The organism is Streptosporangium nanhuense, from assembly GCF_059358815.1.
Genome location: NZ_JCADBG010000001.1, coordinates 1 through 57,671, shown reverse-complemented (window position 1 = coordinate 57,671; position 57,671 = coordinate 1). Strand labels below are relative to the sequence as shown.

Here is a 57,671-nt window from a genome sequence, read left to right as displayed (position 1 = left end):
GCCCATGGGCGCCGGGGACGAAGGCGGACTCGCCGGGGCGCAGGGTGTGCCCGCCGGTCGCGATCTCCCCCTCGGTGCACAGCAGGATGCGCGGCACCCCGCCCTGGAGGGTGAGGCCGGGACCGAGGACGGCCGTACCGAGGCGGAACTCGGGTGCCGGGGTCCGGTAGAGGTTGCCGGACGGCTCGATCCGCAGGGCCGGGACCGAGGGGTCGGTGACCCGCAGCAGCTCCTCCACGTCCATCGGCTTGCCGGTCAGCCCGGCGCGCAGCACGTTGTCGGAGCCGCCCATGATCTCCACGCCGAACCCGCTCAGGTAGCAGTGCAGCACCCCGGCGCCCAGGAAGAGCGCCTCGCCGGGCCGCAGCTCGTGGCGCCGCAGGAACAGCGGCGCCAGGCAGGCGGGGTCCTCGGGATGGATCTCCGCCAGGCGGACGACCAGCTCGTTGTCGGGGCCGCCGGCGGCTGCCGCGGCCCGCGCGATCGCGTCCAGCAGCTCGGCCCTGCCCTCCTTGGGCCACTCCACCAGCGCGCGCAGCGCGGCGGAGGGGTCACCGGCCGCCAGCGGGGCGACGATCGGCTCCAGCGCCGGCAGGCCCAGCCCGTCGATGAGCGCGGCGGCCTCCTCGGCCGGCCGGAATCCGGCCAGCCCGGTGAAGGGGGTCAGCGCGCAGATCAGCTCCGGCTTGGGGAACGGATCGACGTAGGTGCCCCGGACGAAGCCCTCCTCGGCCTGCTCGCGCGAGGGGTGCACCTGCAGCGAGAGCGGCAGGTCCACCGCGATCAGCTTCAGCAGGTACGGCAGCCGCGAGCCGAACCGCTCGACGGTCTCCGGGCCCAGCTCGGCCACCGGGTCGGCGGCCACCGTTTCGGCCAGGGAGTGCCAGGTCCCGCCCCGCAGCACCGACGAGGACCCCGACGGGTGGGTGCCGAACCACATCTCCGCCTCGGGCCGCTCGGCCGGGGACGGCCGCCCGGTCAGCGTGGCGAGGGCCGTGCGCGAGCCCCAGTCGTAGTTCTTCACGGGGTTGCGCAGACGGCCGATCGTGCCGACCGTCGCGCGGGCGGCGGGGATACGGGAGTCGTTCATGATCGTCTTAAGTCCCTGGGTCCGTGAGGGGAGGCCGAATGAGTGGCGCAGAACGCCGATGCCAAGCACCCCAGGTGTGCCTGCCGAGCGCGGCTTGGGCAGGCCCACGGGAGGTGCGAGAACATCTCTGGTGGCACATCCGCCACCGAATGTGATGTGGACGGAGTGGGTACGAGACGCCGCCGGTGCGGGCGCACTTTCGGAGGTCGAGACGTCTCGTCGATGGTGCGGTTCTGGTCCCCCAAAAGCCGGTGCCGTCGTCACCGGTCGTTTGAGGCCTCGTGCGGACGTCGGCTTCAGGCGTCCCCACGAGGGGTTGTCATTCAGCGCGTACGTTGTCGATGTAGAACGTGCCCGAACCGGCCCAGAGGTAGATGCCGCGGATATCGGCCAGATCCTGGGCGGAGCACGACAACCCGGAAAGCAGGTCGGCCTCCACCGTGCCGGCGGTGTCCGGATTCTGGTAACCCCACGTCGACTGGCACCAGGTGAAGTCCGGCCCGGTCTGGAAGGCGACGCTGGTCGAGGTACCGGTCGTCGTGCTGCGCAGGTCGAACTTCACACTGCCCTTGGCCGACAGGTCCAGCGGTTCGGGCAGCGTGACGCCGAACCAGCCACCGCCGGTGGCGTCGATGCGCAGGCTGCCCGTGCCGTCGGTCGCGTGCTGGTCTGACGCCGCGACCGTTCCGGCGTCGGTCTGCCAGTTCGCGGACGCCCACCCCTGGACACCGTCCTCGAACGAGGCGATGACCACGGCGGCGCCGGGGTCGGGTTTCACGACGATCGACACGGTGGCCGTGTTGGAAAGGCGCAGCAGCGTGTCACGGACCGTGTAGTTCGCGTCGGCCTTTCCACTGAAACCGGCGGCCGGGGTGAAAGTGATCTTTCCTGGTGCCGCCGAGAAGGTGCCCGATGGGGTGACTCGCGAACTCTGCCGCCCCGGCCGGCCCGGATCGAGATCGATGCTGTCGTCGCGGATCTTGGCCAGGTAGGCGATGTCGTTCGCCGTGACGCCGACGGTGACCGGCGTGTCGAAGGTGGTGACGCCGGTGTCGTTGTCCGCCACCGGCGGGAAGATCGGCGGCTTGCCCCGCATCGTGGCACCGGCGTTGGTGATGGTCTGGCACACCGGGCTGGGGCAGTAGACGGTGAAACCGTCGTAGTCCGGGTACAGAGTGCCGTCATCCTGCGTTCCGGCGATCATCCAGTAGTTGAAGCCGTCGCCACCGCCGAGGATGAAGGCATCCAGCCAGGCGCGGTACGCCGGATTGCGGGTGGCTTTGTCGAGGAGGCCGAACTCGCCGAGGACGACGGGTTTGCCCAGCCTGCGCGCATCCGTTGTGTGCCGCGTGATCCACTTGGTGCCCCAGGCCGCGTCCTTGGTCCAGTGGTCGGGGTACAGGTGAAGCGACATGAAGTCGATACTGGGAAGCGAGGCGAAGGCGAGGGTGTCCACGCCTTCGGAGCAGTCGTCCGTGAAGTCGGTTCCCGAGGCGCTGCAGTAGAAGCCCTCGTCGCCGACGCTCACCAGGTGGCGCCGATCGATCGACTTCACGTGCTTGGACATCTGCGCCACCCATGTGTTGAGCGTGGTGGTGGAGCAGGCGGGGGACGTGGGGTAGTTGCCCGAACCTTTGCAGCGCGGCTCGTTGGCGAGTTCCCAGGCCATGACGGTGGGATCGTCCTTGTACTTGATCCCGGTGATGGTGTTGACGCGGTTCAGCAGGTGGCTGATCCAGTCGGCGTACCACTTCTTGATGGTGGGATTGGTGTAGAAGTCGTCGTGGTAGGTGCCCTTGGCCCAGCGAACGTACTGGTCGATGCCGCCGAACGCGCTCCAGTTGTTGACGAAGGGGATGATCAGCTTGATTCCCGACTGGCGCGCTTTCCACAGGACGTAGTCCAGGTGCTCCAGGCCGTCGGCGCCATCGTTGTAGGCGGGCTTGGCGCCGTCCCAGTATTGGAAGTAGACGCCGTCCTCCTTGTGGTGGATCGAGTCGCTTCCATCCTGGTTGCCGACGTCGAGCGAACCCCAGGTGCGGATCACCGAGAGCTTGGCCGCCTTCGCCCTGGCGAAGACGTCGTCGACTTCCGCCGGTGAGCGGTACATCAGGTAGTAGTTGTTGGTGCCCGCATAGCGGAAAGGTTCACCCTTGAGCGTGAACTGCGATCCGTGGCGAGCGACGAAGTCCGACGGGGATGCGGCGGCCGGGGTGGGCGCCGTCACCGTCAAGCCGGAAGCGACGACCATCGCGGCGACGAGCCACCGGGTCCATCTCATAAGGGTGCTCCTTGGGGGGTTGGGGGGTGGGTGACCGGGGCTGGGCTGGAGGGGGCCAGGACCAGGGCCGCGGCTCCCAGGAGGCCTGCGTCGCGCCCCAAGGTGGTGGGACCGATGCGCAGCCGGCGGGTGTAGGGAAGGCAGGAGCGATCCGTGACCGCCTGGCCGAGAGGGCCGAACAGAACCGATCCGGCGGCGGCGACGCCACCGCCGATGACGACGCGGTCAAGGTCCATGAGAACCGCCGAGGTGAGGAGCGCGGTCGCGAGCGCGTCTGCCGCCCGGTGGAAGGCGGCCTCCGCGATGGGATGCTCGTTCGCCGCGGCCAGGGCAAGGGCATGCGCGTCATGCCCGTCCCAGCCCCGGCGCCGCGCCCACGCCGTCATGCTCGGGCCGCTCGCGATCGTCTCGACGCAGCCGAACGAACCGCAAGGACATTGATTGCCGTCTGGATCGACGACGATGTGACCGATGTGACCGGCGTTTCCGGTGGACCCGAGGTAGGGGACGCCGTTCAACACCCAGCCACCGCCGATGCCGGTCGACACCACGACGCCGAGCAGGGTCTCCGAGCGTCGGCCCAGGCCGGCTCCGCGCCACCACTCTCCCAAGGCCATGCACTGGGCGTCTCCGGCCAGGCGCACCGGCCGATCGGGCAGTACGGCGGTCACGGCGTCGACCACGGGGTGATCACGCCATCCGGGGATGTTGACCGGGCTGACCGTTCCGCTGTCGATGTCGATGGGGCCCGCGCTCCCGATGCCGATGCCGTGCAGTTCGCTCGCCGGGACATGGGCGAGGACCGCGTCGATGACCGCGCGGAGGGCGCGGTCAGGCGATCCGGCCACCGCCAGCGGCACTTCGTAGCGCACGAGGATCCTGCCGGCCGGGTCCACCGCGGCCGCGGCGAACTTCGTGCCACCGATGTCGATGGCCAGCACGCTCATCGAAGGCCCTCGTTCAGGACGCGCAGCACGGGCGAGCGGACCAGTGCCGCGACGTCCAGGTCTCGGTCGGTGGTGACGGTGATCTGCGCGACCTCACCGGGGAGCAGGGTCAGCAGCATGTCGTCCACCGTCGCGTGCGGGTCGAGGCGGTCGGGGAAGATCGCCAGGTCGCGGAGGATGGTGTGGGCGCTCACGGAAATTCTGTAGCCGTCGGCGACCCGGTCCACGCGGGTGTCGTACCGCGCGGCCGGCCAGTCGATCCCGATGTCCTCGGCGAAGAAGCCGAAGGCACGGTGTTCCCTGACGGAGGCGGTGATCAGTTCTGTCGCCGGATCGTCCGGTACGGAGACCGTTTCGGGAAGGGGGATGCGCTGAACACTTCTGGCGTCCGCGGAAAGCGTCAGGATCTCCTTGGCGAGGAGGTCGCCGTCCAGCCTGGAGCGGATCGCGGTGATCTCGCCCTGCCATGGATCGGGGCTGTCGTTGATCACTGTCACGACACCGTCGCGAACGGTCAGCAGGCGGTCGGCGTATATCCGCCGCAGGGCGTGCCACAGGGGCTTGCGGTGCCCCGCGCTGTCGATGACCGCCCACGACGTCACCGGCCAGCAGTCGTTGAGCTGCCACAGGATCGTGCCCATGCAGTCGGGCATCTGCGCTCGGAAGTGTTCGATGCCGTAGGTGATGGCGCGCGCCTGGTTGAGCTGCGTCAGATAGTGCCAGTCGTCGAACGTCCGAGGTTCGGGCAGGTGCGGGCGCAGGCCTCGCAGCAGCTTGGCGTTGCCGTCCTCGGCCTTCTGGTGGTGAAGGACGAGTGACGCGTCCGCGCTGAGTTCGCCGCTGATCGCCTGGCGCATGACGGCGTAGGAGGGCGGCCCCTGAAAGCCGAACTCGGCGACGAAGCGCGGCCGGAACGTGCCGTAGTGAAGGTAGTCCTCGCGGTTCCACACGTCCCAGATGTGGATGGTGCCCCTGGCCGGGTCGTTGGGCGGCAGGTCCGGTGCTCCCGAGTACGGCGACCCCGGCCAGTACGGACGTGACGGATCGAGTTCGGCGACGAGACCCGGGAGCAGGTCGAAGTAGAAGCCGCCGCCCCAGGACCGGCCGGCCAGGGCGTCCTGCCATCCCCAGTCGGCGTGGCCCTCGATGTTCTCGTTGTTGCCGCACCAGAGCACGAGGCTGGGGTGCGGGCTCAGGCGGACGATGTTCTGCCGGGCCTCGGCCTCCACCTCGCTCCTGATGGGCTCCTCCTCCGGGTACGCGGCGCAGGCGAACGGGAAGTCCTGCCAGACCATCAGGCCCAGTTCGTCGGCCAGGTCGTAGAAGTCCTCGCTCTCGTAGAGGCCTCCCCCCCACACGCGCAGCAGGTTGACGTTCGCGTCGATCGCCTGCCCGAACCGATCGGCCAGGAGCTCGCGGGTCACCCGCGTGGGAAAACAGTCGGCCGGAATCCAGTTGACGCCCCGGACGAAGACCGGCGCCTGATTCACCGCGATGGTGAAGGCGTCGCCGTCCAGTTCGACGGACCGGAAGCCGACCATGCGGGTCCAGACCTGGTCGCCCAGCCGCACCTCCAGCGTGTAGCGGGCCTGGGGGCCGTGCCCGCGAGGCCACCACAGGGCGGGTGAGGGCATGTCGAGCGACAGCACTCCCTCCTGCTCGCCGGCGGCCAGGACGATGTGAGCGGACACGCCGTCGACTTCGGCGGTGACGGTCGTCGGCTCGTCGACGCGACCGTCGATCGTGACGTGTACCTCGACCCGCCCGTCCACGCCGCCCAGGGCCGGCCGCGTGGTGATCAACGGCCGCACCTGCGCGAGGCGCGCCCCCGTCCAGCTCTCCAGGGCGATGGGCTTCCAGATTCCCGCGGTGACCAGTGTCGGGCCCCAGTCCCACCCGAAGTTGCTCGCCATCTTGCGGATGAACTGATACGGCTCCTTGTACGCTCCCGGCCGGTCGCCCAGCGCCTCCCTGAGACGCTCGGCGTACTCGTAGGCGGAATCGAAGATCACGGTGAGGCGGTTGTCCCCCTCTTCGAGGAGGTGACGCACCGGGAACCGGTACGAGCGGTGCTGGTTGGCGGTTCGCGCGACCTCCACCCCGTTGAGGAGCAGCGTGGCCACCGTGTCGAGACCCTCGCAGACAAGGTCGGTGTTGGCGTGCTCGTCAGCCGACCACTGGAAGATCGTCTCGTAGGCCCAGGTGGTGCGACCGATCCAGGCGAGCCTGACCTCGTTGTCGTCCAGGTAGGGGTCGGGGATGAGGCCGGCGGCCAAGAGATCGGTATGAACGCACCCGGGCACGACCGCCGGCACGTCGGCGATGGCGACCTCGTCCGACACCGCTGTGAGCGTCCAGCCAGTGTTCAGCAGATGGGTGGTGGTCACGAAGACTCCTCAAAGATTAGGTCGCGCCGTCCGGGGCACCGAGATTCGCCCCCGGGGCAGGGTGGACTGAACCGGTACCGCCGTTGGCGGTCATGCGTGTCGCGCACGACAGGGGATGCCGTGGACGGAATCCGTCCCGGCCGAACTGGCCATATGAGTGCGTTCACGTGCTCTCGCCCAGGCACGTAGGGGGACTTCCGCGAAGAGTGTCCGCTCTCGCCCGATCCCTTTCACACTCCAGCGCTTAACCGAGTAAGCATCTTGAAAGTACGGCTTGAATCATGGTGGTGTCAATGAGCTGTTCCCCACCATGTCAGGTGGTCGTCCAGGTGTCGCGAGACGGCTCAGGGAGTCTCGTCCAGATGGCCTGTACTGTCTCGGACCACCAGCCGCGGTACCGGCACCTCGACGTGCGCGGGCCGTTCGCCCGCTATGGCGCGCAGAAGGAGTTGCACCGCGCGTCCTCCATCGAGAACGGCATCCCGGCTCAGCGCGGTGATGGCCGGCCGGACGAGCCCGCAGAGAACCGAGTCGTCCCAGGCGAGGATCGACAGGTCGGCCGGAACCCGCAGGCCGAGTTCCTTGGCCACGCCGAGCCCGGCGACCGCCATGATGTCGTTGTCGTACACGATGGCCGTGGGCCGCGGGCGCGTGATGAGCAGGCGGCGGGTGGGGTGGGCCCCCTCACGGGCCGTCCGCGCGGCCATGACGATCGATGCCGTGATTCCGTTGCGGTCGCACGCGGTGGAGAAGGCCTCGATGGCGTAGAAGGGGTCCGAGCGCGTCTCAGGACCGCCGATCCGGGCGATGTGCCGATGCCCGAGCGCCGCGAGATGCGAGATCACCGCCTCGCTCGCTCGCACAGGGTCGGTCCACACGTGAGGGGGCCCTTCGTGGTGTTCGGGTTGCCCGAGCACCACGGCCGGCATCTCCATCTCGGTGAGCGCGTCCGGCCGCGGGTCGCCGATCTGCGGATCGCACACGATCACACCGTCCACGCGCCCCTCGGCGCGCCACAGGCGGTAGACCTCCATCTCCTGTGCGCCTTCGTCGACGAACTGGAGCACCAGTCCGAAGCCGTGAGTGGCGAGCTCGCCCTGGATTCCACTGATCAGGCGTCGTCGAACCGCTTCGATGACGCCCCTGGCTCCGCGCCGTCGCAGCGTCATGCCGATCGCGTGCGTACCGGCTCCGCGCAGGGCTCTGGCCGGGACGCTGGACCGGAAATCGACCTCGGTGGCGATGCGCAGGATGCGCTCCCTGACCTCCTCGGACACGCCCGGCCGGCCGTTGAGCGCGTAGGACACCGTCGCACGGGAGACGCCGGCGCGACGAGCGATGTCGCTCATCGTCACCTGGTCCCCCATCGGCCCTCCAGCGGACATCGATCCCGGCTCGGAATCACCATGCTAGACCGGATGATCGGATCCGGATCATCACGCCACTGGATGTTCTTCGCCCTGCCCCGCGAAGACGGGTGCCGAGCTGCCGCGAATCCGTAGCCGGGCCGTCGCGTCCTGGTAGGACTGCGGTTGCCTGCCGTCGAGCAGAGCCAGGAGCGTGCGGGCGGTGTTCATGCCGTACGCCTGGACGTCTCGCGACAGGGCCGTCAGCGGCGGATAGACCATCTCGCAAAGTTGCGAGTCGTCTCCCGCGACGATCGACAGCTCCGCCGGCACGCTCACACCGAGCTTGCGCGCCACGCTCAGCCCGGCGGTCGCCATCACATCGTTGTCGAAGGTGACGGCCGTGGGCCGCCGCCCGTTCGTCAGGAGGGACGTGGTCGCCTCGGCACCGGCCTTCCATGTGTAATCGGTGTCGATGATGGCGGACGGCTCGAGTCCGTGACGTGCCAGCGCCGCCCGGAACGCCTCGCCACGCACCCGCGTGTGCTCCAGGGCGGGCAGCCCGGCGACGCGCGCGATTCGCGTATGGCCCAGACCGACCAGGTAGTCGACGGTCTCGGCCACGGCGGCGGCGTCATCGCTCCAGACGGCGGGCATGGACGAATCCGGTCGCGGCCGCCCCACCAGTACCGCTGGGATCTTCATGGTCTCCAGCATGGCCACCCTGCGGTCCTCCGACCACAGGTCCATGACGATGAGGCCGTCGACGCGCCGCTCGGCCCACCAGACCTCCACGGCTTCGATCGCCCTGGCGTGGTCGGGGACGACCTGGAGCAGCAACGCCGTCTTGGAGAGCGTCAACTGACTCTCCAGGCCGGAGATGAATTTCATGAAGAACGGTTCGATGCCCAAGGTGTCGGCGGGGCGCGCGAGAACCAGCCCGACGGTGTGCGCCCTCGCCTCCGACAGTCCGCGCGCCGCGGCGTTCGGGCGCCAGCCCATCTCGTCGGCGATGGCGATGATCCGCCTGCGGGTCTCCGATGACACGCCGGGGCGTCCGTTCAGGGCGAAGGAAACGGCTCCGATCGAAACACCCGCGCGTTTGGCAATGTCGCTGATCGTCGGTCGCTTCACGCGCCAGATTCCTTCGTCCGATGCCGGCGATCCACGACGTGATCGTCGCGTACGCCACAACTGCTTGGTGAGGAGACTACCCGGGCCTGCCAACGCCGCCCGGCACGCGTCCGGTTCTAGGTCATTTGACCGCTCCGGAGGTGAAGCCGTTGTAGATGAAGCGTTGCAGGACCAAGAAGATGATCAGTGTTGGCAGGATGACGAGGACCGCGCCCGCCGAGATGACCTCCCATTGCGCGCCGAAGGGGCCCTTGAACCGGAACAGGGATGTCGAGATCACCCCTAGTTCCTCCGACGGCATATAGAGGAAGGGGATGTAGAACTCGTTGTAGATCATGATCCCTTTGATGATCACCACGGTCGCGATCGCCGGCTTGAGCAGCGGCAGGATCACGGTGCGGTAGATCCGGAACGACGAGGCGCCATCTAGCTTGGCCGCCTCGTCGAGCGAGACCGGGATGTTCCTGATGAACTGCAGGAAGATGTAGATCGAGACGATGTCCGTCCCCATGTACAGCAGGATCGGACCCCACCGGGTGTCGAACAGCCCGAACGCGTTGATCACCTTGAAGGTGGCGACCTGAGTCGTCACACCGGGCACCAGCGTCGCGATCAGGAACAGGGCGATGACCAGCCCGCGCAGCCGGAAGGCGAACCGGTCGATCGCGTACGCGGCCATCGTCCCGATGAGAATGGCTCCGACGATCGAAAAAGCCAGGAGGAAAGCGGTGTTGCCGAAGGCCAGCAACATGTTCCCGTTGTTGAACGCGGTCACGTAGTTGTCGAAGTTGAGCCAGTTTCCCGGCAGTGACAGGATTCCCCCCTCCGCCACCTCCCGCCGCGTCTTCAACGAGGTGGTGAGCATGGTCAGGAGCGGCAGCACCACCGCCACCGAGGCCCCGACCAGCGAGAGGTATTTGAGCGCGGTCGCGATCATGCGAGCCGCCGGGGTTCGGTACCACAGGTTCGCGCGGACCGCCGGCACGGCCATCTCGGAACGTCCTTTCACCGGGCATCGGCCGGCGCCTCGTCGGGAACCAGCCTGCGCTGGATCCAGGTGACCAGCAGGATCGCGACGAGCAGTACGACCGCCGCCGCCGACGCCAGGCCCACCTTGTTGAACTGGAACGCCAGCTTGATCGTCTGGATCACGAATGTCTTGCTCTCCCCCGAGCCCCCCGTCATGATCCAGGGGATCTCGAACACCGACAGCGAGCCGGTGATTCCCAAGATCACACTCAAGCTGATGATGGGTCGGATGGAGGGCAGGATGATGTGCCAGAAGACTTGCGGACGCGTGGCCCCGTCCAGTTCGGCGGCCTCGTGGATCTCGGTGGGCACGGACTGGATCGCCCCCAGGAACAGAACGAAGTTCAGTCCGAGGAAGCGCCATACCGACACCCCCGACAGGGAGATGTTGACCATGTCCGGGTCGCCGAGCCAGAGGAGCTTGTTGTCGATGCCGAACAGCGCCAGCACGCTGTCAAGCGTTCCGCCGGGCTGCAGGAGGTACAGGAAGACGAACGCCACCGCGACGCCGTTGAGCAGGTAGGGGAAGAACAGCACTCCCTTGAAGAAGTTCCGGAAGCGCATGTTGAAACTCAGCACCGTGGCGAAGTAGAGCGCCAGGGCGATCTGCAGCAGCGAGGCCACAAGGTAGAAGAGGCTGACGTAGAAGACCTGGAACAGCTCGGGCCTGGTGAACAACTGGGCGTAGTTGTCCAGGCCCACGTACTGCTGGTCGGGACTGAATCCGTCCCAGTCGGTGAAACTGTAGGAGATCATGTTCGCGACCGGCACGTAGGTGAAGGTCACGAGGAAGGCCAGCGGAACGAGCAGGTAGAGCCACGGGGTGAGACGCCGCCACTTTCGCCGAGGCGGAGCCGCGTGTTGTGGCTCGAACGACTTCCCGGTCCGGGCGGTCGACGAGGTGATGGCCATCGAGTGTCCTTTGGGTGCGCATCTCGGACGGGCGTAGGGCGAGTACGCCCGTCCGAGATGATGGCGCTGTTGGTTCGATGCGAAATGACGGGAGAGGGGCCGCTCAGCCACTCAGCTTGACGGTGTCGGCCCACTTGGTCGTCAGCTCGGAGAACAGCCCGTTCAGGTCACCGGATCCGGCGCCGCGCGCGATGTCGATCAGTTTCTGCCGGTAGTCCTGCTTGTTCAGGCCGACCTCCGACTCGTTGTCGATCTTGTTGAACTTGCCGGTCTCGGCCTGCGAGAGCTCGACGAACTCGACACCGGCGTCCTTGTAAGGCTGCAGCGCGCTGGGGAGCGGAGCTCCGGCGACACTGGATATCGCCTGGTTGGTCTCGGAGAAACCGGACTTCTGCACCATCCACTCGAGCCAGGCCCGCGCGGCGGGCTTGTTCTCGGAGTGGACGTTGACGGCGTAGAGGTAGTCGGGCGTCACCATGGTGCAGAACTTGCCGCCGCTCTGAGCCGGGAAAGGCATGTACCCGATCACCGAGGGGTCGAGGCCCGCGTCCTTGGCCGCTTTCTGCATCTGCACGATGGCCCACGAGCCCAGCCACATACTCGCGATCTTGCCGGTGGCGAGCTGGCTCTTGGAGTCCTCCCAGTTGGTGGTCGTGGGGTCGGGCTCCGACAGTTTCCGGTTCACGATGTTGTAGAGCAGCGTGTCGGCGATGTTGAGGTCACCGCCCGCCTTCCACGGCTCCAGCGAGGTGGCGAGCTTGTCGGTCGCCTTGGCGTCGCATGAGGGTGAACCGAGAACGCTGGTCCACGCCGTCAGCGGCCATCCGTCCTTGTAGTTGGTGTAGTAGGGGATGGCGCCGCCCTTGTCCTTGACCGCCTGCAGATCGGCGAGGAACTCATCCGGCGTGGTGGGCCAGTCGGTGATCCCGGCCTTCTTCCAGACGTCCTTGTTGTAGACGAAGCCGTTGACGGACGAGAAGGCGGGGATGCCGTAGACGGCGCCCCCGACATGGCTCTTGCTGGTGTAGACGTACTTGTCTTCCAGATCGGTCACGCTTCCGAGCGATTCGAAGAACTTGGGGTAATCGTCCTTACCGATCGTATTGGGAATCAAGAGCACGTCACCGTAGTTCTCGGTGTTCATGCGGATCTTGACTTCGCCTTCGTAGTCGGTGACGCCTTCGAACTTCACCGTGACATCGGGGTATGTCTTATTGAATTCGGCGGCGTACTTCTTCATCGTGCCGTCCGTCACGAGGTCCGTCCGGTTCGTGAGGACCGTGACGGTGCCGGTGACCTTGGCGGGGTCGGCCGACGCCGCGGACGTGGGAGGTGCTGAGGCACCTGATGGCGCGGGCGTGCCGCCGCCGCAGGCCGCGGCGAGCAGCATCGAGGCCAGCGCAACACCGCTCAAGACCTTACTGCGCATATCCATGACTCCGTCCTTGGGGGATCAACGGGCACTCGGGTGTGCCGACTGGCGCCGTTTATAAAGCGCTTTAGCCCAAGTGAGCGAAATGGTGCTCACTAAAATCCGGTAAGTAAAGTCCGAGGGGCGGACGATGTCGAACCGTTACACGGTTGTTTCGCCGCTCACCCGCGGTGGCGCGGTACTGCCGCGCGGCGTCAGGAGTGCGGGCTCATCGTGGACGTCCTGGACGCCGGCGCCCCGTACCGCGGTCAGCAGCAGCCGGGCCGCGTGCATGCCGTACGCGCCGATGTCGCGGGTCAGTGCGGTCAGCGGCGGGTCGAGCAGAGGACAGATGGGCGAGTCGTCCCACGCGACGATCGACACATCGCCGGGAACCGACAGGCCGGCCTCCTGAATGGCCGTAAGACCGGCGATCGCCATGATGTCGTTGTCGTAGATCAGTGCGGTGGGCGGTGCGGCCAGTCCCATGAGACGGATCGTCGCCCGCGCTCCGTCCTCGGCCGAGTAGTCCGTGGAAGCGATGGTGGCGGTCAGGCCCAGGCGGCGGCCGACCGCCAGAAACGTGTCGCTTCGAATGGCGGTGTGCGCGAGCTGAGGTATCCCCCCGATGCGGGCTATCCGCCGGTGCCCCAGCGCGGCCAGGTATTCCACGGCTTCGACCATGGAGACACCGTCGTCGGACCATATGCTCGCGAGCGATCCCGCCGCACTCGGCGGTCCGATCGCGACGGCGGGAAGTCCCACTTCACTCAGGGCCTTGACCCGGCGGTCGCGTACTCGCAGGTCACACACCAGAACGCCGCCTACGCGACTCTCTCGCCACCAGCTCCGGTAGCAGGTGATCTCCTCGGACTCGTCTGCCACCATCTGAAGAAGCAGGCCGTATCCGTGCAGGGAGAGTTCGGCTTCCAGTCCGCTGATCAGCTCCATATAGAACGGTTCGATGCCCAACGTGGTGGGCGGACGCGGCAACGCCATGCCGATGACCCTCGCGCGCGCTCCGGCCAACGCCCTGGCGGCCACGCTGGCCTGGTATCCCAGCTGTTCCGCGATCGCGAGTATCCGCTGGCGAGTCTCCTCGGACACGCCCGACCGGCCGTTCAGCGCGTACGAGACGGCCCCCTTGGAGACACCCGCCTCTGTGGCGATGTCGGAGATCGTGGGTCGCTTCACGTGGCACCTCCGGTTCGGCGTACTTTCTCGGTTCAGTAACGATCTCCATGGAAGCGGAGAGCTGTCACCTATCGATCTTCTGCCATTACTCACCGTCATAGTTTTTATCACTCATCGCAGCGAATCGACACACTTCGCCACGGAACTACCCAAAAGATGCAGGTAGGTCAGCTATCCGCGTTTCACGCTCGTTACACCGAGGTGACGCGAGTCCCAAGCTAACGCCAACTTACTCGGTTTTGCTAGGGTTGACACCGTTTAGTGAGCGGATGCGCTTCGGCGGGTGAAAGCCGGGCATGCGTACGTGCCCGAGGGCGGAAAGCACCGGGTTCGCCCCCTCGGTGAACGCTCGGCCACCTGCCCGTGACAGCTACCACACAGCGTGCCCCGCTCTCGAAGAGCTCCCAACCGGGAGGCTCAGGTCAGCGTGCCGATCGTTCTCAGTCGGCGGCGCGCACGTAATGGCTGGGTGCGACCACACCATGGCGTCCCTCGCGCAGGACCACGTCGACCACCGCCCCGGCGGCCGCGGAGACGTCGGTGTCGTGCCCGACCCGGGCGACGAGCTCGTCGCCGACGGCCTCGATCCGCGCGACGCCGGGGCCGAGGGCGAGGTCCGCCGCGGCCTGGACACCGGCGAGATCGACCCAGCACGAGCGGATACGCACCCAGCCCGGCCCCCGCTGCGCCGGGGGGATGCCGAAGCCGGCCGGATCGACGTCACCGTCACCATCGCCGTCACCGTCGCCAGTTGCTGCTGCGACGATGAGCCGCTCGACCCCGCCGAGGAGGGCGGCGGTCTCGTCGGCGCTGGCCAGGCGGGCGTCGAGGGCGAGCCCGCAGCCGAGCGTGCCGTCCAGCCGGTAGATGTCGAACTCCGCGGGAGCGTCGAATGCGCGGTCGCCCGTGCCGGGTTCCACGCCGGCCCTCGGCAGGATCACCTGCGCGTGGCCGGTCGTGTTGTTGACGACCACGTCCCGGTGACAGCGCATGCCGCGGGCCCGCTCCACCGAATCCTTCGCCTCGAACAGCCGTACCGAGTCATAGCGGCCGTACCTGTAGGCCGCCAGGGCCGCGGCGTCCGTCCGGGCGACCGCCCGCAGGAACGAGGGCGACGCGGTGAAGGGGATGATCGTCTCCTGCGCCACCGTGCCGACGTAGTCGCGCAGCTCCGGGGAGAAACGGTTGTTGCACAGGCAGTGCAGCTGGCACTTCGAATCTCCGGTCCAGCTCATCAGGAGCGCCGCGAACGCGGCCATCACGACCGCCGCCGGCCGCGCGCCCGTGGTCGCCACGATGTGGGCCAGCGCCTCCGCGGCGGGCCGGGAGCCCAGCAGGACGTGATGATGGCCGCGGGCGCCGGGAAAACGGGAGGGCAGGCCGAGCGCGCACAACGGCTGCTCGGCCACCTGGCGGGCCCAGTACCTGACCGAGCCCTCCAGCCGGCGCCGCCCGGCCGGGGTGAGCTCGTAGGCGGCCTGGTCGGCGGGATGGTACGCGGCGACGGGAAGCGTCCGGCCCGCCAGCAGGGCGGCGAGTTCGGCGCGCAGGATCGTCATCGCCGACAAGTCGGCCGCCACGTGCGACACGTGCAAGACGACTAAGCATGGAGACCCCGACCGGGTCATCACCCTCGCCCTGATCGGGAGGTCGGCGGCGGGATCGAAGGCCCGGCCGGGCGGGAACCAGCCCTGGCCGGCGCCCGCGGACTCGGCCTCGACCACCTCGGCGACGAGCGTTCCCGACGCGTGCACGAACTGTTCGCCGTCCCGCACGAGGGTCCGCAGCGCCTCCTGGCGGCCGATCAGCGCGCCCAGGGCCGTACCGACCTCGTCCATGGTGCTCCCCCGGGGCACGCGCACCATCGTCGACAGGATGTCGGCCGGTCCCGGCAGGTCCGGGCTGATCCACTCCAGCACGTTCTTCTGACTGACCGTCATGGGCCACCGCCCCGACCGGAGACCCGAGAAGCGGACCTTCAGGTCATTCACCTCCGACCACCACCGGTCATCACAGTTCGCCTCGCATGGGCGCCACACAAAACCCGGCGCGTACTTCTCGTATTTCCCGAGGGTCACCGGCGTGCGGTTCACCGGGGTGATGGGCTTGGTGAGCCGACCGCCACGCCGGCCACGTCCACCGCGGCCGAATGGCCTGTTCAAACCCACTCCTTTGCGCCACCACATCGCCGTCGAGGCGCACGCCAATATGGCACTCGACTAAAACATTCGGTCGAGTGCCATATTGGTATTCGTCGGCGATCGGCCCTCTCCCGATATCGGTGGGAGAAGGCTAAGGAGTGCCATTGAGGGCGTCAAGACGTTGAGCGATGTTCAGTTTCTTCTTTTTTCGTCCTCGGGCAGGCACTTCTTCGATTCAACCTCTTGGAGTAAGGAAACCGGTCGGGGCGGGCATGACGACCCTGAGAATCGGCTCCATGGCCGTTCAGAGACTGATCTTTCCCGCTCCCGCGCCGGAGATGACGATGGACTTGACGGAGGACGCCCCGTCGAGGCTGTAGGAATACGGGATGGACGCCACCGAACCGCCTTGCTGCCCGCTGCCGGAACCGGTCAGGTAGTTGTTGCGGGCCACCAGGGTGCCGGGACCGGACGAGGCCTCGCCCAGGTGATAAGGGTCGTCGACGTTCTCGAAGTAGTTGCCCTCGACCAGCACGCCGGCGCCTTCGGTGGAGGCGACGCCGTATCCGCTGACATCAAGGTAGTAGTTGTTGTAGACGTGCACCGGATTGCCGAAGCGCACCCGGGGGCCGCGCTGGGTGATGCCGTCGAGCCGGTTGTGGTGGTAGGTCACGCGCAGGTGACCACTGTCCTCGGAGCCGTTGTCGTCGCTGTGCCCGAGCAGCATGGCCTTGTCGTGGTCATACAGGTGGTTCCACGACACGGTGACGTAGTCGCTGGCGCGCTTGATGTCGATGGCGCCGTCGTAGCCGTTGGACAGCGTGTTGTGGTCGATCCAGACCCGGGTCGAGTACTGGACGTTGATCGCGTCGTCGTCCCAGTTCCTGAAGGTCAGGTTCCGGATGATCACGTTGGAGGCGCCGGAGACGTTCAGGCCGCAGCCGACGATCGCCGCGCCGGAATTACCGATGATCGTCTTGTTGGAGCCGATCCTCAGCATGCCCGAGCAGGAGATCGTGCCCGACACCCGGATCACGGCCGCGCCCGTCCCTGAGGCCGCGCTGGTCAGGGCCGAGGAGTTCGTCACCGTGGTGGTGGCCGCGTTGCCGCCGCCGGTCGTGCCGCCTCCCTGGGTCGCCCAGCCGACGAGGCCGGTGGTGTCGGGCGGCGGAGGTGAGGTGGTCGGAGTGGGCGTCGGGGTCGGGGTGGGGGTCGGGGTCGGGGTGGGGGTCGGGGTGGAGGTCGGGCTCGGTGACGGCGAGCCGGTGACCGAGCCTGTGCACGCGACCCCGTTCAGGGTGAAGGAGGTGGGCGCGGGATTGGATCCGCTCCAGCTCCCGTTGAAGCCGATAGTGGTGGTGGCACCGGTCGCCAGGTCGCCGTTGTAGGGGGCGTTCGCGGCGGTCACCGCGCCGCTGCTCTGGGAGAAGGTCGCGTTCCAGCCCTGCGTCACGGCCTGTCCCGCCGGAAAAGACCATTTAAGCTGCCAGCCGGTGAGCGGATCGCCCAAATTGGTGATCGCGATGTTCGCGCCGAACCCGTCGTTCCACTGGGAGGTCACCGAGTAGGTGACCTGGCAGCCCGCCGCCGCGGAGGCCGGTGCCGTGACGAGGCCCGCCGCCAGGCAGAGGACCCCTACCGCACTCCCGAGGATCGCCAGGCGTCGTTGTCGCAAAGTCATGCTCTTGTCTCCTTCTTGGGCACCGGACCGAAGCCGAGCACCCTGAAACCGCAGGTCATTCGCGTGGTTTCGATGAGCCAAGTTGACTTAACCGTTTAAGTCAAGGTAGTCGACCAGCCGGATTAGATCGCCCGCCGTGACACCGGGAGGCGCCACACCCCGATCGCAGGTTCACGGCGCCTGTTATCGGCGCCTCCTGGCTGGTGAAAGGGGGAAGTTATCTCCAGCCGGGATAACTCAAGGCGGTGGTCGAGGTCTCCTGTGGTTAACCTTCGAGCCCGCCGGCGCACGCAAGGACGAGGAAACTTTCACCCCGGACATACGCGTGTCGCCAATTAGTCCAGAACGTGGACAAATGGTGCGGAACGAGCCACGGGCAACATGTGCGAAACGTACACGAAGCGTCGTTGACACTTAAACGCTTAAGTGCTGTCATGAGGATTCTCGGCCCGAAGACGTCATCCCAATGAGAGGAGAGGGGCCCAGCATCCAACCTATTGATGGTCGACGGCCGATCGGAGAAGTCCAGGTATCGCAAGGCTTCTATTCGCGCGCCGTCGAACAGGCACAACACTCACCCGCATGCCCTTAGCCGATGGCCCGGCGCCTTGTTCTTCGTTGACGAAGCCCACGTCGACCGCGAGGCCGCTCAAGCGACTTGGCGATTGAGTCACCCGCTGATCGATTCTCGATGAAATTCAGCACCGTTCCTGGCTTCGCCATGCCCACGATTGTCAGATCAACCGGATCCCCTTCGAAGGAGGTTGCGTGTGAGACGCACCGCTTCAGCCTCCACGGCCCTGCTCCTGGACGTAAGCGGAAGGCCTGCTTTCGAGGTGGGCCGACGGTGACACCGCCTGACAGCGCGCCTCCTCCCACCGTCAGAACCGTCCAGAGAAAACCCCCGAGCCGCGCTCCATGAGGCTGGGCACCGTACGCCACCTGTATTTGATTTTAATCTGCGAGAAAGGAAAACCATGAGCAAGCGACTCGGGCTCGTGGGAGTGGCGATTCTGTCACTCCTCGTCTCGATGTTGGTCGCCGCCTCCCCCGCGCACGCCGCGGTCGGGCTCCGGGTGAGCGGCACCAAGATCGTCGAAGCCAACGGGAACACGTTCGTGATGCGAGGCGCCAGCCACGCGCACACCTGGTACACCAGCCAGACGAGCTCCTTCGCCGGCATCAAATCCCTGAAGGGCAACACGGTCCGGGTGGTCCTGAGCGGCGGCAGGTGGACGGCGAACGGAACCTCCGACGTGGCCAACATCGTCTCGCTCTGCAAGACGAACAAGCTGGTCTGCGTCCTGGAGAACCACGACACCACCGGATACGGCGAGCAGAGCGGCGCCTACTCCCTCGACCAGGCCGTGGACTACTGGAGCAGCGTCAAGAGCGCGCTCGTCGGCCACGAGGACTACATCGTCATCAACATCGGCAACGAGCCCTACGGCAACAACTCCGTCTCCGGCTGGACGAGCGCGACCAAGAGCGCGATCAGCCGGATGCGCGGGCTGGGCTTCCAGCACCTGCTCATGGTGGACGCGCCCAACTGGGGCCAGGACTGGAGCTTCACCATGCGCGACAACGCGGCCTCCGTCTTCGCCGCCGACTCGCAGCGCAACACGGTGTTCTCCGTCCACATGTACGGCGTCTTCGACACCTCCTCGGAGATCAACAGCTACCTCAGCGCGTTCCAGTCCGCCGGCCTGCCGCTGGTGATCGGGGAGTTCGGGTACGACCACTCCGACGGCAACCCCGACGAGGACACGATCATGGCGCAGGCGCAGTCGCGCGGCATCGGCTACATCGGCTGGTCGTGGAGCGGCAACGGCGGCGGGGTCGAGTACCTCGACATGGTGAACAACTTCAGCGCGAGCAGCCTGACGAGCTGGGGCCAGCGCTTCTTCAACGGCTCCAACGGTGTGGTGCAGACCTCCCGCGAGGCGACGTACTTCAGCGGGACGAGCAACGACACCACGGCGCCCACGACGCCGGGGACGCCCACCGCGTCGAGCGTCTCCTCCAGCGGCGCCACGCTGAACTGGTCGGCCTCCACCGACTCCGGCGGCTCCGGCCTGGCCGGATACAACGTCTACCGCGAACAGGGCAGCACCGACACCCTCCTCACCCAGACCACCACCAACTCCGCCACCCTCACCGGACTCAGCGCCTCCACCCAGTACGAGGTCTACGTCCGCGCCAGGGACGGCGCCGGCAACCTCTCCAGCGCCTCCTCCAGCGTCACCTTCACCACCACCGGCGGAACGAGTGACACCACGGCGCCCACGACGCCGGGGACGCCCACCGCGTCGAGCGTCTCCTCCAGCGGCGCCACGCTGAACTGGTCGGCCTCCACCGACTCCGGCGGCTCCGGCCTGGCCGGATACAACGTCTACCGCGAACAGGGCAGCACCGACACCCTCCTCACCCAGACCACCACCAACTCCGCCACCCTCACCGGACTCAGCGCCTCCACCCAGTACGAGGTCTACGTCCGCGCCAGGGACGGCGCCGGCAACCTCTCCAGCGCCTCCTCCAGCGTCACCTTCACCACCACCGGCGGTACCGGCGGAGGGTGCTCGGCCACCGGCACCGCGCAGAACCAGTGGCACAACGGATACGTCGTCCAGCCGGTCACCGTCACCAACGGCGGATCCTCGTCCGTCAGCGGCTGGACGGTCACCTTCACCCTGCCCAGCGGGCACTCCGTCACCGGCTCGTGGAACGCCACGCTGACCACCAGCGGCCAGACCGTGACCGCCAAGAACGCGAGCTACAACGGCACCCTCGCCGCGGGCGCCACGACCAGCTTCGGCTTCCAGGTCAGCCGCCCCGACGGCGACACCTCCGTCCCGGGCGCCTACACCTGCTCCACGTCCTGAGAACGACTCCTCCGGCAGGCCGGCCATGAAGAGCCGGTCTGCCGGAGGAGTCGTATGTCTCGCGCGGGTCCGGTCGAGGAAGGCCATCACCGGGTTTCCCTGCCCGCGGCAGCACCACAGAGTACGAAAACACGACCATCGTGGCATGACAATCCAAAAACGCGACTCCACCGAACCCAGGGCAGGCCACATTCCCATGCCGTCGCAGGTTCGTGTCTCTCGTACGAACGCTCCGGCCTCATCGATCTTGCTGTAGATGCCGCCGGTGCCCTCCAAGGTGATCCGCCCCTCGTCGTTGATCCGCGCCCAGTGGTTGAAGCCCAGATGGGTGAAGACGATGCGCGTACCTGGCCGAATGACACCTGCCGCGACCATACGCGCGACGTCCGTCCGCAGACGCGTCTTTCGTGAAGAGGCTGGGCCCCTTTCCGGGGAGGACGGCCCGCGATCGTGGCTCACGACGCCCGGCGTACGTGGGCGGCGGCCAGGATGAGGTACGCGCTGGCCGTCCAGGTGTAGGCGCGATCACGGAGTCCCGTCCCGGCGCGGGCGTCGAAGTTCTCCGCGAACCCCGACTTCTCGCACAGGGCGCGGAACCGGGCGCCGACCTCGTCGGCGAGGGCGGTCTGCCCGGCCCTGCGGAGGCCGTCCTCGATCAGGACCGTCGAAGGGGCCCAGATCGGGCCGCGCCAGTAGCCGTCGTCCTGGTAGTGCGGTGAGGTCGGCAGTTCGGTGGCGAGTCCGTACTCGGTCAGGTGGGTCTCGATCCTGGCGGCCAGGGCCGTCCGGACGTGCTGGGGCAGCTCCTCGCCCAGCACGATCGGCATGAGGTCGAGCAGGCTGTCGCTGGTCCAGGTCCGCGCCGAATTCGCGCTCCGGGTGACGAACCGGTCGTCGCGCCACAGCTGGGCGAGCATCGCCTCGCGCATCCGGTCGGCCGCCCGCGACCAGCGGGCCGCCTCGCCGGGCAGGGAGAGTTCGGTGGCCAGGCGGGCGAGCGTGCGCATCTGGAGGACGAGGAACGACGCCAGGTCGGCCGTCTCGACGACGCGTTCGGGGGCGAACGTGGTCGCGTTGTCCCATCCGCTGTCGTTGCCGTGCTGGTAGTGGGCCAGTACGTGTCCGGGCACGCGCCTGGCGGTGAGCCAGAAGGTGGTCCACCGTTCGAGCAGGCGGTAGACGCCGGCTCGTTCCCCTTCCGGCATCGGCGGGAGACGCCGCAGGACCCAGCCGTGGATGGGAGGCTTGACGAAGTTGTACAGGATCTCCGAGTGGGTGATCGAGTCGGGCAGCGCGCCGGTGGCCTCCTGGTGGTCGAAGGGCAGCCGGAACTGGTCCCAGGCCAGCGCGGGCAGGCCCTCGGCGAGGGCGATCGCGTTGAAGCAGTGGTCCCAGCTCCACACCTTGTCCATCCAGTGCTTGGACATCAGCACCGCCGGACGGGTGACGAACCCCGCCGCGCGTACGGTGGCCGACCACAGCACGTAGACGGCGAGTTCGGCGGCGGGTGTCCGGTCGTCCCGCCAGGGCGCCACGGTGCCGAGGTACTCCTCGTAGTCGCGCCGGGCCGCGCCGGCCACCCGCTCGAAGTCGTGCTCGCCCGTGTACGGGACGCGGGCGGTCTCGAACTCCTCGATGGCGATCTCCCACGTGTTCCCGTCCCCGGTGACCACGACGCCCCGCTCGGTGGTGCCGAGCTCCTGCGCGCCCAGGTGTTCGGTGATCCGCCCGGCCAGGAGCGTGACGCGGTAGCGGCGCCCGGTCTGGTAGACGGTGAAGACCGCGGACCCGTCCCGGGGGTCGCGGAAGAAGTAGGGGCCGCTGAACGGCGTCAGGACCGGGTCGGCGGCCAGCAGCCGCAGGTCGACCCCGCGTCCGCGGACCCGGACGGTGTCGGTGTTCTCGTAGGCGAGGTCGATCCGCCCGGGGTCGCAGTCCCAGGTGAGCTGGTGCGGGGTGGCGGTGACGACGCTGTCGGCGGTGGGGACCAGCCGCAGGATCGGGTGCATGCCGGTCTGGTGGGAGACCAGGTGGACGTCCTGGGCGTAGGTGTTCTCGCCGATGACCGGCGAGAAGCCGAACCAGGACCCGCGGAAGCTGAACGGGATTTCCCGCAGGGAGAAAACCGGGCCTGTGGCGGCGGCGGTCATGAAGGGGTGATCCTTTCGGTGGGAGGGTGACCCGATCAGTCCTTGACGGCGCCGGCCGTGACGCCGGCGGTGACGTAGCGCTGCGCGAGGACGAGGAGAACGACCGCGGGTATCGACGCGACGACGGCGGTGGCCATGATCGCGTTCCACTGCTGGTTGTTGTTGCCGATGTAGCGGTAGATGCCCAGGGTGATCGGCTGATGGTCTCCCCCGCTGTCCAGCGTGGCGGCGAAGACGAAGTCCGACCACGCCCACAGGAACGCGAACAGCGACACCGTGATGACGGCGTTGCGGCTGACCGGCAGGACGATCGACCAGAAGGTCCGCACGGCTCCGGCGCCGTCCACCCGGGCGGCCTGGAGGAGTTCGTTCGGGATCGCGGACATGAACGCGGTGAGGACGAGGACCGCGAAGGGGACCGCGAGGGTGGAGTCGGCCACGATCAGGCCGGGGAGGGTGTTGAGCACGCCGAGGTTGAGGAACATGGCGTAGAAGCCCATCGCCATGATGACCCCGGGGATCATCTGGGCGATCAGCAGCACGAAGCTCAGCGCGCCACCGCCGCGCGGGCGCAGTTTGGCCAGCGAGTACGCCGCCGGGGCCGCGACCGCCAGGGTCAGCAGCACGGTCCCCAGCCCGACCACCAGGCTGACGCCCAGGTAGGGAAGCTGCTGGTCGAGGACCGCGCGGTAGCCGTCCAGGGTGCCGTGTACGGGGAACCACGACGGCGGGCTCCTGCGCATGTCCCGGTCCCGGGTGAACGACACGTTGATCATCCAGTAGACCGGGAACAGCATCACGCCGGTCAGCGCGAGCCCGATCAGCGTCTTCCACCAGCGGCGCGGGGCGCTCATGAGGGGTCCTGCCTTCCCTGGAGGCGGATGTGGAGCAACCCGAAGACCAGCGCCGTCGCGATCAGGATGTTGCCGACCGCGGCTCCCGGGCCGAAGGACGGCACCAGGTTTCCGAAGCCCAGCCGGTAGGACCAGATGGCGAGCGTGGTGGAGGAGCCGCTCGGCCCGCCCTTGGTCATGATCCAGATGATGTCGAACACCTTCAGCGTGTAGACCAGCCCGAGCAGCAGCGTGATCGCCGAGACGGGTCGCAGCAGGGGGAGGGTCACGTTCCAGAACCGCTGCCAGCCCGACGCGCCGTCCAGGGCGGCGGCCTCGTGGACCGACGGGCTGATCGCCTGGAGGCCGGAGTAGAGGATCACCAGGTTGAACGGGACGCCGATCCAGACGTTGGCGGCGATCACCGACCACAGCGACCAGTCCGGCGAGGTCAGCCAGTTGACCGGGCCGAGCCCGAACACGCCGAGCACCGCGTTGACCACGCCGGAGTCGCTGTTGAGCAGCCAGGCCCAGGTCGAGGACGACACGATCAGCGGGAGCAGCCACGGCACCAGGAACAGGGCGCGCAACGTCGCCGACAGCGGGAAGTTCCTGACGAAGAACAGGGCCAGGGCGAGTCCGGCGGTGAACTGGAAGGCCAGTGACACCACGGTGAACACCACGGTCTGCCACAGCGCGGGCCCGAACGTGGCGTCCTTGAGCACCTCGGCGTAGTTGGCGAACCCGGTGAAGGGCGCGTCACCCCGGACGAACGAGCGCACCGTGTAGTCGCGCAGGCTCAGCTCCACGTTGCGGAACAGCGGGTAGGCGTAGAACACCAGCAGGTAGACGACGATCGGTACCAGGAAGCCCCATGCCACCCACCGATCCGGCCCCCGCCGGGCCGCTCCGCGGTGGCCCGGTCCGTTCGGGACGGGGCCACCGCCGGCGGGGGCCGGGCGCCGGGTGGGTGTCCGGGCGATTCGAGTCATTGTCCGGGTGATTCGAGTCATGCCCCGGGCCTACTGGATCGCGCTCGCCGCCGCGGTCTGCGCGTCGGTCATCGCCTCCTGGGGGCTCCTGGCCCCGCTCAGCGCCGCCTGCACCGCGCCCCACATCGGCTCGGAGATCTTCGGATACTTGGTGCCGAGATCGTCGCTGGTACGGCCCTTGGCCGCCTTGACCGCCTCCACCCACACCGCGAGCTCGGGGTTGTCGGCGCTCTGCCGGGTCTGGACCTGGTCGGTGGGCGCGATGTACGACAGCGCCGTCGCCGTGGCGAGGGAGTTGTCGGTGCTGGTCAGGCACGTCACCAGCTTCTGGGAGGTGGCGTAGCGCGCGGTGTCCCGCTGGACGGGGACGCTGACGAACTCGCCGCCGGTTGGCGCCGCCGCGGTTCCGCCGTCCTTGGCCGGCACCGGGATGACGCCGTACTCGAAGCCGGTCTCCTTGGCGTTGGCCAGTTGCCAGGTGCCGTTCTCGGCGAAGGCGTAGTCACCACTGGCGAACTCCTGCCAGCTGGTGGTCTGGGTGTTGTTGATGACCGAGTTCGGGGCGAGCCCCTTCTTCAGCCAGTCGGTCCACAGCGCCACCGCCGACACGCCCTGCGGCGAGTCGAGCTTGGTGAGCCGCGCGCCCGACCCCCAGAACCAGGGCAGGAACTGGAAGCTGCCCTCCTCGGTGCCGATGGCGGAGAACGTGATGCCCTTCCCGCCCGCCGCCTTGACCTTCTCCAGGGCCGCGGTCAGCGAGGCCCAGTCCTTGACGGAGGCGATGTCCACCCCCGCCTTGTCGAGCACCGCCTTGTTGTAGTAGAGCGCCAGGGTGTTGGCCCCGATCGGGACGCCGTAGGTGTCGCCGCCGCTCTGCCCGGCCGCGATGAGGTTGGGCGAGATCGCCGAGATGTCGAGCCTGTTCTCCGCGGTCGTGGTCAGCACGCCGGCCTCGGCGAGCGTCGACACCACCGGGTTGTCGACGACGAGCACGTCGGGGGCGTTGCCCTGCTGCGCGGCGAGCAGCGCCTTGTTGGTCAGGTCGGTGGTGTCGTAGCCCGCGCGTTCGATCGTCACACCGGCCTGGGTGCCGCAGGTGTCCAGCAGCCTCACCCAGTCGGAGGTCTTGTCGTACTGCGGATAGGGGTCCCAGACGGTGTATGTCCCGCCCGCCTGGCCGGGGGCCGCCGCGGTGCCCTCCGTGCCCTCGGTGGAGGAGGTGGCCGAACAGCCGGCCAGGCAACTGGCGGCCAGGAGAGCCAGGCCCGCGCCGAGCGTACGCCTGCTCAATCCTGCTGATCTCGGTGCCGACATGGATCCGGCCGTCCTTTCGGGGGCGGGTGATGTGGGTGTGGTGAGGTTCGCCGTTCGCACGGTTCCGGCCTCCGCCGACCGGTGTCACGTGCCTGTCTCCGCTCGATGTCGAACCGATCGCTCGAATCGGTTCGACTGAACCTAAGACGATGTCGCATGCGCGTCAATGGGTCATCCGGGATCTCCTCGCCCCAGGAAAGCGATTTTCCTGGTCAGACCGCGACCTCTCCAGGTGAACCGATTCCGCCTACGATGGGAAAACGTCGTAGCCAAGCCCGCTGAGGAGTGCCGGTGAACATCGGAGAGATCGCCAAGCGGTCGGGCGTGTCCCGCAGCACGGTGTCGTACGCGTTGAGCGGCAAACGACCGGTGGCGGAGGCGACCCGGCGGCGCATCCAGGCGGTCATCGACGAGCTCGGCTACCGCCCCAACGCCGCGGCCAGGGCCCTCAAGGAGGGCAGGACACGCACCATCGGGCTGGTCATCCCCCCGGCCAGCCGGCGCCTCACCGACGCCCAGCTGGGCTTCGTCGCCAGCGTGGTCGACGCCGCCGCGCGCGCCGACCTCGACGTGCTGCTCTCGCCGTCCGGCGGGGAACACGGCCGCTCGTTCGAGCGCGTGGCCACCGGTGCCCGCGTCGACGGGGTCATCCTCATGGAGATCCGGCTGGAGGACGACCGGGTCACCCGCCTGGCGGAGGTCGGGCTGCCGTTCGTCGGCATCGGCCACACCAGCCGGCCCGACGAGATGACCTGGGTGGACATCGACTACGAGACGCTGATAGCCCGCTGTGTCCGTCATCTGGCCGACCTGGGTCATCGTCACATCGCCCTGGTCAACCGCTCGGCCGAACTGGTCGCCGCCGGGTACGGCCCCGGCCACCGGGCACAGCTCGGCTTCACCCGCGCCGTCGCCGAGCGCGGCCTGGAGGGCGTGCAGGTCTGTTGCGCCGACGACGCCCAGGCGGGACGGGTCTGCGTCGAGAACCTGCTGTTCACACACCCCGAGCTGACCGCCATCGCCACCATCAACGAGGCCGCCATGCCCGGCATGCAGCGCGCGCTGGCGCACGCCCGGCTCGCGGTGCCCGGCGATTTCTCGCTCACCGGGGTCGCCGCCCGGCGCTGGGCGGAGAACCTGCACCCGCCGCTCACCGCGGCCGACATCCTGACGGACGAGCTGGGCGCGCAAGCCGTCGAACTGCTCATCCAGCGCATCGCCGATCCCGGCCTCCCGCATCGCCAGCTGCTCGCCGCCCCGCCGATCTCGCTGCGCGAGTCGACCGGACCGGCGCGCCCCCGCGTCAGCCCCGCCTGACCCACGAGCACCGCGCCGACCCGCACTGACCTGGGCTGACCCGCGCTGACCCGCGCCGGCCCGCGCCGGCCCGCACTGATCCGCGCCGGTCTGCGTTGACCCGAGCCGACCCGCGCCCGCCTGCGTTGACCCGCGGGCCGGCGCGATCGGGCCAGGTCTCGCGACCACGACGATGTCTCCGATCCTTCGCACCGGGCGTTCACCTCGGGCCGCACCGTCAGGGCCTGCCGGTCCGGCACGCGCACCCTCCGGCTCATCGAATCGATTCGGGAACAACGGACCCGGCGGCGAGAAGAATCTCGCCGCCGGGCCTGTCACAGCCGCTACCGCGAAGGCGGGCGTGGCCAGGGCCGCCCGGAGTCCGGCCCTTCCGCGCACCGGCGGGTCAGCTCCTGGTCCATTTCTGGCTGCTCGTGCCGGTGCAGGACCACAGCTGGACCTTGGTCCCGTTGGCGGTGCCGAAGTTGCTCGCCTCCAGGCACTTGCCGGACTGCACGCCGGTGACGGTGCCGTCGCCGTTGACGTTCCACTGCTGGTTGGTGCCGCCGTTGCAGTCCCAGATGATCACCTGGGTGCCGTTGGCGGTGCCCTGCCCGTTGGCGTCCAGGCACTTGTTGCCGTACACCTGCAACTGCTTGCCCGAGGTGTGGGTGAAGCGCTGGTTGGTGCCGCCGCCGCAGTCCCACAGGTGGGCCTGGGTGCCGTTGGTGGTGCTGGCGTTGGGGATGTCGAGGCAGCGGCCGGACTGGGCGCCGACGAGCTGGACGCCCTGAGCGGGGGTGCCGCCGGCCGGCGCGTAGCCCGCGGCGGCGATGTTGGCCTGCACCGCGTTCTCGGTGGCCTCCGACGGGTAGCCGGAGGTCAGCACGCCCTCGAAGAAGGTGCCGCGGCCGGAGACGCTGTTGTCGCCGCCGATGCCGAGCAGGATGGCGCCCTCCTTCTTCATCGGGTGGTAGCCGTTGGGGCGCCGCCCGTCGAAGTAGGTGGTCAAGCCGCCCGACTGGGCGTTGCCGCCCCGGATGGCCCAGTGGTTCGGCTCGCCCTTGACGATGGCGGTGACGAAGCGGTGGTTGATGGGCGCGAGGTTGTTGTAGCCCGCGTTCACCCCGGAGAACAGTCCCCACTCCAGGTCGGCCATGATCCACGGTCCGGCCCCGGCCCCGTAGCCCCACTGTTTGTTGGCGCCGAAGTAGACGGTCTCCATGATGGCGCGCTCGTCGGCCTGGCCGTCGGTCTGCGCGTTGCCGTAGTCGAAGCAGCACCACTGGTTGTAGTGCGTGCCGTCGACGACGGCGTAGATGCCCTCGGGCTGGTCGCCGGTCGCCACGCCGTTGGTGTTGTTGTTGCGGTAGCCGGTGCCGGGTTCGACGCGGACGCCGTAGGCCTTGCTGCCGCCGACGGTGATCGGGGCCGCTTTGGCGTCGGCGAGGTTGTCCCATCCGCCGGGACCGGGGCCGGGCCAGAAACCGGGGGGCGCCTGGGTGAGGCGGTTGTCGCGGCCGGACTGGTCGTACAGGATGGTGATGACGCAGGCGGTGTTGGCGCAGAAGGTGTCCTGGGTGGCGGCGTTGACGACCCCGCCGGCGCTCAGCACGCCGATGTCGCGAGTGGTGTTGTCCGAGGAACGTCTGACCTGGTACAGCGGGCCGTTGTAGGTGCCGTACAGCGCCCGGGTGGTGCTGTGCGCCGCCACGCACGGCGTCCCGCCCGAGGCGTAGATGTCACACGGGCCGGTGGTGGCGGCCTGAGCCGTACCGCCGCCGCCGGTCAGGCAGGCGGCGGCGATCAACACGCTCGCACCGGCCGCGAACACCCTTCTCGAACTCGCGAGGGGCATGACGCCTCCTTCTTGCCGGACCGCGTCCTTCGGACGTGCGGGGCGTCCCGCGACTTCCGAAGGCGCGGCTCGTCGGAGAAACGGATTCCTTACGAACCTCACCGGGTCAGCTCCTGGTCCATTTCTGGCTGCTCGTGCCGGTGCAGGACCACAGCTGGACCTTGGTGCCGTTGCCGGTCCCGAAGTTGCTCGCCTCCAGGCACTTGCCGGACTGCACGCCGGTGACGGTGCCGTCGGAATTGACGTTCCACTGCTGGTTGGTGCCGCCGTTGCAGTCCCAGATGATCACCTGGGTGCCGTTGGCGGTGCCCTGCCCGTTGGCGTCCAGGCACTTGTTGCCGTACACCTGCAACTGCTTGGAGGAGGTCAGGGTCCACTGCTGGTTGGTGCCGCCGCCGCAGTCCCACAGCTGCGTCTGGGTGCCGTTGGCGGTGGTCGCGTTCGGGACGTCCAGGCACCGGCCGGCGTTGACGTTGCGCAACACCGACGTCGACCCGTTGCCGTTGCCGGGGTCGGAGGAGGGCGGCAGCAGCGTGACGGTGTAGGAGTCGTCGACGGCGGTGTGCGGCAGGTTGACCGTCGCGCCGTTGCCGGACAGGGTCACCACGGAGTTCTGGACGGTGACCGGAGCCGTGACGGCGCCGCCGCCGTTGTGGGGGATGCGCTCGGCGACGACCCTCACCTGGTTGTTCTCCACGATGCCGCTCGTGGCGTCCAGGCGCCGCAGGTTGACGGCGATGTTGCCGGTCGTGGTGCCGCCGCCGACCAGGATCTTGGCCGTCCCCGCCGCCTTGGTGGCGAACGCGTCGTACGAGGCGCTGGGGGTGACGGACACGATCTGGCCGGTCTGCGAGCCGTAGAAGCGGTAGGCCCACCATTCGCCCTTCGGCTGGTACTGGCCCGCCGAGTTGCGGACGAGCAGGTTGCCGAGGTCGTTGTGCAGGTTTCCCCCGCCCGCCCAGTTGGCGCGCAGGCCGTCGGCGCCGGCCCGCTCCAGGCGCGCGATGTACCAGGACCCGTCGGCGGGGTTCTGCTCGTTGGACGCCCCGTACTCGTTGATCTGGTAGGGCCGCGGGTGCGCGATGCCACGGGAGTTCAGCGTGGTGTCGGCCGCCGCCACGTTGGCCACCGGGTCGCCCGGCAGGGAGTGCCAGCTGATGATGTCGGGGACCACGTTGTTGGCCTTGACGTAGTCGAGGTACTGGTTCCAGAAGGCGTGGCCGGTGGACGGCACGCACGCGCAGCTCGGCCCGACGATGAGCTGCGCCGGGAACGCGGCCCGGACGCGCTGGTAGGTGCGTCGCCACAGCTCGAGGTACTGGGACTGCGGGCGGTTCCAGAACAGCGTGATGTTGGGCTCGTTCCACAGGTCCCACTGCACCGGGGCTCCGGTGGCCCGCACGTCGTCGATCAGGCGGGTGAGGAAGTTGTCGTAGTCCGTCCAGTTGCCGTTGTCGCCGGGGAAGCGCGAGATCGGGTAGCCGTCGGCGCCCCAGAGGTCGTGGACGAGCAGGATGAACTCACCGCCCAGTGACCGGGTGCGCAGCAACTGGGCGCGGGTGGCGTTCCACCGGCGGTCGTACCTGCCCGACACCCAGCCGCCCGGGCTGTCGAGCTGCGCCCCGCCGGCCCGCATGTACCGGAACCTCACGTCGGTGAAGAACCGGTCGGGCGGGCCCGACGCGTTCTCGGTCATGCCGTAGATCCAGCCGGAGGCCCGGTAGGTCGGGGTGCCGCCGCCGGCGGAGAAGTCGACGGCGATGGACTGGTCCGCGGCCTGGGCCGGCGTGGCGGACGTCACGACGGGGCCCGCGACGAGTGCGGCGACGGCGAGAAAGGCGGCGATCGCGCGGCGGCTCCTGGGCCGCCCGCCGGGCGCGGCGTCCGCACATGACTCGTCGGACGGGGAGGGGCGGAGCGGATGGGCCGGGAGCGATGAGCCGGAATGCCACAGCCGGGCCCGGCGGAGGATGTCGCCGACGTTCACCTTGGACTCTCCTCACTCGTGGGTGCTGCGCGCACATGTGAGTGGAATGGCTTCGGGGGGAGGGTGGCGCGAAAACCAGGATGTCCGACATCGAATCGATTCGACCGCAGCCTAGATCTCGCTGTCAGTGATGTCAACAACATGTGTTATGGAAGTGAACGCACGGTTTCGGGCGCCGCCCGCCCCCGCCGAACACCACCCCCCTGCCGAACGCCGGCCACCGGTCTCGAAGTCGCCACGGGAGGACGTCCGGCGCGAGCGACCGGAAGACTCCGGCAAGAGGGCGGATCCTTCCGGCGATGAGAACAGGCATTTCTAAGCCTCCTGCTAGGCAGGCCTATTTATGAGCACACACAAGCCTTTTCGCCACACGCGTCGATCTTCTCCTGCCCCGACCTGGACGTCCAGCGTTGTCAGGAGCGACAATCGCATCACGGGCGGTTCATCCCTACCGGTTAGGAAGGTTCTAGCGGCAAGAATCACCGGGTCGAGACGCAGGATGAGTATGAAACTTTCATCCCTCCATGAGGGCCGCTCGCCCGCGTTTCCTGCCCGCGAGACCCGCGCCGGGAAAGGCGCCCCCGTCTTCCTGCCGAAACACCGGGGCCGTCGCCGCCGCCCGCCATACATGATCATCTCCACCGGCACAGCCCTGGCCGACGCGGGAGGAGCCTCCTCGGCAGCGGATGATCGACTCCTACCCTGAGATCCTCACGGGATCGAATCGATACGACCGCATACCGACGGGAGCCGGCGTGCCCCCCACCAAGCTGTCGCGGTTACGCGGTCGGGCCGCTCTGGCCGGAACGGCTCTGCTCACCGTCGCCCTCCTCGCCCTCCCCCGGTGACAGAGCCGGCCGAAGCCGCTCCCGCCGTCCACGAGCCCACCTGGGCGCCGGTGGATCAGCACCCGGCCGCGCCGGAATGGTTCCAGGACGCGAAGGGCCGGCATTGACTCCGACCCCGACGAGTGGGCGCAGCTGGCCGCCGACTCCGGCGCCAGGTTCGCCGGGCCGGTGGCCGAGCACCACGACGGCTACTCCATGTGGGACAGCCAGATCAACGAGTGGAACTCCGTCGACCGCGGACCCAGGCTCGACCTGCTCGACCTGCTCGACCTGCTCGACCTGCTCGACCTGCTCGACCTGCTCGGTGGCGGCAAGTGCCTGGACGTCAACGGCGGCGGGACCGCCGACGGCAGCAGGCTGCACATCTGGACCTGCCACGGTGGCACCAACCAGCGGTGGACGCGAGTCTGCCCCCTCCGTCCCCGGACCCATCGTCCCCGGACCGCGCCGGGTCGCGTGACGCCAAATCTTGACAGGGGATCACCAGGACGCGCGCGTGGGCGCGTCCCCGGGCCTCGGCGATGCGAGGCTGGGAAGAGAGATCCGGCCTCGCATCGCGACAACAGGGGTGATTCGATGAACATCGACCGATTCGGCGGGCCGGTGCTCTCGCTCTTCCGCATGGTGACGGGCTTCCTCTTCCTCTGCCACGGCGTGGCGTCGATGTTCGGCGTCTTCGGCGGCAACCCCGCCACCGGCCGGGCCGTCGACTTCGCGGTCTGGCCCGGCTGGTGGGCCGCGCTCGTCCAGGTGCTCTGCGGCGGGCTCGTCCTCGCCGGACTCCTCACCCGCCCCGCCGCGATCCTCGCGTCCGGTTCGATGGCGTACGCGTTCTTCGTGGTGCACCTGCCGCAGGAGCTCCTGCCGCTGCGCAACGGCGGTGAGCCGTCGGCGATGTTCTGCTGGTCGTTCCTGCTCGTCGCCGTGCTGGGCCCGGGCCCGTGGGCGATCGACAGCCTGCTCCGGCGCCACCGGGAGGAGTCCCCGGAGCCCGGCCTCGCCCACGTACCCGCGCGTTCCGGGGGGAACTGACCACCGGCCGCCCGGGATCCGGCGAGCTCACGGCGGAAATCCGCATCTTTTTCCTCTCTTCCGCGGGATTCGCGAAAAGCCCACGTCAGCGCGGGTGAACCCGCCTGGAGCGAAGGCCGGCGAGGCCGTACGACATCCCGCGCGCGGGCACGTTTCCGCAGGTCAGGCAGAACATGAACGTATGTTTCACGTTTGCCAAACCCGGATCGCGTGGTCAAGGATGAAGCATCTCCGACCGCGCCCCCGACCAGGGGTCTGTTCGGCATGCCGCCAACCGCCCACGCCCACCCCAGGAGGGGACGATGATCCATGCCCGAGGGCTGACCCGGCGATTCAAGGTGAGGAAGGGAAGCGTCGACGCCGTGCGCGGCCTCGACATCGATGTGGAGGCGGGGCAGCTGGTGGCCTTCCTCGGCCCCAACGGCGCCGGGAAGTCCACCAGCCTGCGCATGCTGACCTCCCTGCTCCCGCCGACGTCGGGAACCGCGATCGTCGCGGGCCGCGACGTCGTGTCGGACCCGGCGGGGGTCCGCGCCCGCATCGGGTACGTGGGCCAGAAGAACGGCTCGGGCGAGAACTTCCGCGTCCGCGACGAGCTGGTGACCCAGGCGCGCTGCTACGGACTGCGCCGGCCGGAGGCGCACCGGCGGGCCGACGAGATCCTCGGCATGCTCGACCTGGAGTCGCTGGCCACCCGCAAGCCCGGCACCCTGTCGGGCGGCCAGCGCCGCCGCCTCGACATCGCGCTGGGGCTCATCCACCGGCCCAAGCTGCTGTTCCTGGACGAGCCCTCGACCGGTCTCGACCCGCAGAGCCGCGCCAACATCTGGGAGCACATCCTGCGGCTGCGCGAGCTGCACGGCACGACCCTCTTCCTGACCACCCACTACCTGGAGGAGGCCGACAACATGGCCGAGCGGGTGGTGATCATCGACCACGGCCGGATCATCGCCGACGGGACGGCCGAGCGGCTGAAGGGCGACCTGGCCGGTGACCGCATCACGATCACCGTCCACGACGAGCCGGCGGCGGTGACGGCCGCCGGGATCGCCGAGCGGATCGCCGGTCCCGGCGCGGTCGCCGTCGACGGGACGACGGTCCGGCTGCGGGTGCCCCACGCGGGCGCGGCGCTGCCGGAGTACCTCCGGTCGCTGGAGTCGTCCGGGGTGAAGGTCGCCACCGCCGAGACCACCCGTCCCACGCTGGACGACGTGTTCCTCGCGCTGACCGGCCGCAGCCTGCGCGAGAGCGACGAGACCGGCGAACTCGCGGGAGGGACCGGCGGGCCCTCGAACGACGCGGGCGTTTCCTGACCCTCCCGCTGCCCTCGCCGTCCCCCTGTTCCCGCTGTCCCCGCTGTCCTTGGCGATCCCGCCGTCCCCCGCCGTCCTCCGGCGCCCCCGCCCCCTCCCCCCACCGGCCAGAAAGGCCACACCGTGAGCGCGCAGTTCCTCCGTGACACCGGAACCGTCTTCTCCCGTGAGTTCGCCCCCGTGGTGCGCGAACCCCTCGGGCTCCTCTTCACCATGGGCCAGCCGCTGCTCTTCCTGTTCCTGTTCGGCCCGCTGCTCTCGGGAGTGGGGAGCTTCGAGGGCGAGGGCTCGCCGTGGCAGTGGTTCGTGCCCGGCATCCTGATCATGATGTGCCTGACCGGCCCGATGATGGCCGGATACTCCCTGCTGATCGACCTGATCGGCGGTTCGATGGAGCGGATGCTGGTCACCCCCCTGAACCGCACGGCGATGCTGGTCGGCCGGACGATGAAGGAGTTCGCCATCCTGCTGGCCCAGGCCGTGCTGATCATCGTCCTCGCGGTGCCGCTGGGCTTCCGCCCGCACCTCACCGGCGTGCTCGCCGGTCTGGTGGTGCTGACCGTGTTCGGGGTCGGCCTGGGCGCGCTCTCCTTCGCCCTCGCGATCGCGTCCAGCCCGGGAGGCGACCTGTTCTACGGGGTCACCCAGATGGTGATGTTCCCGCTGATGCTGCTGTCGGGCGTACTGCTGCCCACGGATTCGGGGCCGGGGTGGCTCCAGGCCGTCGCCGCGCTGAATCCGGTCTCCTACGTCGTCGAGGCGGAGCGGGCGCTGTTCTCCGGCCGTTTCGCGGACATGTCGGTGCTGTACGGGACGCTCTGCGCCTGCGTCGTCGCGGCGGTGGGCCTGGTGGTCGGCACCCGGGCGATGCGCCGCGCCGTCTGACGCCCGGGCCGGGATCCCGCGACGCGTCCGGTCGCCCGTCGCGTGGGCGCGTGCCCCGGCGGGGTGCGGAAAACCTTGACGGGCTGCGGAGAACCTTGGCGGGCTGCGGAGAACCTGGCGGGGCCGCGGAGAACCTTGACAGGGCACGGAGGACGGCCGGCCGCCCGGGGTTTCCCCCGGACGGCCGGCCGGTCGGATCAACGACTCCGGAGACGCTCCGTGGCCGGGGTCACCACGGGGACGGCGCCGGCGGCGCGACGACCGGCGGGCGGTCGTCACAGGTGATGGTGTTCGGCAGCATCCACGGGGCGAGCCAGGCGCCGGTGGTGCCGCCGCCGTCGTTGCCGCCGAGGTCCGTCAGCGAGAACTCCGAGCCGGTGGGCGGGAAGTTGAACGAGCCGCAGTTGTTGACGCCGACCGCGCCGACGTTGCGGGCGTCCACGTTCTCGAAGGAGGCGGACCCCTTCACCCGGGCACTGACCACGGAGGTGCCGGTGCCGTCGACCCTGATGTCCTTGAAGTGGACGTTCGTGATCGAGTAGAGGTCCTTCACACCCCAGTCGCTGACCAGCATGATCGCGTTGTAGGTGTTGTCGAGGAAGTGGTTCCCGACCACCTGGATGTCGGCCTCGATGTTCTTGTCGAGCGCGTAGAGCCAGATGGCGCCCAGGCCGATGTTCCAGTTCAGCTCGTACGTGCCGGCCCGGACCGTGGTGTTGTCCTTGATCGACAACTGTCCGGCGAACGCCTCGGCGCCGAAGCGGGAGCCGACGTGGATGCCGCTGCCCTCGCGGATCGGGTCGGCGACCAGGTTGTTCGAGATGGTGTTGTCCGTGCCGCCGTAGACGGCGATGCCGTTGGCGAGGGTCGGCGTCTGCACGGTGTTGCGGTCGAACGTGTTGCGGGCGTTGGCGATCTTCTCCGACCACAGGGCGAGGCCGTCGTCACCGGTGTTGCGGGTGAAGTTGTTCGACACGACCGAGTCGGTGACGCCGCCGTGGAAGTTGAGGGCGTCGGCGATCTGGTCGACGATGATGTTGTTCGTGATCTTCAGGTTCCGCATCGGCCCGTCGAACCACATGCCCACCTTGGTGCGGTGGATGTGGAGGCCGTCGACGGTCGAGTCGCTCAGCGCCCCGCCGATGCCGTTCACCTGGTCGGTGTCGATGCGCTCGCGGACGTCACCCTCGATCGCGAAGCCGGACAGGTGCACGTTCCTGCTGCCGCCGTCCGCCGCGTCCTTGCCGTAGAAGCCGACGCCGGTGTGCACCGAGCCGTCGGGGGCCGGGGCGGGAAGGGCGACCTCCTTGCCCTTGATGATCGTGTACCAGTTGCCGGCGCCCTCGATCGTCACGTTGTCGACGATGATGTGGCGGTTCACCTGGTAGACGCCCGGCGGGATGTAGACCTTGAGGCGGCTGCGCTTGGCGAACGCGATCGCCTTGTCGATCGCGTCGGCGGAGTCGCGCCTGCCGAGCGGGTCGGCGCCGAAGGCCAGCACGTTCGCCGCGACGAGCCTGACGTGCGGCGCGCCGACGAGCTCGGAGTCGAGCAGGTCGATGACCGTCCAGGCCGCGTTGCTCCCGGCCGGGACCGTGAGCCGCACCTTGTCACCCGCGCGGTACGTCCTGCCGAGCAGGAGACGCTGCTCGTCGTAGAAGTGGGTGGGACGGAACGGCTTGGTGATCGTCGGGGCGGGCGTCGTGGCGCTGGGCACGCACGCGCACTCGGTGATCCACCAGTCGGGGTGCAGCAGGTCGGCGTTCGGGTCGTTCGTGAACGGATACTGGTTGTACAGCCACGAGTACTGCGAGGTGAGGGTCATCACCTTCTTGCCCCCGCCGTTCACCGTGACGTTCAGCGGCGCGGTGATGCCTCCGCCGTTGGGGGCGTCGGGGATGCTGTAGCGCACGGTGATCGCGTTGGCCGTCTTCGGCAGCGTGAACTCGACGTGCTGCCCCGGCGTCAGCCTGACCGCCTTGCGGCCGGACGCCTCTCCCGCCAGCGTGTACGCGGCGCGGTCAGGGCCGATGGCCGTGCCGTTCGTCGTGGCGTTCTCCGCCTCCTGCTCGGCGAAGGCGACGCCGGCGCCCCGGCCCGCGACGAGTGACGGGTCGAGGGCGGCGCGCGTCACCACGGGAGCCGCCCCGCCCGTGCCCGCGAGAGCCGGGGCGGCGGGCACGACGCCGAGGCCGACGGAGGCCGCGACCACCGCGGCGACCGCCACCGATGTCCTTCGCGGTGGCCTGCCGGTCCATCTCGCCACAGCTCCTGTGATGCTCCGTGACATCGGATGCTCGTTTCTCTCGGGGGGTGAACACCTGAAGGCGCTCGGGGCGGAGCGAACGCCACGAGGGTGAGGTGACAGTAGGACTCCGATGCCTCGTTCCACAAGGCTCCTGCGAAATAGTTTCGTAATCTTGCTCTGTTGCTTCGGATACCTCGTAGGTTCTTGCAGAGCCTGTCATGAGTCATTGCGATGTTTCGCAACGCACGACCTGCCGCGATACGAAGTGAAACACGTCCCCGACGGCCACCGAAGATCACGGGACCTGACTCCGTCCCGAATGAGGCCCGGCCGGGATTCCCGGCACGCGGGAAGGCCGGACCGGCGACCGGCCGCGCGGGACGCGGCGCGCGAGATGCGCGAGATGCGCGAGCACGGGATGCGGAGGTGACCGAACCCCGTACACCTCAGCCCGCTCTCGGATGTCCGGCAGCGGACACGCAAGGTTGCCTTTCAATCACCCTGGGCACGACGCCGTGGCGTGCTTCACAAACCCCCATGAAAGAGTTCCTATGCCATCCCCCCGCATGACCGTCGTCCGCGTCGTCGCCCTCCTCACGGCCCTCGCCGCGCCGCTGCTCCTGCCGACCGCGGCCCACGCGGACAGCCACTACGTCTGCGCGGACGGGACCCGCTTCCAGCTCTCACAGCTGCTGGGCCACCACGTCCTGGCGACCGGCTGCACGGGCGGCGGGGAGGAGAGCCCGGTCACCATCGTCATCTCGTCGGGCTACTACGCGGGCGAGCACTTCTGCCGGCAGCTGCTGGCCCAGGGGCCGGAGCTGGTCAGCGCCATGCGGTGCGACTGACGACCTCGGCCCGGCGCCCGTGGGCCCTCGGGGGGCCGGCGTCACCGCGTCACCCGCCGAGCGCGTCGAGGGAGACTCGCCAGAGCCTGTCGGCCGCTTCGAGGTCGAGGGCGTGGTCGGCGACGCCGCCGGACGTACCCGGCACGTGGCGCCGGGCCGGGGCGCAGTCCTCGAAGTAGCGGCCGCCCACGCCCTCCGCCAGCGGCGAGGCCGCGACCAGCACGGAGGTGGCCGCGCCCTGCTCGGGCGTCTTGAAGGTGTAGCCGCCGCCGGTGACGGAGGCGTCGAGATCCTCTTGATCCATGTGCCGGGTGAGGTTGGTGAGGATCGCCCCGGGGTGCACCGCGTTGACGGTGACGCCGTCCTCGGCCCAGCGCCGGTTCGCCTCGACCGCGAACAGCGCGTTCGCCGTCTTGGACTGGGCGTAGGCGGCCCCGGCGTCGTAGGCGCGCACCCGGAAGTGAAGATCGTCGAAGTTCACCGGCTCGCGCAGGTGCGCGACCGAGCTGAGCGCCACCACGCGGGCCCGCCCGGCCGCCGCGAGCGCCCGGTGCAGTCCGGTGGCCAGCGCGAAGTGGCCGAGGTGGTTGGTGGCGAACTGCAGCTCCCAGCCCTGCGGCGTCCGCAGCTCAGGGGTCATCATCACCCCGGCGTTGTTGACCAGGATGTGCAGGGGGCCGGTCCAGGCCGCGGTGAAGGCCGCGACGGACCCCTGGTCGGCGAGGTCGAGCGGCGCGACGCGGACCTGTCCGCCGATCTCCGCGGCGACGCGCTCACCGGCCCGGACGTCACGCACCGCCAGGGTCACCTCCGCGCCCGCGCCGGCGAGCGCGCGGGCGGTCTCGATCCCGATGCCGGACGCCCCGCCGGTGACGACCGCGCGGCGGCCGGTGAGGTCGACGCCGCGTACGACGTCGGCGGCGGTCGACCGGGCGGTGAACGGCGTGACGGGAGACGTTGGTTCGATCATGGGAATGCCTTTCTGTCGTACCCCGGCCCAGACGCCGGGAGCGGGGCACCGGCGGGCCGCACAAGCCGGGCCCCGGTGTCCCCTTTTCAACCAACCACCGGCGCCCCCCGCCCCCGGTACGGGGAAGGGGCCCCCTGCCACCCGGGGTCCGGCCGACCGGGGGTCCGGCGGTACCCCCCACGGACGGCGACGCACCACCACCCCTCACCTAACCTGGGAAGATGAGCGACCGCTCCCCCTTCACCGGGGGCAACACCGAGCTGCGGGAGTTCCTGCGCTCGCGCCGGGCCCGGGTCGGCCCGCAGGAGGCGGGCCTGCCCCCGCGACCGGGAATCCGCCGGGTTCCGGGCCTGCGCCGGGAGGAGGTCGCCCTGCTGGCCGGGGTGAGCGTGGACTACTACATCCGCCTGGAGCGCGGCCGCGACGTCAACGTGTCCGAGGCGGTGCTGGAGGCTCTCGCCCGCGCGCTGCGCCTGGACGAGACGGAACGTGACCACCTGTTCACCGTGGCCAGGCCCGCCCGCGGGCGGATCAGGCCGATGCCGCCGCAGCGGGTACGGCCGGGCCTGTACCGGGTGCTGGAGACCCTCGGCGAGGCCCCGGCCCTGATCCTCGGCCACCGTACGGACGTGCTGGCCGCCAACCGGATGGCCCGCGCCCTGTACACCGACTTCGACGCGCTGCCGCACCGGGAGCGCAACATGGCCCGCTTCATCTTCCTCGACGAGACCGCCCGCACCCTGTACGCCGACTGGCCGGCCTCCGCCCGCGGCACCGTCGCGGCGCTGCACCTGTACGCCGGGCGCCACCCCCGCGACCCCCGCCTCGCCGAGCTGATCGGCGAGCTGTCCCTGCGCGACGGGGACTTCCGCCGCTGGTGGGCCGAGCACGACGTGCACCACCGGACCTTCGGTACCAAGCGCTACCACCATCCCCTGGTCGGCGAGCTCACCCTCGCCTACGAGGCCCTCACCCCCGACGGCGACCCCGACCAGACCCTCGCCGTCCACACCGCCGAACCCGGCTCTCCCTCCGAGCACGCCCTGCGCCTGCTGTCGAGCTGGACCGGCGAACCGGCCCGCCCGGACGCCGCCCGGCTCGACACCTGAGGTCGGCGCTGCCGGTGTGACGGCGGCCTCGGCACAGGCCCGCGACGACTCCGGCACCCGGGTGTGTCCGGCCAAGGCCGCCACATCCGGCATCAGGTCACCCTCGGCGACGGTCACGGTCACGACGAAGGAGCGGCGGCCCTTCTCCCACGCCGCCGGCCCGGCCGGTCGCGCCGCGTGCTCGGCGGGAGAAGAGCCGATCGCCCTTTCTCTCCGCCCACGGCCATCTGCCGGGCGACGGTCCAGGACCGGGAAGGACTCCGGCGGGCGCGGTTGCGGGGCCGGTCGCCGGGGAATGTGAGATCCAGCGAAGGGACCGTTCCGGCGGACGGACACCGGTCCCGCGCATCCCCCGGATCGCGGATGGAGGCGACGTCGGCGTCGTTGTTCCGCACGTACGCCCGCCTGCCCCGGTGGACGGTGCCGGTGCCCGAACGGCTCTGCCCGGCCCGGTGCGGACGGTGGGCCGCTCGCCCGCGCGAGCGACCCCCCGGCGGCCCCGCCGGTTACGGCAGGGCCGAGATGACGGCGTCGCGCCAGTCGTAGTTCATCCAGTCGTAGTTCGGGGGCATGCCGCCGGTGACGGCGGCGAGCTCGCTGTCGTCGAGCTGGTGGGCGCTCAGGTCGAAGTCCTTCATTTCAGGTGATCCCTTTCCGTCGAATCGTGCTCACCCAAGGTCGCAGGGGCCACTTGTGAGGCTCTTGTGATCCACTGTCGGTGACTTGCCGGTGGCAAGGAAGCCGGCCTGCCCGGCGCACGGGGGCGGTGATCGACGGCGGTGATTGACGGCGGGGTTTGGGCGATGTGACGATTCGCCGGTGTCCGATCTACACGCCCGGATGGCCTCCCGGGCCGGTGACCACATCGCGGCCGTGGTCGCGCGCTGCTCGGCGGAGGTGCCGTTCTACGGGGCGCTGCCGCGCCGGACCCTTGACGGCGAGGTGACCCGGTCGATCGCGGCGGTGCACGGCCTGCTGTTGCGGGCACTGCGTGACGACGGCGCGATGGGCCCGGGTGACCTGACCCGGCTCATCGAGTGGTCGGCGCGCCGGGCCGAGGAACACGTACCCCTGGAGGCCGCGATCGCCGCCTACCTGATCGGCGCCGAGGTGTGGTGGCAGGCGCTGAGCGAGACCGCGAGGCCCGAGGAGCTGGCCGGAGCGGGCGCGAGCCTGCTCTCCTGCCTGCACGCGGCCATGCCCGCCGTCGTCCTCGCCCACCTGCACGCCCAGGAGGACATCCACAGCGAGGCCAAGCGGATACGGCGGACCCTGCTGACCGCGCTGCTGGCCGGCCGGCCGTACGAGGAGGCGGCGCAGGCGGCACGGGTCGTGGTGGCCGGCGAGCACGAGGTCGTGGCGTTCGCGTTCGCGTCGAACCCGCCGGCCAGGCTGGTGCAGTCCTCGCTCGACGCCCACACGGGCATCGCCGTGCTGATGGACCACGTCGCCGGGATCGCGCTGCTGCCCGGCGGATCCGACCTGCCGGGCCTGGTGGCCAGGCTCACGGAGGAGATGGGGCAGCCCGTTCTCGCCGCCGCCGCCGTGGCCGCCGGACCGGCGGCCGTCCCGTCGGCGGCGGAGGAGGCGGGCCGCGTGCTGGAACTCGTCCGGCGGCTCGGCCGCCCGCCCGGGTTCTACCGCCTCGACGACGTGCTGCTGGAGTATCAGCTCGCGCGCCCGGGCGACGGGCTGGTCAGGCTGGCGGCCAAGCTCGACCCGCTGGAGGAGCACCCGTACCTGCTGGAGACGTTGCGCGTGTTCGTCGACCGCGGGTACAACCGCCGCCAGACCGCGCTGGAGTTGTGCATCCACCGCAACACCCTGGACTACCGGTTGCACCGGGTGCGCGCGCTGACCGGGCTGGACCTCGCGGTCCCCGCCGAGGCGCGCCTGCTGCAGGCCGCGCTCATCTCCAGGGACCTCGCCTGAGCCACCTGTCCCGCCCGATCCGCCCGATCCGCCCGATCCGCCCGGCTCATCCGGATCTCTGGAGCCACACGCGCAGTTCCTCGTCCCTCGGCGCGAGGACCACACCCTTGCCGGGATGGTCGAAGACCATGACGGGCCGGCGCGCGTCCCAGGCGGGCCAGCCGGGGTCTCCGGAGGCGGCGAAGGCCACCCAGGCGCGGTGCATGGCGTCGGCCAGCGGCTGGGGGGCGCCGGGCCCGGTCAGCTCCTCACTGGAGCGCAGGGTGTCGAAGACGAAACCGATCTCCAGCGCGTGGCACGCGCCGAGCCCCATGACGGGCGAGCGCCAGGCGAACTCGTAGACGAACGTCCGGGACGTCCGGGACGGCCGCGAGTCGGCCAGCCGGTTGAGGGGCCCGCGCAGCAGCAGGTCGGTCGCCATCTCGCCGAGGATCTCCCCGGGCGTGGCACCCGGCCGGGTGGCCCGGTACAGCCGCGCCACCCGCCCCGGGATCCGGAACCTCAGCAGCGCCAGCCGCAGGGTGAGAGCGCTGATCCGGTCCACCGTCCCGGTCGGCACGAACCACAGCCGGTACTCCTCCCGGTTGGAGCCCAGCAGCAGATCCACCTCGGGGGGCGGGGGGTCGGCGGGCACCACGTCGCCGTCGACCACGATGTGGAAGCCCGGCCCGCCGCTGATGGGGTCGGCCCTGCCGACCACCGTGGCCTGCGCGTCCAGCAGCCGCTCGCGCTCCACCGCCGCGAACGCCTCGGCCGTGGCCGGCACCCGCAGCGCCTTCGCCATCGATCTCACGATCCCTGCCCCCTCGCCGCGCGGCACCGCGTGCGGCGGGCCGCTCTGCAGGATGGCCCGCCGGAACAGGCCGGCCGCGCGCGGGCTCGTCATCAGGGCCGCGATGCTGATCGCCCCGGCGGACTCCCCGCACACGGTGACGTTGCCCGGGTCCCCGCCGAAGGAGGCGATGTTCTCCCCCACCCAGGTCAGGGCCGCGATCTGGTCGAGCAGGCCGCGGTTGTCGGGCGCGTCGGGGAAGACGCCGAACCCCTCGACCCCGAGCCGGTAGTTGATCGAGACGAGGACCACGCCGTCGCGGGCGAAGGCCCGCCCGTCGTAGAGCGGCAGGCTCGCCGAGCCGTTGCGCATCGAGCCCCCGTGGATCCAGACGATCACCGGCAGCCCCTGCTCACCGGAGGCCGGGGTCCAGACGTTGAGGTTGAGACACTCGTCGCCGGGGATGTCCGGGTCGGGGATCAGCCGGTCGAGAGGCGGCCGGTAGGGCCTCTTGGGAGCGGTCGGCCCGTACTCCAGCGCGTCACGCACCCCCTCCCACCGCTCGACGGGGGCCGGGGCGCGGAAGCGGCGGGCGCCGAAGGGCGGGGCCGCGTAGGGGACGCCGAGGAAGGTCGCGACCCCGTCCTGGACGCGGCCCCGGACCTTGCCGTGCCGGGTGGTCGCGATGATGTCCATTTCGGTCCTTTCGAGGGGGTGAACGGCGGGCCGCCCCTGACCGTGGCGGGGCCAGGGGCGGGCGCCACGGGGATCGGGACTCCGCGAGTCACCGCTCACCGCGGAAGCGGTCTCCCGGGCCGGGTCACGGGGCGGCGGCGGGGATCTGGGTGGCCAGGGCGTTGCGGCGGACGTCGGACCAGGTACGGGTGTCGGTGCAGATGCCGCAGTTGGAGCCGAAGAACTGGGCGCGAGCCGTCTGGTCCCCCATCAGGTGCAGGCGGAACCAGGCGGTCGTCGGCGCGGCGAACGGCCCGGCCCCGCCCACCACGGTGAAGTGGTCGGCCCCGCGCAGTTCCCCGTAGACGGCCGGGATGTGGCCCGCGGCGTTGTAGAAGGCCCTGACCAGCGCGGGGAAGACGATGCTGTCGCGCTGGCCGGCCAGCAGGAGCGCGGGGCCGCGTACGGCGTTGATGTTGGCCAGCGGCCCGGGCTGGATGGGCAGGATGGTGTCCACACGCGGGTCCGCGCCGACGACGATGGCGGCCGCGCCCCCCTGGGAGTGCCCCGAAGCGCCGATGCGCTCCAGGTCGACGCGGTTGTGGAAGACGCTGCCCGAGTCGCCGTTCCTGCGGGTGAGCAGGTCGATGCCGGCGCGCATGGAGATGCCGAGGTTGGACTGCGGGGTGTTGGCGGCGGCGACGACGAAGCCGTGGCTCGCCCAGTGCAGCAGCAGGTCCCGGTAGACCACCGGGAAGGCGAAGGTGCCGTTGCCCCACACGATCACCGGGTGGCGGCGGCCGCTCTGGGCGATGTCGCGCGGGTAGTACAGGGTGGTCACCGCCCCGACCTCCACGGCGGTGGCGTAGGGGCCGGGGGCACCGAAGCCGGCGGCGGCCGACGCGGCGCCCGTGGCGGTGGACGCCGGGGCGGCACCGGCGGTGGACGCCGAGGCGGCGTTCACGCCGGCCGGGGCGGACAGGACGAGGGCGATCGAGGTCAGCGGGACGAGCAGTTTTCTCCACAGCACGGCGAACTCCTGACGCCACGGTGAACCGGATGTTTCGTCCGGCTCACACCTTGTTTGATCGCACATCCTGAAGGAGGAACCGGCGGCCGTCTCTGCGCAATCGCGGCAATCACCGACGCCGGAGTTTGTGTGATGTTCCGACCGCCCCGGGAACGGGCGGGAAACGCCCCCGCGCGCGCACGACGAACCGCTCCCGTACGGCACACCGCTCCCGTACCGCCAACCGCTCGCGCACGACGAACCGCTCGCGCACGGCGAGTCAGTTAAGCACGGCGAGTCACTTACGCATGGCGAGTCACTTACGCACGGCGAGGCAGGGGATGATCGACAAGGCGGGACACGGCCGGCGGGCAGGACATGATCGGCGGTCGGCCGCGCCGCATGGCGATGATCTCGCGTTCACGGTCGCGTTCACGGCGATGACGCCGGACGGACAGCGCGCACGCGGCCCGTTCCCCGCACTCGCCGACGGCCGGCCCGCGGGGCCGGGGATCAGACGGCTCGGCTACGAGTCGTCGTCGTCCGGCGGGGCCCAGGGAAGGCGCAGGACGAAGCGGGCGCCGCCGGAGGGGGAGGATTCGACCTGGAGCGTTCCCTCGTGGGCGACGGCGATGCTGCGGGCGATGGCCAGGCCGAGGCCCGTGCCTCCGCGGTCACGGCTGCGGGCCGCGTCCAGCCGGGCGAACCGTTCGAAGATCCGTCCCCGGTCGGCCTCGGCGACGCCCTCCCCGTCGTCGTCGACGATGACCTCGGCGCTGCCACCGTTCGCCCGCACCTCGACGACCACCGCCTCCCTGGCGTGCCGCTCGGCGTTGTCCAGCAGGTTGGTGACGGCACGGCCGATCTGGCTGTGGACGGCGTCGATGGACACCTCCGGAGCGAGCACGAGCCGCACCTTGTGCGGATCCGCCCGCCGTGAGACCTCCGCCCGTACCAGCGTCGCCAGGTCGATCCTTTCCCTGATCTTGGGCGGGCTGCATTCGAGATTGGCCAGCAGGAGCAGGTCGGTGATGATCGCCTGCAGCCGGTTGAGGTCGGACAACGAGTGCGCGAGCAGCTCGGTCAGGTCGGTCTCGCCAGGGTGCAGCTGGGCCTCCTCCAACTGGGCGCGAAGCCCCGCCAGGGGGGTGCGCAGCTCGTGGGAGGCATCGGCGGTGAACTGCCGCTGGCGTTCCATGGCACCCTCCAGTCGGGTCAGTGTGCGGTTGATACTGTCCGCCAGCTCGTGGATCTCGTCGTCACTGGGCGATACGGGCACCCGGCGATCGAGGGAGCTCGCGTTGATCTCGTCGAGTTCGGCCCGGACCGCGGTCACCGGCCTGAGGGACGCGGTGACGATCCGGTAGCCGATGTAGGTGATGGTGCCGGCGAGCGCCGCCATGCCCCCGACGACCGCCGCCGCCAGCCGCGGATCGACCAGCGGGGGGACCGTGGGGGAGGCGCTGTAGACGACCCACCTCTCCTTTCCCCGGTGGGCCCACTGCGCGACCACGATGTCGCATTCGCCGTTGAGGAAGTCACCGCCGCACACGACCGAGGTGGCGACGTTCGTGCCGTCGGGGGTGAACGTCGCCATGGGCGGTTTGCCGAACACCCTCGGGGTCGAGGCGATGACCTTGCCCCGCGAGTCGACAACCTGCAGGCTCCGGGAGCGGCGCTGCGCCAGGGGGTAGTCCAGGCGGTTCCGCTCCAGCTGCACGGCCACCCGGCCACCGGCGGCGGTGACCTCCTCGATGAGGGAGTCGGTGACGAAACGGTTGATCGCGAACATGAGAACCGAGGCCACCAGCGAGCACAGCGCGACCGCCACCACGCCAGTGAACAGGGTGATGCGAGCTGTGATCGAGATTCGCCGTCCTGTGCCCATCCTCCGATTCCCCCTGGCCAGTGGACCACACGGGCCACCCGGCTCCGTGAGGGGGGTTGGGTATCGCCCCTGGACGCCCGCCCATGACCTCCCCGTCCGGTTCCACGGGCTCACGCGTGCCGGACGGGCGACCCTCGGGACGCATCCGTTCCCGGCAAGGGGAGAACCACGCGGAGGGCAAGGCGCGTCGTCGCGGCACGCGTCCGGTTCAAAGCGCCGGAACGCGAGGGGAAAATTCCACGCGACCGGCCTGCTCCGCCAACGAACGAGTGAGCGGACCGAGATGGCGGCGGCCGTCTCCGGCCGGAAAACGGGAACAGACCCGCACACCTTTGCCGCCGCTTTCACCGCTCACCGTCGGAGTTTGGAACGCGGGCGTCGTACGGCGTGCGCACCGATGTTCACCTGGTTCCCGGCGGGAGGTCGGCCGGGGAGACCGGCCGGGGAGACCGGCCGGGGAGACCGATCATGGAGGTCGGTCAGGGAGGGAGCAGCCTGAGGAAGGGCTCCGGGGAGTCGAAGGGATCCTCGGGGGCGGGCGGGTCGCGGCGGTCGACCTCGCGGGCGAGTTCGGCGGCCGCCCGGTCGACTCGCCGGGCCAGGGCCGTCTCGGTGGCCCCGGCGGCGCCCCAGTCCTCGGGGCCCGCGAAGACCCCGGTCGGGACGACCAGGGCTCGCAGGTAGGAGAAGAGCGGCCGCAGCCCGTGCTCGAGCACCAGCGAGTGCCTCGCCGTACCGCCGGTCGCGGCGATCAGCACGGGTCTGTCGATCAGCGCGGTGTCGTCGAGCACGTCGAAGAACATCTTGAAGAGCCCGTTGTACGACGTGGTGAAGGTCGGCGTCACCGCGATCAGCCCGTCGGCCCGCGCGACCTTGCGGAGCACCCGCTCCAGCCCCTCGGACGGATAGCCGACGATCAGGTTGTTGACCAGGTCGTGGCCGTGGTCACGTACCTCGATCGTCTCGATCTTCACCTCCGCGCCGAGCCGTTCCAGCGCGTGGCGCGTCGCCTCGGCCAGCCGGTCGGCGAGCAGCCGCGTGGACGAGGGTTGCCGCAGCCCCGCGGTCACCACCGCGATGGTGCGCTTCACCGTCCGGTCTCCTTCGCCACCCTCAGGGAGGCGTGCGTGGGCGCGTCCGGGACCCTCGCGGGCCGGCCGGCGGCGAACTCCTCGCGGAGCACCTGGGCGATCTCCCCGAGCTGTTCGATCTGCGCCAGCACGGCCGCGTGCGGCAACCCCATCGCGTCGACGTTGAACAGCTGCCGCTGGTAGTCGCCGTCGGCGAACTCCCGGAACTCCAGCGTCCGCTCGATCACCTGCTGCGGGCTGCCGACGAGCAGGGCGGTGTCCCGCATCGTCTCCTCCAGCGACGGCCCGCCGCCGTAGGCAGGCGAGGCGTCGTAGTAGGGGCGGAACTCGCGGATCGCGTCCTGCGAGTTCTTCCGGACGTACAGCTGGGCGGCGAGGCCGACGATCGCCTGGTCCGCCGGGCCGTGGCCGTAGTGCTCGAACCTCCGGCGGTACAGCCCGACCATCTGCCGGACGTGCCGCTTCGGCCAGAGCACGTTGTTGTGGAAGAACCCGTCACCGTAGTACGCGGCCTGTTCGGCGATCTCGGTGCTGCGGATCGAGCCGTGCCAGACGAACGGGGGTACGCCGTCCAGCGGCCGCGGCGTCGAGGTGAATCCCTGCAGCGGCGTCCGGAACCGGCCCTCCCAGTCGACGACCTCCTCCTGCCAGAGCCTGCGCAGCAGCGCGTAGTTCTCGACGGCGAGGGCGATCCCGTCCCGGATGTCCTTGCCGAACCAGGGGTAGACCGGCCCGGTGTTGCCCCGGCCCATCATCAGGTCGACCCGGCCGTCGGCCAGGTGCTGGAGCATCGCGTAGTCCTCGGCGATCTTCACCGGGTCGTTGGTGGTGATCAGCGTGGTCGAGGTCGACAGGATGATCCGGTTCGTCCGGGCGGCGACGTGGCCCAGGATCGTGGTCGGCGACGAGGGCATGAACGGCGGGTTGTGGTGTTCGCCGATCGCGAAGACGTCGAGCCCGACCTGCTCGGCCAGCTCTGCGTACTCCAGTACGGCCTTGATCCGCTCGTGCTCCGTGGCGGGGCGGCCGGTGGCCGGGTCGGCCACCACGTCCCCCACCCCGAAGATCCCGATTTGCATCTTTTCCCCGCTATCTAGGCATTTACTGTTGACCGGCCCCCGGTGCGACCGCGCTTTCCCGGCCGTGCTTCACCCGCCGCGCTTCACCCGCCGCGCTTCACCCGCCGCGCTTCACCGGCCGCGCCGGTCGGTCGCGGACACCGCGCCTTCCCGGCCGCGCTTCACCGGCCGCGCCGACCGGCCCCGACCGCCGCGGTTCCCGGGCCGTACCGGCCGGCCGTGAACACCGCGCTCCCCCGGCGGGTCCGGTCAGCGTGGACCTCGCGCTCCCCCAGCCGTACCGGCCGGCCCCGAACCCCGTGCTCCCCGTCGGCGGGGTGTCTCAGATCAGGCCGCCCTGACCGGCGCGAGGGCGTTGCTCCAGGTGACGACCTGGTCGAGCATCGTGTCGACCTCCGCGACGTGATAGTCGGCGGGGGTGAACTCGCTGTAGTTCTTGAAGTCCGTCACCAGCGACAGGGCGACCTGGGCGCGCACGGTGGCGACCTTCAGCTCGGCCATCACCAGGCGCAGGTGCTCGACGGCGCGGGCGCCGCCGACGGAGCCGTAGCTGACGAAACCGGCCGCCTTGTCGTTCCACTCCGCGAACAGGAAGTCGATGGCGTTCTTCAGCGCGCCGGAGGTGGAGTGGTTGTACTCGGGCGTGACGAAGACGAAACCGTCGAACGAAGCGATCTTCTGTGCCCAGGCCTGCGTGTGCGGCTTGCTGTACTGACCGAACGCCGGCGGCAACTCCTCGTCCAGGTGCGGCAGCCTGAAATCGGCGATGTCGACCAGTTCGAACTCGGCGTCGTGGCGCTGTCCGGCGATGTCGAGCACCCACCTGGCCACGGATCCGCCGACACGGCCCGGACGGGTGCTGCCGATGATGATCGCGATCTTGGGCATGAAGTCCCCTCAGAGGTTGCGCGCGGACGTCCCGCGCCGGCGGCGGGAGTCCCCGCGCCGACTCTGAGCCTGGTACCTCGGCGTAAATTTTTTGTTCACGTTTTGTGCAGCGGCGGCCGGCCCCCTCACCAGGGGAGACTCTCCTACCTCGCCGGACGGCCCCGAAGCTCTCCCAGGCCCGCCTGGCCGATCATGTCGGTCAGCCACCGTGCCGGCGCGTCGCCGATCCCGGCGGCCTGCGAGGCGGCCTCCAGCAGGTTCTCCTCCTCGACCCGCATCCAGGCGCGGGCCGCCTCGGCGCTGCCGAACTCCAGCCCGGCCGGCGCGGCGCCCTCGACGGCACGACCGGGACCGGCGGCCAGACCCTCGACGGCACGACCGGAACCGGTGACCGGGCCCGCTACGGCACGACCGGAACCGGCGGCCAGACCCGCGGCGACACGGCCGGAACCGGCGGCCAGGCCCGCTACGGCGCGGCCGGGATCGGTGGCCAGCAGGGCGTCACGCAGCGTGTCCGCGTAGAACCTCGTCAACCTGGCCAGCGCGGCGTGGCAGGCGGCCTCGCCCTCCTCGTGCCACGCCCGGGCGCGGGCGTACTCGCGGATCGGATTGTGGAAACGGTAGCGCTCGCCGGCGGTCTCCACCAGGTGAAGATCGGCGAGTGACTCCAGCAGGCTCTCGGCCCGGTGCGGCGCCAGATCGAGCACGGCCGCCGCCGCGGCCAGCGAGAGGTCGGCGACCCACGGCACGGCCAGCAGCCGAAGCGCGCGGGCCTGGTTCCCGGGCAGGTCGCGCACCGTGGACTCGTACCTGCTCTCGATCATCCCGCACTCCTCGAACCCCCACTCGGGGTCGTGACCGCGGGCTCCCAGCTTCCTCACCGCGGTCGCCAGGCTCCAGTCCGGCCGCGACGCCAGGCGGGCCCCGGCCGCGTGGACCACCTGCGGCAGGCCCGCGGTGAGCTCGTACAGGCGACGGACCTCGCCCGGCTCCGCCTCGACCCGTTCCGCGCCCAGCGTCCGCTCCAGCAGCGCCCGCGCCTCCGCCTCCGAGAACGGGTCGAGCTTGGTCCAGCGCGCGTGGGACAGCCCGAACAGCCGCCGCCGGGCGGTGACGACGACCGCGGCCCCGCCCGGGCCGGGCAGGAGCGGCCGTATCTGGTCCGCGTCACGCGCGTCGTCCAGCACCACCAGCGACCGGCGGCCGATGGTCAGCGACCGCCAGAACGCGGCACGCTCGCCGGAGGACTCCGGGGGGACGACCCCGGCCGCGCACAGCAGGGCCGCGAGGGGGTCCCCCGACGCGCCCAGGTCGACGAAGAACTGGCCGTCCGGGAAATCGCCGGCCAGCCTGTGCCCCAGGTGGACCGCCAGGGTGGTCTTGCCGATGCCGGGAAGCCCGGCGATGCCGATCACCGGCACCTGCGTCTCGGAGGCCTCCAGCATCCCGGCCAGCCGGCGCACCTCGTCGGACCTTCCGACGAACTCCGGCAGGTCGGGCGGCAGTGATTTGGGAGTCTCGATCGTCTCGGCCCCGGCGTGCCATGTCCCGGCCGCCGCGGGCCCGCCCCGCCTCGGCGCGGCCAGCGAGGGGTCCGAGGCCAGGATCCGCCGCTGCATCTCCCTCAGTTCCGGCCCCGGATCGAGCCCCAGCTCGTCGGCGAGCGACCGCTGCGTCTCCTGGAACAGCGCGAGCGCGTCCGCCTTCCGCCCCGCCCGGTACAGCGCCAGCATCAGCAGCTCCCGTGCCCGTTCCCGCAGAGGCTGCTCGATCACCAGCGACGCCAGTGACGCCCCGGCCTCCGCGTGCCGCCCCAGCCGGAGGTCGGCGGCGGCCAGGTCCTCGATCGCCGCGTACCGCAGCTCGATCAGCCGGGTGCGCTCGTTGTCGGCGTATCCGCCCGGCACGCCGGCCAGCGGGGTGCCCTTCCAGAGGTCGAGGGCGGCGCGCAGCTCGGCCGCCTCCGTCTCGTGATCACCGGCCCGCCGGGCGTCGTGGGCGGCCCTGACCCTCCCCTGGAAGTCGGCGAGGTCGAGGGCCCCGGCCGTCACCGGCAACGCGTAGCCACCGGCCACGGACTCGATCACCACGGCCGACGAACCGTCCTCCAGGACCCTGCGAAGCCGCGAGACGTAGGACCGGATCATCCCCGCCGCGGCGGACGGCGGCGCCTCGCCCCAGATCGCCGAGATCAGCTGGTCCTGCGACGTCACCGCCCCCTCGCGCAGCAGCAGGACGCCGACGAGCGCACGCTGCTGGGGCGCGCCGAGATCGACCTCGGCCTCCCCGCGCCACGCCCGGACCGATCCGAGCAGCTCCCACCGCAGACCTCCGGCCACCGTGCGTCCACCGTGCGAACCACCTGAGTGATGAACTCGATACGTGGACACGCTGCCTCCCGTGAGTCTGCATGTGGATCAGTGAGACCGCCGCCCCTCCGGCGGCGCATGGCCCCCATAGAACGCCCTGGCCTGCGCTTATCATCCGCCCGCCCGCCGGTATACGCGAAACGCGGGGACAGGCGGGAGCCCGCCGGCCGGTCAGGCGGGAATCACGGTTCCCGCCTGACCGGCCCGCGGGCTCCGCGTCACAGGCGATCACCGTGCCGCCGTCGCGGACCCCGCCCCGCACATGGGCGTCCCCCTCGCGCCGCCGTACGGCGGCGCGAGGTCACAGCGGTTCGTAGGCGCACTCGCCCTCCTCCAGGAGGGCGACGGGCAGGAAGCCGGGGACGGTACGCGCGGCCGAGGCGCGCAGGCGTGTGACCGCCTCCTCGACCGCGGGCGCGACGATGCCGAGCAGGCCGAGGAGCTCGGCGCGGGCGGCCGGGTAGCCGGGGTGGTCGTCACGCAGTTCCTCCTCCAGTTCCCCGGCCGGATGGCCGCCGAGCAGGTCGCGCCAGTAGGGGTAAGCGGCGATCAGGGTGACCGCCTCCACCAGGTCGGCGGCCATCACGGTGGCATGCCCCTCGGAGTCGGCGTACAGCACCGGACGCGTGCCATCGGGCGTTCCACACAGGAAGTAGGTGCCGCCGCCACCGTCACCGGCGATCGGCGTCAGGGGCAGCCCGCCGGGCAGTCTCAGCTCCTCGACGGGGTCGCGCCGTTCGATGTCGAAGTCGCCGGGCCAGACCAGCAGGGCGGCCAGCTCCGGGGTGGTCTCGATCCGATGGAGGAGATCGTTCGCCGTGGTCATGACGGGACATTAGCGCCGCAGGACACCACCGGACGAGAGACGTGGCGCGGATGATCTCCGTCGGTGGATCCTTGAGTATGGAACCCCGTCCTCATCCCCGCGGTCCCGGCCGGTTGGTCTTCCTTGACGGCGCGTCCAAGACGCCCGCCTGCCCGGCGGCCGCCCCTGTGAGGCCGCCGGGCGGGATGGGCCGGCTCAGCTCTCCTGGTCGAGGAAGGCGAGGGTGACCGCCGCGAGAAGCGGGGACAGGAAGATGTCGTAATGCGTGAGGCCGGGCAGGATCGCCAGGGCGTGACCGCCTTTGGGCCGGGCCTCGCCCGTCCAGCCGCCGTCGCGCAGGCCGCCGTCGAGGAGCTTGAAGACCTCGACGTAGTGGCTCGGCGGTGCCATGTCGGCGTCGGCGGCGACCACGAGCGTCGGCACCCGGAGGCCGCGGACCTCCTCGGAGAAGTCGAAGTCCTTCGCCATCGCCTCGCCGATCTTGTCGAGCAGCCGCGGGAAGTCCTCGGGACGAGGCGCCACCCGCTGGTAGAGCTCGTACATCGGGGTGTCCTTCATGTATTCGGCCGCCGCCCCGCTCACCTGCTCCTGCTGCTGGAGCAACTCCGGGTAGACGGCGTCGCGGCTGATGTTCGCCGAGGCCGTGACCAGGCGCCCCACCTTGTCCGGGTGGTTGATCGCGACCTGGAACGCCACCCCGCCGCCGAGGGAGTAGCCGACCACGTCCGGCTCGCTCAGGCCGAGGTGGTCGATGAGCGCGGCGATGTCATCGGCCATCAGCCGGACGTCGAGCGGCCGGTCGACGTCGGCGGTCCGGCCGTGCCCCTGAAGGTCGACGACGATGACCTGGTGGTGGCCGGCCAGGGCGGGAAGGATCGGCCCGAACATCTCGCCCGAGCCGAGACCTCCGTGCAACAGGATCATCGGGTGTCCCGCCCCGTACGTCTCGTAGTACAGGTTGACTCCGTTGACGTCGGCGTACTGCCCGGAACCGGCGCTTTCGGCGGTCCACTCCGTGGCGGTCATGGTGACTCCTCGTCGCACTTCCCGATCGGCTTGACACCCATACAGACCGGACGGGCCCCGGAAACTCATCGCCGGCGGCGGGACGACTTTTCGAGCACGCTCGGAGGCGTCCACGTCATGAGACACCCGGCCCGGCGCGACGCGGCCGACGGCAGAGCATGACCGGCGGTAGGGCACGGCCTGCGGCGAGATGTGGCCGACGGCGAGGTGAGCACCGTTGACGGTCGTGAGGGCACCCGCCCCGTACCAAGAAACCAACAAACCAAGAAACATGGACAGACCGCCGCTTCGCCCGTCGAGAACCCGGTGTCGCCGGCGCGGGATGCTCCGCTAGGTTCGTCAGGGTGAGTGACGTGCAGGCCGGCGAGGCGATCGAGGCGCGGCTGGAGACGTACCGGCCCGAGCTGACCGGTCACTGCTATCGCATGCTCGGGTCCGTCTTCGAGGCCGAGGACGCCGTACAGGACACCCTGGTCCGCGCCTGGCGCGGTTTCGACCGGTTCGAAGGGCGTTCGACACTGCGCTCCTGGCTGTACCGGATCGCGACGAACGTCTGCCTGAACATGCTCTCCAGCGCCCAGCTGCGGGTCCGGCCCATGGATCTCGGCCCGGCCGGGTCCGGTCGCGCCACCGACCCGGGCGAGCCGCGTCCCGAACAGATCTGGGTGGGCCCGGTCCCGGACGGCCGAGTGCTGCCAGAGGGCGCCGACCCGGCCGACGTGGTCGTCGAGCGCGAGTCGATCCGGCTGGCGTTCGTCGCCGCGCTGCAGCACCTGCCGCCCCGGCAGCGGGCCGTGCTGATCCTGCGGGAGGTGCTGGCCTGGTCGGCCCAGGAGGTGGCCGACCTGCTCGACACCTCGGTGCCCGGCGTCAACAGCGCGCTCCAGCGGGCCCGGGCCACCATCGCCACCGCCGACACCGCCGCCGACCTCTACGATCCGCTGGACGACGATCAGAGGGCACTGCTCACGCGCTACGTGAAGGCGTTCGAGGAGTACGACCTCGGGGCGCTGACGACGCTGCTGCACGACGACGCGACGCTGTCGATGCCGCCGTTGCCGCTGTGGCTGCGCGGCCACGACGACATCTCCGCCTGGATGGCCGGTACGGGCAGCGGCTGCCGCGGCTCGCGCCTGGTGCCGGTGGTGGCCAACGGCATGCCGGCGTTCGGGCAGTACCGCCCCCGCGCCGACGGCCCCGGGCACGACCCGTGGGCGCTGATCGTGCTGGAGATCTCAGCGGGACGGATCGTGGCCGTCGACAACTTCCTCGACACCACCCGCCTGTTTCCGATCTTCGGGCTGCCGGCCCGCCTGGGGTAACACCTCGGTCAGTCCGAGCAGGCGCACGAGCTCCAGCAGGTCCGGGCTCGCGCCGCTGATCACCAGGCTCCAGCCGTGCCGACGCGCGGTCAGGCGCAACCGGGCCAGTGCCTCGACCGTCACCACGCCGGGACGGACCGCGCCGGCCACGTCACAGACCACGACGCCGCCGGCACGCCCGCCCACCAGCTCGGCGAGGTCGGCGCACAGGACGGGGATGTCCGCACGCGTGATCGTCGCGCCGATGGCGAAGGAGGTCGCGAAGGCCGTCATGCGGATAGGACCGCCGGCGTCGCGGAAACTCATCGCCTCGGCGCCGACCGGATTCCGTCTTCGCGAAGCGGTCCGCCGCCAGGTGGCGAACGTGGCGCGGGAACCGCTCGCCATCAGAAGCGGCCGGCGGGCGGCCACGGCGGCCCCCGTACCGCTCCGACAAGTGGCGTCCAGCGTCGCCCGTCACCGCCCGCGGATGCGGTGTGTCCCCGAGGTGCCCCCAACCGGCCCCCTTGAGGAGCGGGCAGCAGTGCCTGAACGGGGCACGTTCAGGCACTGCCGGATCCGCCGGCGGACGCGTCCGGGCCGCTTCGCCGGGCACCCGCCACCGCCTCAGGACGCTCTCGGCACCCGCGTCGGCGAGGTCCCGTCCCGCTCGCCCCTCCGATCCGCCGGCGTACGGCGGTCCGCGGGCAACGGCCCTACAGCGGCCCCGCCGGAGTTATGTACAGCGAGGGCGTGGAGCGGGCGGTGGCCTGCGACGGAGCCGGGCAGAACCGGTCCCGCCCGGGCAGTTCCCCGTTGGCGAGGAAGACGGCCAGCGCCTCGTCGGCGCAACTGCCCAGCCCGATGACGCCGTGGCCGCCCTGGTCGACCGTGATCATGACGGCCCGCCGTCCGAGCGTGTCGCGCAGGCCGCGCGCGCCCACCAGGGGCGTGGAGGGATCGCGGGTGTTCTGCACGATCAGCACGTTGCGCGGCCCGTGACCGGTGACCGGCACCGGCGGCTCCACCGGCCGGCTGTGCCAGGCCGCGCACGGCCAGAGGTTCGACGGCATGCCCGCCGTCACCGGCCACGCCCGCCGGTCGGCCGCGACCTGCCGGGCGTGCAACGCCACGCTGCGCGGCCAGGCGGCGTCATCGCAGATCACCGCGTAGAGAGCCGAGACCAGGTTGTCCGCCGGTATCCCCGACCTCCCCGCGGCGCCGTCGGTTCTGCCGACGAAGCCCGGCCGATCCAGCCGCGCCAGGACGGCGGGGTCCAGGGGCGATCCCGAGACGGCGTCCGCGAACTCCCGCCACACCTCGGCTATGGAGGGGAAGTAGCCGTCGTAGTAGAGCCCCGATCGGGTGATCTCGCGCAGGGCGTTGCCGTCGAGCAGGGGGCCGCCGGGGTTCGGCACTGGCTGCCGGTCGAGGGCCGCGGTCAGCCGGTCATAGGTGCGTCGCACCTCGTCCGGTGTCGCGCCGAGGTGGTAGACGGCGTCCCGCTCGGCCGCGAAGGCGAGGAAGTCGGGCAGGCGCTCGGCGACCGCCTGACCCCAGTTCCGCCACATGTCCCGCCACACCAGGCCCGGGTCGGCGGCGCTGTCCAGCACGATCCGATCGCCGCGTCCCGGGAACAGCGAGATGTAGACGGCTCCCAGGTAGGTGCCGTAGGAGATGCCGAAGTAGGACAGCTTCCGCTCGCCGAGCGCGGCCCGGATGCGGTCCATGTCCCGGGCCGTGTTGGCCGTGGTGATGAACGGAAGCAGATCACCGGAATGCCTGGCGCAGGCGGCCGCGGTGTCCCGCGCGAAGGCGACGTTGCGCTCGATGCCGCCGTCCGGCGCCGGGTAGGGCAGCACCAGCGTGAAATCCCTCCTGGGATCCTCGATGCCGCAGGTGACCGGGGTGCTGTATCCGATCCCCCGCGGATCGAAGCCGATCAGGTCGTAGCGATCCTGGACCTCGGGCGGCAGCACGATCGCCAGCTGGTTGGGCAGGTCCAGGCCCCTGCCGCCCGGGCCGCCCGGGTTGGACAGCAGGATCCCGCGGCGCATCCCGGGGCGCGCCGTCGCGATCCGGGAGATCGCGATCTCGATGCTCCGCCCGCGCGGGGCACGGTAGTCCAGCGGCACCCGCAAGGTCGCGCACTGCTGTCGTGGGTCGCGCGTGATGCCGGGTTCCACCGGCGGGCACTCGCCCCAGACCGGAGCCGCTCCCCCTGCTCCGGCCACCGCCGGCTCCGGCGCGCCGCTCCGGGCCCCGGCCGACGTGGGCGCGCTCACCGCCACGGCGGCCACCGTCGCCGCGGCGACGAACACTCTCAGAGATGATCGCAGACGTAATCGCACTGATACCCCTTTCGAGATGGACAGACGCTTTCTCGATGAATGTGAAACTCGATGAATGTGAGATCGGTACTGCCGCGTACGCAAGATTCTTCGCTTGGTCACGCGGAGAAACAGGAGCCGTGGTTCGCGGCGGGAATCGATCGGGCGAACACCACCCGGGACACCACCCGGGACACCGCCCGGAACACCGCCCGGGACACCGCCTGACCGGCCGTCACGCCGGCGTCGTACGCCCGGCGACGTGACCTTCGCGGCCGGGTCGCGGTCATGACGAGGCCGGTGCCGCCGCGCCGGAGGTCAGGGCCGCCTGCACGATGCGGATCGCCTCGCCCGTGTCGATGCCGAC

41 protein-coding genes (1 of these 41 running past the window's edge) are annotated in these 57,671 nt (G+C 70.0%); 9 read left to right on the top strand and 32 right to left on the bottom strand.

The genetic code is table 11. The features are described from left to right. From manA to AC5L38_RS00150, 12 genes are all read right to left on the bottom strand, one after another. Positions 1-1,090 carry the 5' portion of a mannose-6-phosphate isomerase, class I gene (manA, locus tag AC5L38_RS00205; RefSeq protein ID WP_495240668.1) on the bottom strand. It extends 56 nt beyond the left edge of the window, so 1,090 of the gene's 1,146 nt are visible here — the first part of the coding sequence; it begins with the start codon at positions 1,088-1,090; the stop codon falls past the left edge of the window. 319 nt (positions 1,091-1,409) lie between these two features. After that, positions 1,410-3,371 (bottom strand): cellulase family glycosylhydrolase, encoded by a 1,962-nt coding sequence (locus AC5L38_RS00200; RefSeq protein ID WP_495240667.1) that lies wholly within the window; start codon positions 3,369-3,371, stop codon positions 1,410-1,412. Further along, positions 3,368-4,318 carry an ROK family protein gene (locus AC5L38_RS00195; RefSeq protein ID WP_495240666.1) on the bottom strand — a complete coding sequence of 317 codons (951 nt, stop codon included), beginning with the start codon at positions 4,316-4,318 and terminating at the stop codon, positions 3,368-3,370. Before AC5L38_RS00195 ends, AC5L38_RS00200 begins: the two co-directional genes overlap by 4 nt. Beyond that, the gene (locus tag AC5L38_RS00190; RefSeq protein WP_495240665.1) at positions 4,315-6,705 is read right to left on the bottom strand and encodes a glycoside hydrolase family 2 protein; all 2,391 of its coding nucleotides are present in this window, start codon (positions 6,703-6,705) and stop codon (positions 4,315-4,317) included. Before AC5L38_RS00190 ends, AC5L38_RS00195 begins: the two co-directional genes overlap by 4 nt. 344 nt (positions 6,706-7,049) lie before the next feature. Further along, complete coding sequence (locus AC5L38_RS00185) at positions 7,050-8,072, bottom strand: LacI family DNA-binding transcriptional regulator (protein WP_495240664.1); 1,023 nt, start codon at positions 8,070-8,072, stop codon at positions 7,050-7,052. A gap of 69 nt (positions 8,073-8,141) precedes the next feature. Beyond that, positions 8,142-9,185, bottom strand: a complete 1,044-nt coding sequence (locus AC5L38_RS00180) for a LacI family DNA-binding transcriptional regulator (protein ID WP_495240663.1) — start codon at positions 9,183-9,185, stop codon at positions 8,142-8,144. Between the two features lie 121 nt (positions 9,186-9,306). Next, on the bottom strand, positions 9,307-10,176 hold the full coding sequence (locus AC5L38_RS00175) for a carbohydrate ABC transporter permease (RefSeq protein ID WP_495240662.1): 870 nt from the start codon (positions 10,174-10,176) through the stop codon (positions 9,307-9,309). A 14-nt stretch (positions 10,177-10,190) separates the two neighbouring features. Continuing rightward, positions 10,191-11,126 (bottom strand): carbohydrate ABC transporter permease, encoded by a 936-nt coding sequence (locus AC5L38_RS00170; protein WP_495240661.1) that lies wholly within the window; start codon positions 11,124-11,126, stop codon positions 10,191-10,193. 103 nt (positions 11,127-11,229) lie between these two features. Next, complete coding sequence (locus tag AC5L38_RS00165; RefSeq protein ID WP_495240660.1) at positions 11,230-12,561, bottom strand: ABC transporter substrate-binding protein; 1,332 nt, start codon at positions 12,559-12,561, stop codon at positions 11,230-11,232. Positions 12,562-12,699: 138 nt separating this feature from the next. Beyond that, positions 12,700-13,731, bottom strand: a complete 1,032-nt coding sequence (locus AC5L38_RS00160) for a LacI family DNA-binding transcriptional regulator (RefSeq protein ID WP_495240659.1) — start codon at positions 13,729-13,731, stop codon at positions 12,700-12,702. Between the two features lie 440 nt (positions 13,732-14,171). Further along, positions 14,172-15,671: a condensation domain-containing protein gene (locus AC5L38_RS00155; RefSeq protein WP_495240658.1), complete on the bottom strand. Its 1,500-nt coding sequence runs from the start codon at positions 15,669-15,671 to the stop codon at positions 14,172-14,174. A 505-nt stretch (positions 15,672-16,176) separates the two neighbouring features. Then, entirely contained in the window at positions 16,177-17,553 is a 1,377-nt protein-coding gene (locus tag AC5L38_RS00150; protein WP_495240657.1) for a pectate lyase family protein, read from the bottom strand. A 977-nt stretch (positions 17,554-18,530) separates the two neighbouring features. Here AC5L38_RS00150 and AC5L38_RS00145 point away from each other — a divergent pair. Further along, positions 18,531-20,435: a cellulase family glycosylhydrolase gene (locus tag AC5L38_RS00145; protein WP_495240656.1), complete on the top strand. Its 1,905-nt coding sequence runs from the start codon at positions 18,531-18,533 to the stop codon at positions 20,433-20,435. Between the two features lie 455 nt (positions 20,436-20,890). Here AC5L38_RS00145 and AC5L38_RS00140 read toward each other — a convergent pair whose 3' ends face one another. The 4 genes from AC5L38_RS00140 to AC5L38_RS00125 all read right to left on the bottom strand — a co-directional run bounded on the left by AC5L38_RS00140 (position 20,891) and on the right by AC5L38_RS00125 (position 25,700). Next, positions 20,891-22,585: an amylo-alpha-1,6-glucosidase gene (locus tag AC5L38_RS00140; RefSeq protein ID WP_495240655.1), complete on the bottom strand. Its 1,695-nt coding sequence runs from the start codon at positions 22,583-22,585 to the stop codon at positions 20,891-20,893. A 35-nt stretch (positions 22,586-22,620) separates the two neighbouring features. Beyond that, a complete protein-coding gene (locus tag AC5L38_RS00135; RefSeq protein WP_495240654.1) occupies positions 22,621-23,439 on the bottom strand; it encodes a carbohydrate ABC transporter permease in 819 nt (272 codons plus the stop codon). Continuing rightward, on the bottom strand, positions 23,436-24,299 hold the full coding sequence (locus AC5L38_RS00130; protein WP_495240653.1) for a carbohydrate ABC transporter permease: 864 nt from the start codon (positions 24,297-24,299) through the stop codon (positions 23,436-23,438). The genes AC5L38_RS00135 and AC5L38_RS00130 overlap by 4 nt, the downstream gene beginning before the upstream one ends. Before the next feature lie 141 nt (positions 24,300-24,440). Then, positions 24,441-25,700: a sugar ABC transporter substrate-binding protein gene (locus AC5L38_RS00125; RefSeq protein ID WP_495240652.1), complete on the bottom strand. Its 1,260-nt coding sequence runs from the start codon at positions 25,698-25,700 to the stop codon at positions 24,441-24,443. Between the two features lie 315 nt (positions 25,701-26,015). Between AC5L38_RS00125 and AC5L38_RS00120 the strand changes: the two genes are divergently transcribed. Then, positions 26,016-27,041, top strand: coding sequence for a LacI family DNA-binding transcriptional regulator (locus tag AC5L38_RS00120; protein WP_495240651.1), 1,026 nt, complete (start codon positions 26,016-26,018; stop codon positions 27,039-27,041). A 385-nt stretch (positions 27,042-27,426) separates the two neighbouring features. On the opposite strand, the gene AC5L38_RS00115 is transcribed toward AC5L38_RS00120, so the two are convergent. Beyond that, positions 27,427-28,878: an arabinofuranosidase catalytic domain-containing protein gene (locus AC5L38_RS00115; RefSeq protein ID WP_495240650.1), complete on the bottom strand. Its 1,452-nt coding sequence runs from the start codon at positions 28,876-28,878 to the stop codon at positions 27,427-27,429. Positions 28,879-28,984: 106 nt separating this feature from the next. Beyond that, on the bottom strand, positions 28,985-30,865 hold the full coding sequence (locus AC5L38_RS00110; RefSeq protein ID WP_495240649.1) for an RICIN domain-containing protein: 1,881 nt from the start codon (positions 30,863-30,865) through the stop codon (positions 28,985-28,987). A gap of 902 nt (positions 30,866-31,767) precedes the next feature. Here AC5L38_RS00110 and AC5L38_RS00105 point away from each other — a divergent pair. From AC5L38_RS00105 to AC5L38_RS00095, 3 genes are all read left to right on the top strand, one after another. Beyond that, positions 31,768-32,745: an alpha-L-fucosidase gene (locus AC5L38_RS00105; protein WP_495241523.1), complete on the top strand. Its 978-nt coding sequence runs from the start codon at positions 31,768-31,770 to the stop codon at positions 32,743-32,745. A 302-nt stretch (positions 32,746-33,047) separates the two neighbouring features. Next, positions 33,048-34,058, top strand: coding sequence for an ATP-binding cassette domain-containing protein (locus tag AC5L38_RS00100; protein ID WP_495240648.1), 1,011 nt, complete (start codon positions 33,048-33,050; stop codon positions 34,056-34,058). Positions 34,059-34,181: 123 nt separating this feature from the next. Further along, entirely contained in the window at positions 34,182-34,943 is a 762-nt protein-coding gene (locus AC5L38_RS00095) for an ABC transporter permease (protein WP_495240647.1), read from the top strand. Positions 34,944-35,172: 229 nt separating this feature from the next. Here AC5L38_RS00095 and AC5L38_RS00090 read toward each other — a convergent pair whose 3' ends face one another. Further along, the gene (locus AC5L38_RS00090) at positions 35,173-37,170 is read right to left on the bottom strand and encodes a glycosyl hydrolase family 28-related protein (RefSeq protein ID WP_495240646.1); all 1,998 of its coding nucleotides are present in this window, start codon (positions 37,168-37,170) and stop codon (positions 35,173-35,175) included. 572 nt (positions 37,171-37,742) lie between these two features. Between AC5L38_RS00090 and AC5L38_RS00085 the strand changes: the two genes are divergently transcribed. Then, entirely contained in the window at positions 37,743-38,039 is a 297-nt protein-coding gene (locus AC5L38_RS00085) for a hypothetical protein (RefSeq protein WP_495240645.1), read from the top strand. A 49-nt stretch (positions 38,040-38,088) separates the two neighbouring features. Here AC5L38_RS00085 and AC5L38_RS00080 read toward each other — a convergent pair whose 3' ends face one another. Next, positions 38,089-39,009 carry an SDR family NAD(P)-dependent oxidoreductase gene (locus AC5L38_RS00080; RefSeq protein ID WP_495240644.1) on the bottom strand — a complete coding sequence of 307 codons (921 nt, stop codon included), beginning with the start codon at positions 39,007-39,009 and terminating at the stop codon, positions 38,089-38,091. Between the two features lie 221 nt (positions 39,010-39,230). Here AC5L38_RS00080 and AC5L38_RS00075 point away from each other — a divergent pair, with 221 nt between their 5' ends. Beyond that, on the top strand, positions 39,231-40,118 hold the full coding sequence (locus AC5L38_RS00075; RefSeq protein ID WP_495240643.1) for a helix-turn-helix transcriptional regulator: 888 nt from the start codon (positions 39,231-39,233) through the stop codon (positions 40,116-40,118). A 506-nt stretch (positions 40,119-40,624) separates the two neighbouring features. Here AC5L38_RS00075 and AC5L38_RS00070 read toward each other — a convergent pair. Then, positions 40,625-40,756, bottom strand: a complete 132-nt coding sequence (locus AC5L38_RS00070; RefSeq protein ID WP_495240642.1) for a hypothetical protein — start codon at positions 40,754-40,756, stop codon at positions 40,625-40,627. A gap of 181 nt (positions 40,757-40,937) precedes the next feature. Here AC5L38_RS00070 and AC5L38_RS00065 point away from each other — a divergent pair, with 181 nt between their 5' ends. Then, complete coding sequence (locus AC5L38_RS00065; RefSeq protein WP_495240641.1) at positions 40,938-42,050, top strand: PucR family transcriptional regulator; 1,113 nt, start codon at positions 40,938-40,940, stop codon at positions 42,048-42,050. Between the two features lie 46 nt (positions 42,051-42,096). On the opposite strand, the gene AC5L38_RS00060 is transcribed toward AC5L38_RS00065, so the two are convergent. From AC5L38_RS00060 to AC5L38_RS00020, 9 genes are all read right to left on the bottom strand, one after another. Continuing rightward, positions 42,097-43,518, bottom strand: a complete 1,422-nt coding sequence (locus tag AC5L38_RS00060) for a carboxylesterase/lipase family protein (protein WP_495240640.1) — start codon at positions 43,516-43,518, stop codon at positions 42,097-42,099. A 124-nt stretch (positions 43,519-43,642) separates the two neighbouring features. Further along, positions 43,643-44,527: an alpha/beta hydrolase family protein gene (locus tag AC5L38_RS00055; RefSeq protein WP_495240639.1), complete on the bottom strand. Its 885-nt coding sequence runs from the start codon at positions 44,525-44,527 to the stop codon at positions 43,643-43,645. A gap of 505 nt (positions 44,528-45,032) precedes the next feature. Continuing rightward, complete coding sequence (locus AC5L38_RS00050; RefSeq protein WP_495240638.1) at positions 45,033-46,337, bottom strand: sensor histidine kinase; 1,305 nt, start codon at positions 46,335-46,337, stop codon at positions 45,033-45,035. A gap of 536 nt (positions 46,338-46,873) precedes the next feature. After that, a complete protein-coding gene (locus AC5L38_RS00045) occupies positions 46,874-47,485 on the bottom strand; it encodes an FMN reductase (protein WP_495240637.1) in 612 nt (203 codons plus the stop codon). Beyond that, positions 47,482-48,564 carry a CE1758 family FMN-dependent luciferase-like monooxygenase gene (locus AC5L38_RS00040; RefSeq protein ID WP_495240636.1) on the bottom strand — a complete coding sequence of 361 codons (1,083 nt, stop codon included), beginning with the start codon at positions 48,562-48,564 and terminating at the stop codon, positions 47,482-47,484. The genes AC5L38_RS00045 and AC5L38_RS00040 overlap by 4 nt, the downstream gene beginning before the upstream one ends. A gap of 327 nt (positions 48,565-48,891) precedes the next feature. Then, positions 48,892-49,452, bottom strand: a complete 561-nt coding sequence (locus AC5L38_RS00035; RefSeq protein ID WP_495240635.1) for an NADPH-dependent FMN reductase — start codon at positions 49,450-49,452, stop codon at positions 48,892-48,894. A gap of 143 nt (positions 49,453-49,595) precedes the next feature. Beyond that, complete coding sequence (locus AC5L38_RS00030; RefSeq protein WP_495240634.1) at positions 49,596-51,791, bottom strand: AfsR/SARP family transcriptional regulator; 2,196 nt, start codon at positions 51,789-51,791, stop codon at positions 49,596-49,598. A 331-nt stretch (positions 51,792-52,122) separates the two neighbouring features. Beyond that, positions 52,123-52,647, bottom strand: a complete 525-nt coding sequence (locus AC5L38_RS00025) for a hypothetical protein (RefSeq protein WP_495240633.1) — start codon at positions 52,645-52,647, stop codon at positions 52,123-52,125. 195 nt (positions 52,648-52,842) lie between these two features. Beyond that, complete coding sequence (locus AC5L38_RS00020; protein WP_495240632.1) at positions 52,843-53,673, bottom strand: alpha/beta fold hydrolase; 831 nt, start codon at positions 53,671-53,673, stop codon at positions 52,843-52,845. Positions 53,674-54,017: 344 nt separating this feature from the next. On the opposite strand from AC5L38_RS00020, the gene AC5L38_RS00015 reads away from it, so the two are divergent. Then, complete coding sequence (locus AC5L38_RS00015; RefSeq protein ID WP_495240631.1) at positions 54,018-54,995, top strand: sigma-70 family RNA polymerase sigma factor; 978 nt, start codon at positions 54,018-54,020, stop codon at positions 54,993-54,995. On the opposite strand, the gene AC5L38_RS00010 is transcribed toward AC5L38_RS00015, so the two are convergent. Together AC5L38_RS00010 and AC5L38_RS00005 are read right to left on the bottom strand one after the other, a co-directional pair. Continuing rightward, positions 54,909-55,268, bottom strand: a complete 360-nt coding sequence (locus AC5L38_RS00010; protein ID WP_495240630.1) for an STAS domain-containing protein — start codon at positions 55,266-55,268, stop codon at positions 54,909-54,911. The two genes, AC5L38_RS00015 and AC5L38_RS00010, sit on opposite strands and share 87 nt — an antisense overlap. A gap of 422 nt (positions 55,269-55,690) precedes the next feature. After that, positions 55,691-57,295 carry an alpha/beta hydrolase gene (locus tag AC5L38_RS00005; protein WP_495240629.1) on the bottom strand — a complete coding sequence of 535 codons (1,605 nt, stop codon included), beginning with the start codon at positions 57,293-57,295 and terminating at the stop codon, positions 55,691-55,693. Between the last annotated feature and the right edge of the window lie 376 nt (positions 57,296-57,671).

Excerpts from the sequence above, each read along its gene's own strand:
- AC5L38_RS00040 (WP_495240636.1), bottom strand. The coding sequence starts at position 48,564 with ATGCAAATCGGGATCTTCGGGGTGGGGGACGTGGTGGCCGACCCGGCC.
- AC5L38_RS00200 (WP_495240667.1), bottom strand. The coding sequence starts at position 3,371 with ATGAGATGGACCCGGTGGCTCGTCGCCGCGATGGTCGTCGCTTCCGGC.
- AC5L38_RS00185 (WP_495240664.1), bottom strand. The coding sequence starts at position 8,072 with ATGGGGGACCAGGTGACGATGAGCGACATCGCTCGTCGCGCCGGCGTC.
- AC5L38_RS00155 (WP_495240658.1), bottom strand. The coding sequence starts at position 15,671 with ATGACGGTCAGTCAGAAGAACGTGCTGGAGTGGATCAGCCCGGACCTG.
- AC5L38_RS00165 (WP_495240660.1), bottom strand. The coding sequence starts at position 12,561 with ATGGATATGCGCAGTAAGGTCTTGAGCGGTGTTGCGCTGGCCTCGATG.
- AC5L38_RS00170 (WP_495240661.1), bottom strand. The coding sequence starts at position 11,126 with ATGGCCATCACCTCGTCGACCGCCCGGACCGGGAAGTCGTTCGAGCCA.
- AC5L38_RS00195 (WP_495240666.1), bottom strand. The coding sequence starts at position 4,318 with ATGAGCGTGCTGGCCATCGACATCGGTGGCACGAAGTTCGCCGCGGCC.
- AC5L38_RS00075 (WP_495240643.1), top strand. The coding sequence starts at position 39,231 with ATGAGCGACCGCTCCCCCTTCACCGGGGGCAACACCGAGCTGCGGGAG.
- AC5L38_RS00175 (WP_495240662.1), bottom strand. The coding sequence starts at position 10,176 with ATGGCCGTGCCGGCGGTCCGCGCGAACCTGTGGTACCGAACCCCGGCG.
- AC5L38_RS00025 (WP_495240633.1), bottom strand. The coding sequence starts at position 52,647 with ATGACCACGGCGAACGATCTCCTCCATCGGATCGAGACCACCCCGGAG.
- AC5L38_RS00140 (WP_495240655.1), bottom strand. The coding sequence starts at position 22,585 with ATGACCGCCGCCGCCACAGGCCCGGTTTTCTCCCTGCGGGAAATCCCG.
- AC5L38_RS00080 (WP_495240644.1), bottom strand. The coding sequence starts at position 39,009 with ATGATCGAACCAACGTCTCCCGTCACGCCGTTCACCGCCCGGTCGACC.
- AC5L38_RS00100 (WP_495240648.1), top strand. The coding sequence starts at position 33,048 with ATGATCCATGCCCGAGGGCTGACCCGGCGATTCAAGGTGAGGAAGGGA.
- AC5L38_RS00010 (WP_495240630.1), bottom strand. The coding sequence starts at position 55,268 with ATGACGGCCTTCGCGACCTCCTTCGCCATCGGCGCGACGATCACGCGT.
- AC5L38_RS00150 (WP_495240657.1), bottom strand. The coding sequence starts at position 17,553 with ATGACTTTGCGACAACGACGCCTGGCGATCCTCGGGAGTGCGGTAGGG.
- AC5L38_RS00060 (WP_495240640.1), bottom strand. The coding sequence starts at position 43,518 with ATGGACATCATCGCGACCACCCGGCACGGCAAGGTCCGGGGCCGCGTC.
- AC5L38_RS00085 (WP_495240645.1), top strand. The coding sequence starts at position 37,743 with ATGCCATCCCCCCGCATGACCGTCGTCCGCGTCGTCGCCCTCCTCACG.
- AC5L38_RS00070 (WP_495240642.1), bottom strand. The coding sequence starts at position 40,756 with ATGAAGGACTTCGACCTGAGCGCCCACCAGCTCGACGACAGCGAGCTC.
- AC5L38_RS00115 (WP_495240650.1), bottom strand. The coding sequence starts at position 28,878 with ATGCCCCTCGCGAGTTCGAGAAGGGTGTTCGCGGCCGGTGCGAGCGTG.
- AC5L38_RS00035 (WP_495240635.1), bottom strand. The coding sequence starts at position 49,452 with ATGCCCAAGATCGCGATCATCATCGGCAGCACCCGTCCGGGCCGTGTC.
- AC5L38_RS00145 (WP_495240656.1), top strand. The coding sequence starts at position 18,531 with ATGAGCAAGCGACTCGGGCTCGTGGGAGTGGCGATTCTGTCACTCCTC.
- AC5L38_RS00020 (WP_495240632.1), bottom strand. The coding sequence starts at position 53,673 with ATGACCGCCACGGAGTGGACCGCCGAAAGCGCCGGTTCCGGGCAGTAC.
- AC5L38_RS00135 (WP_495240654.1), bottom strand. The coding sequence starts at position 23,439 with ATGAGCGCCCCGCGCCGCTGGTGGAAGACGCTGATCGGGCTCGCGCTG.